Genomic DNA, 53091 nt, shown 5'->3' with positions numbered 1-53091 from the left:
TCAAGCTCGTCGCTGACGGTGAACGAAATTAACTCAGGCGCTTCACCACGCATGGCGGCACGAATTAGCGCTTCTCCCTCCTCGTCAGAAAGAAGGCCTAGATGGCGGAAATCCTTTTCAGTTATGACCCGGCGGTTCGTCGAGGTGGCCCCCTCTTCTCGCGTGGGTTCGGGGCGCGTGAACTCCTCCGGGACCTCGAACTTTGTTGGAGGCTCTTCGGTCTGCTCTGTTTGCGGTGACCCGACCTTCAGCAGAGACAGCGCGACCTCAGAGTCAGTTATGAGTCCGCCATTAGCCTTGAACTCTTCGTAAGCCGCCTTGGCGGCCTCCGAGATAGTGATTTTCAAGATATCTGCGGCGGACGTGGCTGTGTCCGCGCTTTCGTCCGCAGGCGTGGGAGAGGCTGTAGATGTTAATCTCTCTGAGGATGCCTGACGCAGTGATGTCGCGATTGAAAAATCGGTTGAAAATCGAACCTGCATTTCAGAAACCTCCCTTTAAGAACGAGGGTATCCTGATGCCGACATGCTTAATGGCAAGTTAAGGTTGCAAAATGTGCGGGTGCTGAAATTTGACGCGACCGTTCGGATAATTTCCCCGAATCTGCGTTCGGCGTTTCGGTGCAGGTCATTCGGTCGAAAGTGACAGCACTGTAAAATTTTGCAGAGCGTTCATATTTCTTTCCCTGACAATGTTATTGGCCACAATTCTGAATATTGGTAAAATCCAATCAAATTACGAATAGCCTACAAATCCACCTCCTACTTAACTTATTCTTATGAGGTGAAGCAGGTGCCACAGTATATTCGAATAATAAATCTACGAAACTCAAAGCCTAGCCGACGAGGGAGAGGAATCGCCTCACCGCCGGGCTACTATCATTCTTACGCGTTACCATCAGCAGGTCCATAGGCGCATCAAGGTCTTCCAGCGGCCTGAAGGTAACGTTCGGCATGGCCAGACTGCTGATAAGGGCGGGCACCAGACAGACCCCCAGTCCCGCCGAAACCAGCCCCACCATAGATGCAATATCTCCAACCTTAAGGTCGATCCGCGGCACAAAGCCTGCCTTTTCGCAGACCTCGATAACCGTCTCGATGAAAAAGCCCTGTGTTTGGTTATCCTGCAAGACCACAAAGCTATCCTGCGACAGGTCGGCCAGCTTTGGCGCAGCCGCCGTAGCGACGGGGTGGCCGGAAGGCACGGCCGCCACCAGACGCGTCGAGTAAAACACCTCGGCGCGCAGTGACGACGGCACCGCCTGCGACAGGTATCTGACGAAGGCAATATCCAGCCGTTGATCGAGCAGATGCTCGAACTGGCTGCCTACCGGCAGATTGCGCATCTGAATCTCGACATCCGGAAAGCGCTGCCTGAAGGCCCCTATCAGGTGCGGCAGGGCCGGCTCCATCATGGCCGACCCGACATAACCGATTTCCAGCTTGCCCCGCTCGCCACGTGCTGCGCCCTTTGCGACCTCGATGGCCCGATCGGCGGCTGCGACGGCTTCGATGGCATAGGGCAGGAAGGTCGCACCCACGGCCGATAGTCTTATGCCACGACTGACGCGATCGAACAGGCGTACCCCCAAAGACTCTTCCAGTACGCGGATTTGCTGGCTCAGCGCAGGCTGCGCGATGCCCAAACGCTCGGCCGCGCGCGCCACATGCAGTTCGTCGGCAGTGACGATGAAATAGCGAAGCCGGCGCAGTTCCATGGCGATCCCAAATCATGCAATTTACTTATCAATATTGCATGATTGGCTTTATTGATCAAATGAATGGAGACGACGACATTCCGCGCCTGTTTATTGCCCCGCAAAGGCCCCCGGCGTGTCTCAGAACCCCTATGTTTTTCAACCGGATGAACTGCCCACCCTGCCCGGCAGTCCGCATACGCCGCGTCACGACACGCTGCGCCGGTGGGGCTACATTCCCATTGCCCTGATTGCCGGCATCGCGGGCACGCTCGGTAACGGGCTGGTCAGCGTCCATAGCGCGCTGCTCGCCGGAGCCTACGGCATGGATACGGCGGAGGCCGGCTGGCTGATTGCTGCCAACATGTCGACCGCCGTCTGCGCCAATCTGCTGCTGGTGCGCGCCCGGCAACAGTTCGGATTGATGCGCGTTATCGAATGGCTGGTGCTCGCCTATATATTGGCGGCGGCTCTGCACATATTCGTGCCCGGCTTTCAAACCGCGCTTTTGCTGCGCGCCGTATGCGGTCTGAGCGGTTCGGCCCTCATCGGTCTGGCGGTCTACAGTATGCTTCAGGTCGTTTCGCCACCGGACCGCCCAAAGGGACTGGTGATCGCTTTCGGCATCACCCAGCTCGGCATCCCTCTGGCCAGGCTGGTGCCCACCGACATACTCGCGTGGGATGGCGGCAGCGGACTGTCTTACATCGAACTGGGGCTGGGTCTTCTGGTGCTGTGCGCCATCCACCTGCATCCCGTTCCCCCGACGCTTCATGCCAAGGCCTTTCGAAAAGCCGATTTCCTGACCATGGCCTTCTTTATGCCCGCTATCGTCCTGATCTGCGGGGTGCTGGCGAATGGCCGGGCGCACTGGTGGACCGATACGCCATGGCTGGGCTGGATGCTGGTGGTAGCGCTGCCGCTGCTGATGGTGGCCATCTGGCTCGAAATGCATCGCCACGAGCCGCTGATCACCATCAAGTGGATCAAGGGTTCGGATGTCGTGCGCTTTGCGCTGATCGCCCTGATGGTTCGCGTGTCTCTGGCCGAACAGACCTATGGCGCCGTAGGGCTTCTGACCGTCGGCGGCCTTGGCAATGATCAGCTTCATACGATGTTCGTCTTCGTCATGATCGCCATGGTCTGTGGCACGGCCACAGGCGCGTTCATGCTCAAACCCGGACGCATGCCGCTGGCCATAGGGATATCGGCCCTGCTGATCATGACCGGCGCCCTGATGGACAGCCATGCCTCCAATCTGACCCGCCCGGAACAGCTTTATCTGAGCCAGTCTCTAATCGGTTTCGGCGCCGCCCTCTTTCTGGGGCCGTCGATGATCACCGGCTTCCTGCGCATGCTCAAACACGGCCCGGAAGCCTTCATCACCTTCCTTGTCCTGTTCGGCATGACCCAAAATCTGGGTGCACTTTTCGGCTCGGCCCTACTCGGCAGCTTTCAGACCCTGATGGCGCACCGGTACCGCCAGACCCTCAGCGAAAACCTTCTGAGCACCAATCCCCTCGTCATGCAGCACGGCGACTTTCAGGCCATGCTGACGCGCGAGAGCAACATCCTCGCCTTCAACGACGTGTTCCGTCTCGTCGCCCTTATCGCCTTCATTGTCGCGGTCTGCATGATCGGCAGCGCCCTGCGGCACTTCTATCAAACCCGCACCCCCAAGGTATCTCCATGAGTACGACTACCAAAACGGCAACAGAGTCCGACGTTCGCCCCGTGACCTGGCTTCCGCCTGTTCGTCCCCTGCATCTGACGGCCCTGTCTCTTGTGGCGGGCGCAGCGGGCATACTGAGCCTGCTCTACGCCTGGCAGCTTCCGCCCTTTGGCGGCGCGGTGGAAATCACCGACAATGCCTATGTCCGCGGGCGCACGACCGTCATCGCTCCGCAGGTCAGCGGCTATGTCACCGCCGTCGAAGTCAGCGACTATCAGCCCGTTGGCCGCAATGCCGTGCTCGTTCGTATCGACGACCGCATCTATCGGCAGCGCGTCGCGCAGGCCGAAGCCAATCTCGAAGCCCAGCAAGCGACACTGGCCAACAACCGGCAATCTCTTCACTCCCGACAGGCTGCGCTTTCCGGGCAGACCGCCAGTGTCGCCAATGCGCAGGCACAGTTGGCAAAGGCGCGCGCCGACATGGCGCGGGCGGACGATCTGGTTCGCGACGGCTCCATCTCTCAACGCGAACACGATCAGACGCTGGCCGCGCTCAAACAGGCGCAGGCCGCGGTCGATCAGGCGCAGGCAGGCAATCGCATTTCACAGGAAGATATCCGGACGGTGGAGGTATCGCGCGAAGGGCTGGAGGCGAACGTCAAGGCCGCCGAAGCCCAGTTGCGGCTGGCGCAGGTCGATCTCGATAACACCCTGATCCGCGCACCGGAAAACGGTCGCGCCAGCGAGGTCGGCGTGCGCGTCGGGCAATATGTTACCAACGGCAATCCACTTGTGTCAATCGTACCCGCCGAGCGTTGGATCATCGCCAATTACAAAGAAGCGCAGACGACCCGCATCCGGCCGGGCCAATCCGCCACGCTGAAAGTCGATGCGCTGGGCGGCGCGGTTCTCAATGGTCATGTCGAAGCCTTATCGCCCGCGACCGGATCGGAATTTTCCGCCGTCAAACCCGATAACGGTACCGGCAACTTCGTAAAGGTGCCGCAACGCATCGGGGTCCGCATCCGCATCGATCCGGGGCAGGCCGAAGCCGCACGCCTGCGTCCCGGCATGTCCGTCGAAACCCGCATCCGCACACGGGGCTGATCATGAAATCCCTCGCCCCTCTTTTGTTGCTGCTGACGGGTTGCGCCACCACCCCGCACACACCCACACCCTCCATAACCCCCACCCTGCCCGAAGCGTGGCACAGCGCTGCGCCTCAGGCCCTGCCAGACACGGCGTGGTGGCGCGGCTTTAACGATCCTGTGCTGGCGTCTTTGGTGGAAAAGGCGCTCACCGCCAATACCGATATTGCCATTGCCGCCAGCCGGGTCGAGGACGCCCGTGCGCAACTCCACATAGCCAATGCGCAGACCCTGCCCCTGATCAATATGGGCCTGACCGGCGCGCATCAACGCGACCTCAACGCCTTCGGCGTGCCGGTGACGCAGGATGCAGGGCGCGCACTGGCGACGATGTCCTATGATACCGACCTGTTCGGACGCCTTTCAAACACCAAAGGGGCCGCCCGTGCAAATCTGCTGGCCAGTCAGGCCGCGCAGGACAGTGTCAGACTGGCGACCGCCACCACAACCGCAACGGCCTATATCAACCTGCTGGCCGCCGATGCGCGCCTGAAGATACTGACCGAAACGCTCGCGGCCCGCCAATCCGCCCTGCAACTGGCGCGGCGCAGGGCAGACGCCGGTTACGCCGCGCGTCTCGAAGTCAATCAGGCGCAGGCGGAATACGAAGCCGCCGCGCAACTCATTCCCACCGTGCGCCTGTCGATCCGGCGTTATGAAAACGCGCTGAGCCTTCTGCTGGGAGAAGCGCCGGCCACCATCGCCAGAGGCGACGGTCTTCTGTCGCTGCATGTGCCGGCGCCGACGACGATCATGCCTTCTGAACTGCTGCGCCATCGACCGGATATCTTCGAAGCCGAGCAAGGCGTGGCGGCGGCAGATCGCAATCTGGGCGCTGCGCGGGCGGCGCTAATGCCGAACCTGCAACTCACCCTTTCAGGCGGCCGCGCCAATTCCAGCCTGCTGAGCAGCGGCGTCGACGTTTTCAGTCTGGGCGGCAGCCTTGTCGCACCGCTCTTTTCCGGCGGACGACTGGAAGGGCAGGTCGATGCGGCGACGGCCAGACGCGAACAGGCGGTTTTGGGCTATCGCAAAACCGTGCTGACGGCCCTGCGCGATGTCGAAGATGCACTGGCTGCCGGTGAAGAACTGAAGGCCTCGGAAGCGGCCATCGAGCAGCAAGGGCAGGCTTTGGCCATCAGTCTTAAACTGGCGCGCGGTCGTTATGAGGCTGGTTATGCACCCTATCTGGAGCAGCTTGACGCGCAACGCAGTGCTCTTGCCGCCGAACTGGCGCTGATTCAATCGCGCACCGATCGCCTGAATGCCGCCGTCACGCTGTTTCAGGCCTTAGGCGGCGGCTGGTCGGAACCTACTGACAGCGTGGAACGGAAATGACCACTCACACTGGCCATATGTCCTCGGTTCGACGGCGCGAACATCGTCAGCAGAAGATAATCAAAGTGGCTACTGAAGTTTTTCTGGAACATGGCTACAGAACCAGCTCAATGAGCGAAGTGGCCTCGCGCCTTGGAGGCTCCAAAGCGACACTATGGCAGTACTTTCCCTCAAAGGACGAGCTGTTTGTCGCTACCATAAATGACGCTATCGACCAGTTGCAAGGGGAGCTCTCGCCCAGCCTCTTTGGAACTAGCGATACGCATTCAACTCTATTGCGGTTTTGCCTAAATGTCTCACGAGTGATGCTTCAACCACGTCGACTAGCCCTATTCCGCTTGGTACAGGCTGAAGCCGAACGATTTCCGACTTTAGCCGCCAGATACGACGCTGCCTGCCTGCAAAACAATCTCCTGCCACTTAGCGGTTACCTGCGAGCGGAAATGGACCGTTGTAAGCTACGTTACATTGATCCAATGATTGCAGCTAGGACACTACTTGCCCTCGCCATCGACATTCCTCAACGCCATTATCTACTTCATCCCGACAAATTCGAAGGTGAGAAGGATGAGCGTTGCGCTTCAGAAGACGCGGTTGACACCTTTCTTCGCATCTTTGGGCCTTAGATTCGCGCAGATTATGGGAGGTTCGTGCGATAGGGCGGTGTCATATCGGCTACACACTGACGCCATAGATGACTGATTTCGTTTTGGGTATAGTTATGCGTAACGGGACAATCGACTATCTTAAACTGTGTCTCGCTATTATGGTCGTTGGCATACATACCAATCTAGGTGCCGATATAAATCCGGTCGCGTCGCACTTTCTCGTCGACTATCTGTTCCGCATCGCCGTGCCGATCTTCTTCATGATCAATGGCTACTACGCCTTGGCGGTCATCGGAAATCCTCGACGCTTTGTCCGCTGGAGTCTGCACATCTGGCTCCTGTTTACGGTCTGGACCCTGATCTACGGCTTCGACGCCTTACGCAATATCAGAACCGTGACTGACATCATGAACCTCACCTTTGTCGGTTATTTTCACCTGTGGTATCTGCCCGCGGTTCTAGCGGCGGGCGGCGTTTTTCACCTTATGCGTCGGGTATCGACGCCGTGGCTGATGGCACTGATGATCATAGGCTATGCGGCGGGTCTTTTTACGCAATACACCGGGAATTATCACCTATTTCGCGGCACAGTCTACGACCACATCTTCCAGCACTATCCCATCTACCGGAACTTCCTGTGCATGGGCGTGCCCTTTTTCGGCATAGGGTTGCTGCTCGCGCGTCATGGCCTGTCGGGCATTTCCCGCGCCCTTGTCAATATCGGTCTGGTCTCAGGCGTACTTCTTCTTTTGGCCGAATATGCGATCAACCGGTATTTTGGGGTGACAGAAGGCCTCGACGTTTTATTTTCCCTGCCGGTCCTGGCCACAGCGGTATTTCTGAAGGCACTTCAACGGTATGAACCAGCCGAGACGACTGAAATCAGCGACATGGCGACGCTGATCTTTTTCCTGCACCCGCTGATCCTCAGAATTCTGGAGACCCACGTGACGATCGGCCGCAGTTACCACCTCTTCATCGTCGTTTTTATCATCGCGCTGATTTCGCCGACCCTGGCGCGGATAAACGCCGTCTCGAAACGCGTACTGAAGTTCTCTATCATTTAAAAAAGGGTTATGGCGCCGCTCGAAGCACCATCGCCCTACCCGCTCAAGCCGCCTTGAGTCCGATGCGCTTTCAGGACAAGGTCCATAATGCTGCGCCTCAGTTCTTCTTCACCGAGTGACCATATCCCGTTCATTTTTGGGAAACGATTAGTCGATTCTCTTTGCGCTCATCGCCGAGCGGACGTCCTGTACTCGTCGGGTGTCGAACCCGTCATCCGCTTGAACATAGCGATGAAAGATGAGGCGCTACTGTAGCCCAAGGCAGTTCCCACTGTCTCAATCGTCTCGTTCGCTTCAAGTAAAGGGAGCGCTCGTGTCACCCGCAGCCTCTGCTTCCACTCGGCGAATGGCATACCCAGATCGCGCAAGCATCGGCGAATCAATGTTCGCTCAGCTATGCCAACAATCCTGGCAAGTTCGGCCAGAGATCTGTTGTCTGCTGGGTTTTCGTTGAGGGTGGAAAGCACGAGGTCAAGATGATGGTCATTTGACCAAGGTAGATAAGTTCCTACGTGTCGAGCCACCTTAACTAAGTCAACAACCACATGCAGAAAACGTAAATGGTCCTCGTGTCCATTATCCACATGTTCATTTGATCGAAGATGCTCCAGCATCGATCTGAGAAGCGGCGTGACCTCAAGTGCGGTCGTCTCTTCGGGCAAGTCGGCACAAAGAGCGGCATCCACATACAGTGAGCAATGTACCGCAGCGTATCGATTCAATCCGCGGTGCTCCACCCCCGGGGGTAGCCATACGGCATACTGAGGAGGCGCCAGATAATGGCTGCTACTTAAACTGATTTCCATCATGCCGCTGTATGAATAGACGAACTCGCCCCAAGGATGCCTATGGAGGGGATAGCTGGCATTCCCGGGCATGTTGGCAAACCTGAAGTACAGCGGATAGGGTAACTGGTCCCTGAAGGGAGCCTGATATTGCACCGCCGCTTCGGTCGAACGCACCCGTGTCAGATTTTGCATACCGACTGTCATTAAATCACTATATAGACAGTTTCTGCCAAATGCTATTCTGGAGGCTCGAAAAGGATGCCTCGAATGCAAAGTCAAAAGTCAGTTGATTGGACGGCTCTAGGCCTGATGGTGCCGATATGCCTAGTCTGGGCGTTTCAACAAATCGGTCTCAAAGCGACTGAAAGCCTCGCAGCACCAGTTTTCCAGATAGGTATACGGTCTGGAATCGCTGCCGTAGCCGTGTTTTTTTTCATATTGTTTAAGGGAGAAGGCATCCCTTTATTTGGGCGACAAGGCTTCTTTGGCGGTCTTGCTGGCGCTCTATTCGCGCTGGAGTTCTTGCTTATCGGCGAAGCCCTCCGACACACGTCCGCAGCGCATGTGGTTGTTTTTCTATACACGGCGCCTGTCTTTTCCGCTTTAGGCCTGCACTGGAAGCTTCGGGAGGAACGTCTTTCAGTCGCGCAATGGTGTGGCATCGGACTGGCGGCTGCTGGAATCGCGTTTGCTTTTCTCGTGCCGTCGTCAGGCAAAGAGAGAAGCGCCGACTGGGAATCGACCTTGTGGGGCGATAGTCTCGCACTCATGGCGGGTGCGGCTTGGGGGCTGACCACAGTTGTCATCCGAACAACCCAACTCAGCATCCTCCCCGCCAAGCATGTCCTTTTTTATCAACTCTTCAGTGCCTTCATCATTCTCACCGGGTTCGCGGCCTACACGCAACAGACGGCGTTTACGATTTCGACGCTTCTGTTCGCAAACCTGTTATTCCAGACGGTGATTGTTTCAATCGCCAGCTTTCTTGCGTGGTTCTGGCTACTCAAAAAGTACCGCGCTTCGCAACTCGGTGTGTTCTCGTTCATGACGCCACTCTTCGGTGTCCTTCTCGGAGTGATCCTTCTTGATGAGAAGTTGAGCCAGGGGTTTGTGGTCGGCTCAGTCGCCGTCATAGCTGGGATTGTCCTTGTGAGCGCGTCTCGATCATCCACAGAAGCGCTGGTATCGTCGACGCACACCGAAGTTCGTCGCCAATCCTCTAACAAAAGCAGTTGAGAGCCCCGTTCGGACCTTCTCACACCAAGGCCCCACTTTAAACTTGACGCCTCACAGCACCGCCAACACCAGCCCTAAGTGTCAAGAAAGGTATTAGCCAGGCAACTTACGCGTGCTGTTGGCCCAGAGGTTACATCGACCTGTTACCCTGGCCATTCGGCTGAAGCGACACCGATACCGCACATCGAAACCCGATGTGGCTTGACGATGAGTCGATGGTCTGCGCCGAGCGCGCCGCCGGCCGGTAACGCTGACAGTAGTTCGGCGCGCACAGGTGCGAACCGCCTTTCAAGACCTTTCGCCCGAAACGAGCGTAGGGATCGTTAAGGTCGAAGCTGGCCCGCTCACTGCCTCCTCTAGGGTTGGACGGCGTGCAACAGCTTCCCGAAGCCTTGGTCTCCTTGACTGGCAGACCATACCAGTCGTCCGTCCACTCCCAGACATTGCCGATCATATCAAAAAGCCCAAAGCCATTGGCAGGGAAAGTTTGGACCGGTGAGGTAAACTCCCATCCATCGTCGAGTCGGTTCTCATGCGGGAATTCGCCCTGCCAGGTATTGGCCATTACGGAAGCATCCGGATAGAGTGTGTCACCCCAGGCAAACTCCCGCCCCTCAAGCCCCCCACGCGCGGCGATCTCCCATTCCGCCTCGCTGGGCAGTCGCTTCCCAGCCCACTGCGCATAGGCCAGGGCATCGGCATGGGCAATGTGCACGACCGGATGCGATCCGAGATCATCCAGATTACTGCCAGGGCCTCTCGGTTGCCGCCAATCAGCTCCCGCGCGAAAAATCCAATAGGCGTTGATGTCCCGTACATGCGTCGGCCGGGCCGGGCGCTGGAAAACGAGGGAGCCCGGTGAGAGTAAGGCTGGGTCAACTCCTGGAAAATCCGCAAGATTGGGCGAAATCTCCGCAACCGTGATATAGCCGGTTGCAGCGACAAAGACCGCGAACTGGTCGTTGGTGACGGGGGTGGCATCAATCCAGAACGGATCAACCCTGACCCGCCGCACTGGTGCTTCTTCTGGATAGTAGCGTTCGGACCCCATAGAGAAGACGCCACCCGGGATGTAGATCATCCCGGCGCGGGCGTCGCCTACGTCTCCAGCGGTCCGAACGTCCGTCATGGCTCAGCGTACCTCTCGCCAGCCGCGCGGGTTGCCAGCGGCCTCATCGCGTTTCTGTTTTAGCGCTGCCTCCAGCCGGGCGCGCACATCCGGGTGTTTGGCAGTGACATCGATCGATTCATTATCCACATCGAGGCGGGTCAGCGAGGGCTTTATACCGTAGGTCGACGCCCCACCGGGCTGTAGGGGTGAGGTGTTGTCGACCGGATCACGGAACTTATATCCGCGATCGCGAATGGCTTCATACTTACCGGTCCAAGTGGTGACGTAATAGAGATACTGATGTGGCGTCTGCTCGCCCTTCAGCAAGCCCCGAATGTCCTTTCCATCGACCTCGCGGTCTTTGGGCAAGGGGATATTCAGGGCCGTCAGGATCGAGGGGAAGAGGTCGATATTCATCGCCATCTCCTCACTCACCGTCTGGGGTTTCGTGACGCCCGGCCAATAGATCAGGGCCGGCACACGCTGCCCGCCCTCATAGGTCTCGCCCTTACGGCCGCGCAGGTCCCCGACGCTGCCGCCGGTGTCGCCGCCATTGTCGCTTAGGATGACGATGATGGTATTGTCCTCGATCCCTTGCGCCTTAACGGTCTGCAGAATGCGACCGACATTGGTGTCGAGGTCTTCGATCACATCCCCGTAGGTTCCCCCTTCAGAAACGCCTTTATGCTTCGGGTTAGGGTGATGGGGGACGTGTGGGGCCGTATAAGGCACGTAGGCGAAGAACGGCTTCTTGGCATTGTCGGTGATAAAGCTCACCGCTTCATCGGTAATACGTTCGGTCAAGGTCGCCTGATCGGTCTTGTCGCCCGGCGTATCGACCGTCTTGTTGCGCCAAAGCGTTTCGGGCGCCATGTCGTTCGAATAGAGAATGCCGAAATACTGCTGGAAGCCGAAGTCATTGGGAAGATGGCCCTCTGTATCGCCAAGGTGCCACTTGCCGAAGGCACCGGTCGTATAACCCGCGCGCGTCAGAACTTCGGGCAGCAGGATTTCATCCTGCGGCAGAGCGTTCGCCCAACCCTGACTACGGCGGATCAGGGATACCGGGTGCCCAGTTGGGAAATAGACATGATTGGCCGCGTGCGCCCGAGTTGGGTAGCGACCGCTCAGAAGCGCGGCACGCGAAGGGGTGCACACGGGTGACGCCGAATAAAACTGATCGAGCTTGGTCCCACGGTCGGCCAGAGAATCGATATTCGGGGTCTTGATCAGCTTGTTCCCGTAGGACGAAAGGTCACCCGCGCCCAGATCATCGAACAGGATGACGATGATATTAGGCTTCGCGCCCGACACCGGCCTGATGCTTTGCAGATAAGTCTGCTTTTGCGCCAGATGCTCAGGTTTTGGCTCCGCATTCAGCGCGGCGGCCCTTGCAATCTCGGTATTGGGCGAGAGCGTCAGCGACACGGTTCCGGTCCCGTCTTTCGGTACGGCCACGCGTTGATATACGGCCTTGGTGCCAAATCCGGAGATCTGCAGCGCCACCTCACCATCCGGGATGTTCTGGAAGCGGAAGGCTCCATCCGGTCCGGTCGTCGCCGAGCGCAGGAGGTCGGGTGCAACGACGCGCACACCGGCGGCCGGTTTGCCGTTAGCGCCGGTAACGGTGCCACTGAGTTCCGCGGCGGAGGCCAGGTCCATGGCGACCAGACCGGTGAGCGCGGTCACGCAGGCGAGACGCGTACGCAGACGGTTACCTCGGCGAGCATTACGGGATAGCTTTGTCATGACATCACCTCTTAAAGGGCGTAGCGAAGACCGACGAACAGGCGGCGCCCGGCGTCGATGTAGGTGGCTGGCAGACCGCCCTCGTAGAAGGTGCGCTCATCCGTATCGAGGATGTTCACGGCTTCGACGACGACGGAGAAGTTGTCACGGACCTTGTAGGTAACGCTGCCGTCGAGTGTGCCGAAGGGCCGGGCGTAGGTGCTAAGCGCGGTTCCCGTACCGACGGCGGAGAGGAAGCCGCTGCGCCACGAATAGGACAGGCGCGCTGCAAACGGCCCCTTCTCGTAATAGCCCGTGAAATTGTAGTTGTGGCGGGACGCGCCGGTAAGCTGCGTCGGGTCGGAATTATCGATGAAGGTATAGTTGATCACCGTGCCCAGACCATCGTAGGGCGCGGGCAGGAAACTAAACGCCTGTTGGTAATACACTTCTGCGCCTTTCACCGTGACTCCCGTCCCATTGACGAGACGGCTCACCGTGAACGGTACGGAGGCCTGCTGGGTCGTACCGTTGGCGTACTCGTAGGTGACGGTATAGTTTTGCGACGTGGTTTCGCGTCGAATCAGAGACTCGATATCCTTGTAAAACAAGGATGTGCCAAGTAGCGCGTCTCTGGCAAAGTACCATTCCGCTGTGGCATCCAGATTGTTCGACCGGAACGGGTCAAGCACCGGGTTATTCTGCGTGATGGCACGCGACGAGGCATTGGCCGTGGTCGTCGGCGATGTCTCACCGAGATTGGGCCGCGTCAGGGTCTTCGACGCCGACAGGCGGAACAGCAACCTGTCCGTCGCATCGAACTTCAGGTTCAGACTGGGCAGGACGTCCGTATATTCCCGGTCAACCGCGATGGGTTCTGCGGCCGGGACACGGGTGATGCCGCCGGCGTCCGGCAGTACGGTGATCCCATTGAGGTTGGGACTCACACCGACCGTCGTCTGTTCGGTGCGCACCACGCGCACGCCGACATTTCCGGTCAGGCGCCCGAAGTCGAGATCGGCGCGCACATATCCCGCCAATGTCTTCTCCCGCACATCCGTAATACCAGAGGCATCATTGGTCAGGCTACCGGCGCTGATGAGCTGCGCGTCAGAATAGTTGGCGACAAAGGCGCGTGTATCGGAGGCCAGCCACTCTTTCGGGAAGGTGGCCGCACCGTCATAGCTGCCGAGGAAGCTCCCCGAGCCCGCCCGGCGCAGTTTCATGAACGAAGCGGCGCTGAATGACCCAGGCAAGGTGCCTGCGGGCAGCCCACCAACGAGATTGCTTAGTTGGGCAGCGGTTACGGTCAGGCGCTCATTGTCCTGGTAGATGGCACGGTCGACATAGTGCGCACCGAAGCGGATGCCGGAAACGCCATGCCAGTCGAAGGCCTTTGCGACATCAAACTTGGCGTCCTTCACCTCGTCAGAACTATCGCGATTGAATTCGCCGTTGAGGCTGGCAACGCGGAAGCTTGATGGGTTCAGGCGCGCCTGATCATAACCGTTAAGATAGATGATGCTGCCGACATCGTCGCCAGGCGCAACCGAATACTCGGCCTGCCCGTTGGCGATGGTGGCGATATTGAGGTTGTCGCGGTGTTGGCGCGACAGGGCGTAGGCGACCTCGAAATTCGCTACCCAGCCATTGGCTTCATACTTGGCACCCCCGACCAGAGAGCGAATGAAGCCGCTGCGATCCTCATAGCGCCCCCCACCCCGATTATCGAGGTCCGCCACGCGGAAGCGTGTCGCCGTCTGGATGCCGCCGATCGTTTGCGTAGACGCACTTAACACCGTGTTTGCGTTTCCGAATATCTGCAGGTTCTCGTTGGTGATCGCGACCACATCGAGCTTCGAGTAGAAGCCTTCAAGCGAGAGCGTCAGCGCGTCATTGACGCGATACTGGAAAGCCGAACTGAGGCTGATCCGCTTATTGTCTTCCTCGTAGTTATAGACATAGATTTGCTGCGGAATACGCACCTGAAGCGTCGGCTCGATCACCCCATTGGCGTTCAGGTCATCACCGCCCGTACCTCCGGCCGGTATGCCCGCACCCTCGGTCGTCACCGTATAGAAGGCGCCAGCCGTGTGCGTTTCAGGACGGCGACGCGTGTACGAAACACCTAAAGAGGCGCCGAAACGGCCGTCATCGGACTGCTGCGAGAAGAAACCCGACACGCGCGGCGCCCACAGACCCGAATTGCTCTCACGCTCGCCCTGAACCGAGAAGGTAGCGATCCGCTTAGCCGTGTCGAAGGGCTTGGCCGTGACGACATCCACAGACCCCGCCAGACCACCATCCTCCAGGTCTGCGGTTGGCGATTTATAGACTGATAGCGTGCGCACAAATTCGGAAGGCAGGATGGTGAAGTCGAAGGTCCGGCTTGAGGCGGTATCGGCATTGGAGAGCGCGTTCGGCAAAACCCGACCATTGAAGGTCGCTTGCGTGAAATTGGACGGCAGGCCGCGGATATTGACGGTACGCCCCTCCCCCCGCGTCCGGTTGATCTGCACACCGCTGATGCGCTGAACGGACTCAGCGATGTTCACATCCGGAAACTGCCCGATGTCCTCGACGCTGATCGCATCGACGACACTGTCCGCACGGCGTTTGGTGGACAAGGCGCGATCGAGGCCGCCGCGGATACCGCGTACCACAACCTCTTGAATGGCGCTGTCACCCTCGGGTGTGGCAGTAAGCTCATCAGCCGCAAAGGCCGGAGCGGATAAAAGGGCGAGAGAAAGGGCGCCCAAAGACGCAGATACGCGCCAGGCGTCGGATGAGAAGGACACAGTAGGCTCCTGATCGAGGGTGCTAGTCGTTGATCAGGTGGTCCTGTCTCGCTGGATATTCCTATTAAATCGACCTGGATTTACAACAAGGCAGAATTTCTATCATGCCAGTTAAGCGCGTATCAGCATTTATTTTATATTATTGATTTTGTGCATTATTTTCTCACGATATTGAATTTTCGAAGCTGAGGAACTTGTAGAACGGACTCAAGCGCCTGACGAAATGCATTTGCGGGGTTAGTTTTATCGCCGCGCCTCGCGCAAGTATCGCGTCCATTCCCACGTCACGTTTAAGGGTCACGCGATATGCGGTCAGGGTCTCGACGCCTAAAGTCAGCCCCCCGATGTGTCAAACGTCACCTTCCGAAGCTTTCATCGACTTGTTCGTCGATAAAGAAGGTGCAGGAAGGTAATGGAGGTAGCTCCGCAGAATTTTCGGACCTTTTTGCGGAACACCTGCGGATGGATTCATACCGCGGCCAGTATCGGCTGGCAGTTTGGGGGTGTCAGGCATTCCAATCCCCTCCAGAAGCCGAAATGCTTTGGAACAACCGCAATCTATTTATCTCGCCTGGCAATAGCCCCGGTAAAAGACTTTTTGTCGGCCACAGGGGATTATATATCGAGCAGGCGTAACAAATCGGACGCATGATGCATACCGGCGAGAGCATGGCGGTTTCCATTTCGAAATCAGGAATGTCCGCGAGCCATAACTCATGCACAGCGTCATTCCTGGAAGGGTTCCAGACGAAGACGCCGCGGCTCTGAGGAGATTAGAACTCGTCCTGTGGACGAGCGCAGGAGCTACCATCCTGCTACTCTATTTTCGGCGAGCGACGAATAGATCGATCTTGACGCACACTCAATGCGTCAATTTGCCGCGTAATAGCGTGACTATGCTCTCGCCTTCCTTTTTTTGCTCAGTCACCTAAGCTGTAGATTCCGCTTCAGCGGTGATACAGCCGTCACTAACCTTCTCGCGGGGAACGGCGCCATTTTTGGCGATGAGAGATAAGGACTTGCGAACGGGCGGCTATCATCATTTTAATGACCGAGCAGGATTGGAGGCTTGGTTCAGACGAAGCCGATGACACATTTCTGCGGACATTCGCGAAGTGACGAGCAATCGCCTGATTCCATTATATCCCTCGACGATATAGGTTGTAAGCATCTTGAGCGCATGCATATCGCGCCTTCCGGCGATATCTGAAATTGCGTCACTAAAATCGACATCATCCCGATAGGATAAGAGGCACGACGTGGGACTTCGCGAGGCAAAGAAAGAAAAAACGCGAACCCGGCTGCTTGAGGCTGCTCTTCACCTCGTTAGCGAAAATGGTTTTGAAGCCACCACCATCTCTGACATCGCGAGTGCCGTCGAAATCTCACCACGAACCGTTCTGCGCTATTTCCCCACGAAGGAAGACATTCTTGTCTCCTGGGTTGGCGACCGCATGGCGAGCATCACCACGGAACTTGAGCGAAATCTAAGAAGTACGGCGCCAGCGGCAGCCCTGCTTATGGCTGGCCGCTCAATGCTTGCGGCTTACGACCAAAATCCGGCGCTTTTTCTGAAAGCTGAACGTCTACTACTCACAAGCCCTAGCCTCGCCGCCAGCAAAGAACAGATGATAGTTAATCTGGGACGCGACGTAGCGATGCAACTCACCTCTATAGGCGAACCTAAGTTGTCACCCCTCATCGCTGAAGCACTTGCTGGGGTCGTGTTCGCGATAATGCGCGCGACGATCGTCAACTGGGTTGAAAACCTAGGACAAGGCGTGATCGTCGAACAGTATGATAGCGCTACGAGCGTCATCTCACTGCTCAAAAATGACACTGACTGACATTTGGCATTGACCGCCATTATTAGTTGCGGCACATACTCGCAAAGAACACCGCGTGAGTAGCGGGAATTAACAGGTCTTTGCATTTGGAGTTATAGCCAATGAAACAACGGAAATGGACACGGATTGGCGCTTACCTGATTGGTGCCTTTTTCATCATCGGCGCATTGGGTAACATTTTTCCACCTGACGAAGTTCGTGCCAATTATCTTCGCTGGGGCTATCCCTCTTGGTTTCACTATGTGACTGGCGCATTAGAACTCGCCGCCGCTGTCCTCCTATTCTCTAAATACCGCCTCTGGGGCTCTGCGCTCGGTGCGTCCATCATGCTAGCCGCCGCCGGCACGGTACTGATCAATGGAGAGCTTACTCATTCCATTCCTCCGCTCGTTGTGCTGACTCTTTGTGCAATACTGGCCTTCGCCATTTTCAAACACGAACCAATCCCGTCTCAGGCCGACTGAACCTAAAACTCAACCCGAACGCCATTGCTCGAATTCAATTTGCCTTCAGGCTATTGAGCCCTAGCTGGAAGTAACGTTCTAACGGCTTCACGCGGGGGTCTTGATCGCGGATGCCGCATCTGAATCCAGTGCATTTGATTTGCACCTGGCACAGGGTCGGGATCAATGAAGAGCCTCCGGATCACCAGATTCGCATGAGGACCAACGCGGCAGCGCGAGAGCGGCAGATCGCAAAGCTGCAATAAAAGTTGTCTGCACCGCAAAAATGTTATGGACTCATCGGTTCAATATCGATATAAGAAATTCCGGACCGATCGGTTCAGTAATTTAGGCATGAGACAATGGCCAGGCCACAGGAATTTAATCGCGAAGATGTTCTTGAAAAGGCAATGAGCCTTTTCTGGAACAAAGGCTACGAAGCTACCAGCCTAACTGATCTGATTGAAACTACCGGCCTGAGTAAGAGTAGTCTGTATAGTAGCTTCGGCGATAAGCATGCTGTGTTCCTCGCAGCATACGACCGGTATAGAGCCGCTCGTGCCAGCGAAATGAACGCTATTTTGGAGAGGGGTAGTGCGAGAGAAGCAATAGAAACCTTTTTCCGCAAAATCGTAAGTGATGCAAAGGCTACCGAATTTTCAGACGGTTGCATGAGTACAAATCAGGCCGTCGAAATGGCCCCCCACGATCCCCTTGTCCGTCACCGGGTTGATCAGGATTTTAAGCTGATTGAGGCTGCCCTCGCTCGGGCCATTGAGCGAGGACGCACCGACGGTTCTGTTGGGGATGCAGTCAATCCGGTGAGGCTGGCCAGATTGTTCGTCGTTGCCTTTCCAGGGTTACAAGTAATGGTCAGGGCCGGGAGCGACATTGACCGATTGGATGATGCGTTGACCCTCCTCTTCTCACATCTCAACTAGAAACTAATCACAACGCACCTTAGTGCGCTAATTTTGGACCATTTGGTCCTGAAAGAATTGATGACCATGCCACAGATTCTGGTTTTTGCCGCGTCCGTTCGTAGCGGCTCATACAATGTCAAGCTCGCTTCAGAAGCCGCCAGGCGGTTAGTCGCTCTTGGCGCAGAGGTAACCGTTCTCGATCTGAACGACTACGAGATGCCGATTTATAACGGCGATCTCGAAGCCCGGGACGGGCTGCCAGTCGCAGCGCGAGAACTGCATGACGCCTTCAAAACACACCAGGGCATCTTTATCGCCAGTCCGGAATACAATGCCAATGTGTCACCCATTCTAGCCAATCTTTTGGTTTGGGTTTCAAGGGTACACGACAATGGCGGCATGGCGGCCGCTTTCGCCACGCCCATTTTTGCGATTGGCAGCGCTTCGCCCGGTTCATTTGGAGGATACCGCGGCTTGATGGCTTTGCGCAATTCTCTGGAGCTTCAACTTGCCGCCCGCGTCCTGCCGACGATGGTTGCCGTCGGCGCTGCGCACGACGCCTTCGATGAAGATGGGCGCTTAAAATCCCCAATTCCGGATCAAATGCTCGACCACGTCGTGTCGAACCTTTTCGCAGCGGTCTCCAAATCCTGAGCACCGCTTTCCACTTCCCCACCGGCCTTTGGGCCAAAACAACCAAGGAGACTAAAATGACCTACGATCGTCTGACACCTGACAATGCCGCGGTTCTGTTTATCGATCACCAGACCGGCCTTTCCAATGGCGTCCAGGACCAAAGCGTTCCGGAATACATGACCGCCGTAACGGCACTGGCCAAGCTCACCAAGGCTTTCAACCTGCCGTCCGTCATTACGACAAGCGCAGCTGACGGCCCGAACGGCCCGGTCCTTCCGGTCATCTTACAGACACTTCCCGATTCCCCTCTGGTGCATCGTCCAGGTCAGATCAACGCCTGGGACAGCGCTGAATTCGTCGATGCCGTCAAGAAGACAGGCCGCAAGAAGCTGATCATCGCAGGTGTGTCGACGGAAGTCTGCGTGGCGTTCGTGGCACTCTCGGCTATCAAAGCTGGCTATGACGTGTATGCGGTCATCGATGCCTCCGGCACGTGGAACAAGCTGGTCCAAGAAGTTGCCGTTGCTCGGATGGTACAAGCTGGCGTCACGCCAATAACTTGGGTGGCCGTCGGCGCCGAACTCCAAGGCGACTGGCGCAATGAAACCGGTCAGCAACTCGGTCAAATCATGGGCGAGCATCTGCCATTCTACGGTAATCTGATTGGCAGCTTCCTGGCCGCTAAAGCCTAATCCGGCGATCCGGGGCGGCGATCCGGCCGCCCCAACCCGATTTCCGGCCCTTATTCCAATCGAGCTGAAAGAGACCTGTCTATGAGTCTGCTGTTTTCCCCGGTCGCCGACGCGATACCCGCTGCACATGGCGACCAGTTTTCTGCAAAACGCCTTGACCTAAAGCGACTAGGAAAACTGGCCTATCCTGTCATGGGCTTCGACCACTACCGTATGCGGGGCCCTACCTTCGCCCCGCATCCTCACGCTGGCTTTTCAGCGGTATCATACCTGTTCGAGGACTCTATCGGCGGCCTCCGCAATCGCGATTCATTGTCGAATGACCTCGTTATCGCCCCGGGGGCAATGGTCTGGACGCAAGCGGGACGTGGGGTCGTTCACGACGAACTTCCCGCGCAAAACGGCCTTGAGGTGCACGGCGTCCAAGTGTTCGTGAACCTCGCGCGCTCCAATAAAAGCATCGCACCAGCCATGTTCCATATCGAGGCCGGTTCGGTTCCGGTCGTGACCGATGAGACTGGCAATGTCACACGTGTTCTCGCGGGACATTTCGATTCCGCATCAAGTCCGCTTGTCCCCGCTGAACCTTTCGATTTCCTGGATGTGAAGTTGAAAAGCAGCTGGACCTACAACATTCCCTCAGGCCGCAATGTCCTTCTATACATCCTAAAGGGCAAGCTGGCGGTAAAGTCTGACACTGGTGTGATTACGATTCGGGAAGGACAAGCTCTTGCCGTTCAGGCCTTAGACCCCGCGGCATTAGCGCTAGAACCTGAAGGACCAACGCATCTGCTTCTGCTCTCAGGAACCGATCCTGACGAGCCGATCGCTGTTTATGGTCCCTTCATAATGAATGATGAACAGCAGTTACGCGCAGCGTTTGAACGCTACCGGCAGGGTGATATGGGACATCTTTCAGAAATGTAGGTGATCAGCATGTCCCGACAACAATGGGACATGCCTGGTCGCTTAAGTGCAGTCTCTTCCCCACTTCAGGGGAATGGACAGGCATCAGAAGGGGCCTTTTGTGTGCAACCCAACCTAGGACAATGGTGGCCAAAGCGAACCGTGCTAAGCCTGACTGGTAATCGTTTGTATGCGAACGAACCCGTTTGGATTTAGAGATTTCAGCACTCTATCCACGCTAGGACGCCATGGATAATGAAAGCTTTGTTCATCTCCTAGAGAAGATGATCGAACGGTGGGATGAAAACCTGTTCAGCGAACTATCGAACTCAGGGTTTCAGGATGTGCGCCCCGCCCATTTGGCCGTTTTGCGCGCACTTAACAGTGAAGGCGCACGCGCCACTGACATAGCCCAATCCGCAGGAATAAAAAAACAGAGCATAGCCTACTTGGTTGCTGACCTAAGCAATCTTGGCTACGTCCGCATCGAAGTCGAACCGCAAGATGCCCGCGCTAAGCGCATTTACCTGACTGAACGCGGTCTCGCACTGCAAGTCAGTATTCTCTCAGTCGGCCGCACTTTCGAGCATTGGTCGGAATCGATCGTAGGCGCCGATCGTTTCCGTGCGATGCGCCATGCTTTGGCTTTGATCGCCATTGAATATAGGGCAGGCCGGTGAGCACGCGAAAGATTTCAGCGAGTGGAATTAAATGCCTTGCTAAAATTTCGCAGGCAAATCCGTCACAAGTCACTAATTTGAAAGCACTTTCCCACTACTCACTAAAGTGAAAACGGAATATCGTGCGCTGAAATCTGCTTCTCTCCTATGTCTTTCTCCTTGGTCGCGGACGTTTTTTGGTCTTCGAGATGATGTGATCCAGTCTGAGGATCGGCTGGCTTCCGGTCCAGTTTCGGCTTGTTCTCCTCGGCCCCCTTTCCGGGCTTCGAGATCTCTGGTGTCTGATCACTACGTGGCGTCTTTGGCGTCTTGCTTCCTTCGTCCAGTGCCCTATCGATGTGATTCAGAGCGATCGGGTTGATCCCGTCGTTTTCGGCCAAGCGGCGAAATAGGCCCTTTAGATCATCGGTCACCCATTGAAATTCCTGCTTGGGACGTGACGCCATTACGTATCCGCGAGCCAGATTGGCGAACTCACCCATGTAGGAGCCGAGGACCGCGACAACCTTTTCGAACGAGCCGCCTTGTGCGCGATTGGCAGTCAGGCTGTAGGCGTGAGACATAAAGCGGGCGGCGTGGTCGCGCTCCAAATCGAAGACGTGAGTTTTCACAATCCGCTGTCCATCCTGATCGACTTCGCGCGCCGCCGTCAGCTTGCCATTGCCTATGGCCGCGACGATGAACTGATCGTTATTTGTGATGCCCGCCTTCTTGTCCGTGATGTTCCAGGCCAGTTGGTCGCCCACGGACAGTTTGATCGTCTGCTCGCGAAAGACGCCGAAGCTCGGCTCAACCTTGCCCGACGTCAGTCCAGCAAGGCTATACGACTTCTTGCCGTATTCTTTGCTTTCCAAGGTTAGTCGGTTGGTACGGAGGTCGATACCGACAACGCTGTGAACCGTATGGCGACCAATGCGATGTGTCTCATCCGTCTTATGGAAAATCACGCGGTCCCCGAGGCCATAGGTGGTGACCATCCCAAGATCTTCCGGACTGCGGTTTTCCGACACATACGTCATATGCTCAACGTCCTCGCGGCCGACTACGCCCATACCCTGGAGCTCGGTGCGGATAAGGGCATTAACCACTCCGCGCATCTTATTGGTCCCGACCACAACCTTTGTATCGGGCCCCATAGCTTGCCATTTCCCGACGGCTGCACGGGCGAGGATATGGTCTTCGTTAGAATGGGTTTCCACGACATAGGGCCGGATCGCCGGCAGCGCTTCCCAGGGCTTGCCGTCAGCCATCTTCATTATTGCTTCACGCAGAACCGGCATTTCGGCCTGCCGGATATTGTGTTTCAGGTAAACGGTAGACGCTCCCGCGTGCATGGCGAGACGTGCCGGTGCGCCGGCCTCCATGGCAGCGAGCTGACGTTCATCGAAAGAGAAAATAACCTTGTCAATGCCCGCTCGCTCCGCAACGTCGATGATCTTGTCCATTTGTGTGTTTGACAGCATCGAAGCCTCGTCAACGAGAAGCCATTTGCCTTTCAGGTTGGAGGCCTGTCCGGTCACAGGCGCGATACGGGACTCAGTGTGGTGCGAAAGGAGGAACATCTGAACGGTCTCGGTGGCGATACCGGCTCGATCCGTCAGTTCACCCTTCGCCTTATGAGTTGGTGCCAGGGCTACAATCTCAACCTCCCCCTTCGACACGCGATCAAGCGTTTGGCGGACCAGATCGAAGGTCGTGGTCTTACCGGTGCCGGCAGAACCATGTATCACGGAGTAGCGAGCGCCGTCGGTAAGGACATACCGGACAACTGCGACCTGCTGACTGTTGGGTTCGACGGCCTTCCCTTCGGCCACCGCGGCATAGATGGCGCGCTCCGCTTCGGCCGGGGTGTAGGCTTTCGACCGCCCTTCATTACGAATGACCCGCTCGACTATGGCATCTTCAAGCGCAAGGGCCCGCTTTGTGGTGATGTGAGCTAGCTTCTCTTTCTCTGCCTTAACGATTTCTGGTCGCTGAAAAAAACCGGTAGCGAGATAATCCTGAATACGGTGTCGATTCCCGTTGGCACGCATGGCATCGAATATGACCGCATGGGCGGTGAATATGGTCGACAGGCGTTCCTGACTGCGCAGGCCGATTTCCAATGAGGCTTCCGGTGACAGGTCGCGCGATCGGCCCAGTATTCTTTCATCGACATAGGCCATGACCCGGCCTGCAAGGCCGATCTTTCCCTTGGTTTGGGGCGTGAGGTCGACCCCTTTCTCTCGCGCCTTTGCGCCGCTCACGATGCGGTCGAGGTCAACGCCAGCCTCGTTGGCCACCTCCCGCCAGAGCGCCTGTTGAACTTCCCGGTCGGTGAGCAGCTTCTTAGGTCGATCCTGAAGGATAAGGGTCTGCCGTTCGCCCTTGGTCAGTTCCCGGCCCTTTTCCGCCTCGGCGGCAGCTATCTTGCTGATTATCTGCTGATGACGTTTCGAGAATGTCTCCATCAAATGGTCGGCCGGTCCGACCCCAGCCTTCTCATTCTCGCCACGATGGCTGGAGGAGAATTCGGCTATCTCCCATGTTCCCTGCGTATTTCCCTGTACGAGGTTGTAGCCGAGCTTAATCAGCTCGTGAGCGAACTCAGCCTTTTGAATGTTTCCCAGGAACTGCTGGTGTTTATAAAGAGCGTCCGTTTCCAACGCCCGCCAGCCTCCATCATCCAGCCTCGTCGCATTGGCTAAGACGACATGATTGTGCATCTCCGGATCGCCGGCACGCGACATGGAGTGACTCGTCGTCGCGTAGGTTAAATTGCCGGTGAGGAGATGGGCAATCTTGCCGCCTTCGGTCCTCTGGCGGGTGATCGAAAAATGCTTTTCCGCGTAAACCATTGCCGTCTGAACAGAGCGGTTGAAGGCGGACTGGATACGATCGTCGCCAGCGACCAACGCCATGATCGATGCCGATTTGGTCGCCGAAAAAGTCATATCCCATCCGGGTGCGTGCTTGGGAAGCGGCTTGTCCGGATCGCGACCCTCTGGCTCCGCTTGTGCGCGCAGGGCCTCATCTACCCGCGACAGGGCCGGGCCATCTGGATCGGGATTGATGCCGTTCAGCACCTTTTTGAAGTCCAGGCTATTTGCGTCGCCGGTCAAGCCGAGGAGGGATGCCCCCTCCCCGCCCCATATCAGATTGGGACTATTGGCCTCGCCGGTGACATAATAGTCGTCCTTGCCATAATAGTCGCCGGAACGGGACGCGCTCTTAAGTCTTGTGATTTTCAGCATCAGGGCAGACCGATATAGCTGTCGTCTTCGAAGAGCTGCCTTTGTCGATCATCTTCGTCCGCCTTTGCCTTTTGTGGCGCTGCCGGTGACTGTCCAGATGCGGTGTCGATGCGATTGCCGGGCTCCGCCTTAGATTCTGACTCCAGATCCGGGTCTGGCACTTCTCGCTTGGCTTCCGTGGCATCTGGCATGAGCAAGCCCTCGTCAATGCCGCCTCGCTTTTCGGGGTTCTCAGCGTCGAAGGTGTTTCCGTCGCGACCGGAAGCCGTTGATTTGGATGAAACACCGCCGTCCTTTGCCGCGGTGGAAACGACAGTTGGGTCCTGCGCGCACATTTCGCGATTGTCCGCGCTCTGGCCCTCCGTTTTGATTTTGTCGAGGAGCGCATAGAGTTTCGAAGAGGATCTGTCCTTCTTCATAAACTCATCAATCGGATCGGGCCCGACGCGCATCGTGAAACCTTCGGTGTCGGTGGATCGGTCGCGATACCGGAACTTCACCGGCGCTACCGGAAACGGACGACCCTCGCGAACATTCGAGACGCGCAGAACGCCCTGGAACATGGGAAAGTTCATAATTTCTTCCGGCATGAATACGAACTCGGTCTGCTCTTTGGTATTGAGCGATACGCCGTCGCGCAGCTGGTGGGCGCCATACGAGGTGTTTTCCTGAGTTCGGCTGACCTCGCGCTGCCCGATCTGCTCGGCCATAGATCGGGCTGTGTCAGGGTCCTGGCAACGAAGGATCAACTTGGTTGCTAGCTGACCGATGATGGTCTGAGCTTTCTTGTCTCCGTAGATGTCATCGAGCTGCGAAACCTGCTGCATCCCCATGATCATCGATCCGCCGTATTTGCGCAGACGTGCCGGGGCGTCGGCGAGGATCTCGACCTTCCCAAGTGAATGGAACTCATCGAGGATAATATGCGTGATCTTCTTTGACTGCTCCGGCGTGCGGGTGAACAAAGTGGTGATAGCAATCGACGACCAGTGAGCGATGAGCGGGGTCAGCGAGGCTTCAAGGTGCTGCGGCCGCGAGAGGAACAGAAGCCCGTGACTCTGCGGACCGTTGATCCAGTCCGATATCGAAAAGTCTTCGCGGCCATCCAGAAGGTGCATCATGCGCGTAATGCCATTGACGATGACAGAGCGCAGTGATTCTGACCGTAAGCCTTCCTTCTCGCCCAAAGTGCGTTCGGCGGGGGTGTTTTTCAGGAAGTAATGAAGGGTCTCGAAGTCGCCAATGATGAGCCATATCAGCTCTTCAATCGTCGGCTTCTCCCCGAAATGCTGACGCTTTATGACACCCAGTTTATATCCAGCGTTACAGTAGATTTGTCGTGATGCCAGTGTCCAGTATGGGTCCTGACTGCCTTTGGGTAGCGGAAAAAGGTCGGCTGCGGCCTGCTCCCATGAGGCATAATCCGCGAGATCGTTGAATGGTGACCAACTTGCGGTACGCCGGTCGAAGGGGTTCAGGATGACATCCCGGCCTTCTTTGTAATGAGCACGGATATATTCCAGCTCGGGGTCGTAAATTATGGCGCATTCACGCCGCCGAATTATGGACTCTATAAGGCCGTGAATCGCCTGCGACTTGCCGGAACCCGGCGATCCGACGACCAGAGTATGTTGGAAGAGGGAGTTGATCGGCAGTTCTACGCCGACGATTCTATGGTGCTCATACTCGCTGAAGCGCTCGTAAAAATCACCTGCACCCGCCGCCCGGGCGCGAATTGTGATGTCATGGACAATATCGGCGTCGCTTTTCGAGAGCCGGTTTGACACCCAGTACGGGAGGTCTATTACCTGATAATAACGTTCGGCCTTCCGGTTTAACCTTAGGTCACCGTCTGCGGTGTACGGCACCAATGCTGTGCCAGTCGACGGTGCCGGCAACGCCAGAAGCGGGCGCCCGGGTCTGAGTTTCCGCCGCAGTATGGCAACTGAGTCGGTCGGGCTTTCGAGGATGCTTTTGAGAACATATAGCCAGTCTCTATAGGCGGCTTTGAACCCAGTTTCAGGGTGTATTCCGATAGCGGGCGCGGTCCTTCCGGTAAGCCGTTCGACGATTCTGCGATTGATCTTGCGCACCTCATCCGCGTTGAACTTCTGGATCTGCGCACGCAAGGATGTGACTGATGCGATAGTCTGGCCGCGCAGTTCCTTGTCTTCCAACTTTAGCTGTCCCTGTCGGATGAAAAGGACCGTTGCCAGCGCCAGAAGGGCGGCGGCGCCAGCGAGGAACAGGATCGTCGCATAGAACAGAAGCTCGCCATATCGGTCGAGAACGGCGGCGACATAGGGCAGGCTTTCGTACTCGGTAATCGGCACGATTAGTTCAGTGCCGTCAGGCTGTCTGACAGTCACCTGCTGAGGCATCGGACTGCCGAAATACTGAAAGACCTTCACCAGCAAAGCGACGCTTCCATAGAGCTGCTCGTCGTCGGTCGCGTGCTTATTGACGCTGTAGATACAGAACACGCCCCATAGGGCGAGCATGATCAGAAACTTCTTGGCGATCTCCCAGATCATTTCCAGGGTGTGCGAGATGGTCTGGCCGCCGCGCAGCCACGCAGCACCGGCCGTCCGCTCGGGACGGGGCTTTTGATCGGACATGATGGACTTCCCTTCCCTGCCTACGCGGCTTCGTCAGCATTGACATAGGCTTCGAGGAGTCGGGCGAACTCCAGCACGAAACCATTCGGAGCGGTCTCAATGCGCGCGCGGACCTCGTCGGGTATCGGCGGGGTGGAGCCAAAGGTTGCCGTAAAGCTTCCCGAGACCCGTTCGAGCCGGTTTCTCAGATCCTCAGGCGAAAGGAGCTTGGTAGCGATCTGCAACGCCATGGACGCGCCGATATAGGCGTAGCGCGCGGACTGATGGAGGAGATAGTCACGCCCCTCGATCGTGTGCTTTTCGAGGGCATTCTGTATAAGGTAGCGAATAGGGACTCCGGATTGCTCGGATTGGGCAACGAGCTTGGCGTAGGTTTCCGCGCGAATATAGACGCGAAGTTCCTTGATATTTTCCCGGGGCATGCGGGGACCGTCCTTGAGACAGCTGGCAAAATGTCAGCTAACGGTCACGGTCTAAGGTGCTGTTTACGCTATAGAATACCCGCAGCCGTCGCAAGCAAATTCAGACACGACAATTTGTCGTATGCCTACCCCCTAATAAGCCGCTGTTTTCAATAAGAATACTTACCCACACCCGTGCGTCAGGTGTACCTCTTTTTTTAGACTATTTCGCACTGGATTTCGACCTGTGATCGCTGTTCAAATACCGCTCTAAGTGGAGTGAGGATTTCATGGAATTTTTAGATGAAGCGGGTGCAGCCAAGGCTTTGCAGACATTGTTCGCTAACGCAAGCCGTGCGAAAATAGCCGTCGCATTTTGGGGAAACGAGGCCGTCGAAAAGCTGGGATTGAACCGTTCCGGTCTCAAGCTGTCCGTCATCTGTAATCTCGATTCCGGCGCTTGCAATCCGATAGAGATTCGCAAGCTGATGACCCTCTGCGATAAAGGCGAGGTTCGGTCGCTTCCATCACTCCATGCGAAGGTTTACTGGACACCAGAAGGGGTCCTACTGGGATCGTCCAACGCCTCATCAAACGGCCTCGCAGTCGAAGGCGCACCGAACAAGTCATGGGTCGAGGCCAACATGCTTATTCGCGATCCAGCGATTATCGCGACTATAGGACAATGGTTCGAGCGGCAGTTGCCCGACAGTTACGAAATCGAAGATAGTCACCTGATGTTAGCCGCAGAGGTCTGGAAAAAACGGAAACGCGCGGCCCCGACTGCAACCAGACTCACCTCCGACCTCCTGGAGGCTTTTAGGCGCGCCCCTAACAGTAGCGAATGGGCGAAAGTGCGGGTCATATTCTGGTCGGAACCATTGAGCGCGAAGGGTAAGAAGGAAGAAGAACGAGAGCGCGAACAACGGCCGGTACTGGAGGGTTATGACTGTTACGAAGACTGGAAGGATATCGAAGCCGGCGAGCAGATAGTCGAGTTTAAAGTCCAATCCCGGAACGGCAAATTCACCGGCTATTTCAAATCGCCTGCTGAGAAGCTTGAAAGCAAATCCCTCGTATTCGTCCGTCGAGTGCCCGGAATCAAATTGCCTTTTCGGCCCAATTTGCGCCTATCGGACACCGATATGACCTTCGTAAGGGACAATATCCGAGCCATCCTGAAGCACTTCGAGACCTGGAAGGAAGAGTATGCGCGGGTGGATCTCCAGTCCTTCGTCGGCGCGATTGACGCCGTCAAAGCCTCGATTGAACCCGTCTACTCTGAGGATGACGCAAACTTCAAAGCGCTTCTGGAGCAAACGGCAAGCATCGGTCAGAAATTCAAACTTCCCATGACTGGTTTCAAGGGAATGTTACGAAAATTGGGTGGCCTCGGTACAGCCAGACGGTTGCTGGAAGGCCGAACTGAGCAGAAAGGTCTCGCCGGTCTGTATTTTAAAGAGCTGATGGATATTTCAGTTGAAGCCATCCTACTTCGACCGGAATGGCACCACGAATTTACGCCCAAAGAATTGGACGTTGCGCGCCAACGACTCAAAGCCGGTCACTTAGCGGTTGAACGGGATGGGACATTGATGAAGATACTTCCCGGCGGCACCCTCGAACGCTACAAGAGCGCCAGGGACCGGCTCCGATAGCGACCGTTCAGTCCCATCCGCCAGTCGCGTTATCGCTTCGAGAACGATGCGCATTGGGCGAATACAAATGGTGGCCGGGTGGGGACGACCGCGGCTTTGGATACGAACGAACTGTCGGTCACACCCCTGAAGAACTGAGTCATGACGAAGCCACCGCTACCTTGGCAAGCGCATACCGCGAAAGACTATGACGCCAACATGTCTGCCCAATGTGGGCAGCTATTGATCGAGATAGTTGCAGACCGCCGTAGGCGACAAGCTATTTTGGCTGACCCACGCGAACTACATAAGGAATTGTTCGCGCCTTTCACGCCCGCCGGACATCTTGAATATGCCGGCACTTACCGTGGCACCGCAGACACGACCGTCTTCGACAGGCGTATGATTGCCGCAAGCCAGCTTAAGCCGGGCACCGAGTATGAATTCTGCCCACCCCAGGAGGTGGCCCCGCAAATGACGAAGTTGCTGGGGACCTGCCAAAACCTTCTTAAAGACACCAATGCAGACGACTACGGTAGGCTGATCGTGTTGACCTATGGTTTCTGCTGGTTTGGAAAGATTCACCCCTTCCTTGATGGCAACGGCCACGTTCAGCGGGCTCTATTCGCGGCCATGGCGACAGAGTATGGTTACTCGCTATCGCCACGTTTCGCGCTACACCCGCGCCCCTACGATCGATTGCTTGCAACGGCGCTGGAAATCTTCACCCGCGCTCCAACCGGGACGGAAGACGAAGAACTGGGTCTCGTCGCCGAATACCTTGCTTTCTTCCTCGGAGAACCGTTCAACGTGCCTCGGAAGAATGTCGCAACCCCCTCCCCTTATACCCCATAGCGTCGCCTTGGGCTCACGCTAGAAACTGTAGAGTTTCTCACGGAGGTCGTTTGAGACGTCTGGATTGAGGCATAGGTCGATCGGTCGCGCACCATAGGCCGGATTGAACGTCGTTAAGAACTGCATTGCGCGGGGTCTGTCTTTAGCCACGCCCGACAACATGTAGAGCTGCCGACTAGCCGCCGCCAGCCTCCGTTTACGCTCTCCTGTCAATGCGCCGATCTGGCTAAGCTCAGTCAGGTAGTCCTCGACCCTTTCGCCGTCTCGGTCGCTCTGCTGAACCAAGGATACGGCAGGTTGTCCGGCAATAACAAGCGCCCGCTCCAGGTCGCCAAAAGTCTCGCACGGAAACTCAGCGGCAAGCCTGGTCCGGAACGCCGCCAGTCGACGCAGTCCATTTTGTCGTTCCTGCTCCTGGCGGGCAATCGCGGCGAGACGCTCGTTCTCCAGACGTTTCCGCTCGGCCTCAATCCGGGCCTGTTCTTCGGCCTGAACCCTACGCTGTCTCTCGGCCTCCGCCGCAAGCGCTTGAAGATGTCGATCGCGTTTGATCCTCTGCACTGACGCATGTAGGGGAAAGAAAAGCATGTTCTTGGGGATTGGGCCGGACTTCGCAAACATATCTCTCAGCGCCGACAGGTCTGCGGTAAGGGTCCGATATTCCGGCGTCAGATCGTCTATGTCGTCTGGATCTGGATCGCATCGGATTACATCGTTTATAGTCGAGCCGGGAATGAAGGGCATTTGAAGCCACCGGTCGTAGTCGAAGCCCATTCGCTCTCCCTTGGGAATCGAACGAATAATATCGCGCGCCAGGTCTCGAACCTCGTCTCGTCGCCTCGCCCGCTCTGTCTTCAGCCATTCCCTTTCGCCAACCGCCAGACGGAAGTTCGCGGAGAGTGACCACCCCTTGCGGAACTGTAGGATGCCGGCACCCTGAAGCACTTCGAGATAAGCTTTTGCCACATCAAAGCTGGACCGATACTGAGGCAGACGCTCCAGCACGTCTGCACGAATATCTTCGTCGATCCAGTTCGGAAATCCCTGGCGACGGAAGGCTTTGATCTTCTCATGCACGTCTTTGGTCGAGAAAGCCGATGCCGAGGGGCCAGCCATAAAACTTCTGTGCACGAAGGCTTCCAATACACACAACTGCCATCCCAGTCGATTGGAGAGGCACTGATCCCCGAAGATGGAAATGTTCAGCAAACTGTTGAGGCCCAGCTTGTCAACGAATTCGGGGACGTCCACAGCGTTCGGGAAATTGGTTTCAGGACCGATGCGCTCGAAGCTGCCGATCACCTTTACAATCAGGGCTTCACGCGTTGCCGCTCGATCTTGAGCTTCGGCGATAAGCTCCGCTTCGCGCTTCTGCGCCCTTAAAACACCAACCGGGTTGTTGAGCCACTCCCTCGGTGCCGATCTGATAACGATTTCACGAAGGTTGTGGAGGCTTGGAACCTCACGGTATCGGCTGAGATCGACTTCTACGCAGGCGAGACCCTGCAATGCGAGAATGTCGATCTTTGTCTGATCGCACCAGTGTGTGACAACGAGTTCGACGATCAGTTCGTGGCCATCCTTTATCAGAATGACGTCGGGCACGATCCGTCCGGTTCGCTGTTCAAGTCGCACCTCGTCGAACTGGAGGCACCGACCCTTGAGCAGGACTTCTTCTTGATCTCCGAACCATTCGGTGTAGGCGGGAACCTCAAATTGTCGAGCCTCTTCAAGGATGGCTTTCGCCGCTTTATGAAGCGCCGTTTCAAGAGCAACCCCGCAATCTCGCCGCTTGTAATGCGCAAAATGGTCCATCCGGCCCGGCTTGCATTTTTTGGCCACCAAAGGCGCCGCGCACAACGGATTGGGGCAGATACAGCCGCACGCCAAGCCACTTGAAACGTCGTCGATCCCGATCAGAATTCCGTCGCGCTCTCCAAGCACAAGCCCTCCGCGCTCATGCGGCACAGCACCCTCGAATTTATTGAATTCCTCACTCGCCACGGCCTCTCCCCTCTAAGTCAATGTAGGCGATCTTCGACAGCTCGCAATGGCTGGTGGCGAACCGCTGGCCGTAAAACCACCTGAGCTCGAAAACAAAAAAAAGCGCCCACCAGGACGTCCTGATGGGCGGATACTATCTATCGCTTTTTACGTTGCCGCATGGCAGCCATTTGCATTTTCTGCTTCCGCTCCGCCTTCCACCTTGCCTCCATGGCACAGAGCAAAGCCTCCGTTTCCGCATCGTTATAGTCGTAAGGCTGGGGGGCTTTATACCGCTGAGGTTCGCCGAGTTGAGCTTGATTAGACATGGTCGTGACCTTTCCTATCGAAATCGATGATAGGACCGAGGAACAGATCGGAGCCCTCGAATGTCACCGGAGGATATGGCCTGCCATATCCGGAGGGAAACGGCGCAGCCGTTGACATTGGAGGTGATCTGGTACGATGGGACGATCATTGATGAGATGACCGTACCGGCGACCAGCCGGTACACAGCGCGCCCGAAGGTCGAAGACCGAGCGGCGGCCAGGCCCAGGCCAAAGGCCGGCCTGCACCACTGTCGGCGGACCGCCCAAAACATCCCTTCATGCCCGCCAACCACGGCGATACCAAACCGCTCACTCAGAACAAGTGCAGACCGTCAAACAGTGCGATAGGGATTGAGGCCCAGAGGGCGAAGACCGCATAGCGGGCTGACTTGCGAAAAGCCCGGTCCGCGCAGCGGGATCGCCCCTGTAGCGCATTGCCCGGCGCTTCACCAGACTACTGCAGCACCTCAAGGATTGCAGGCGCTTTCGGATCGACAGCATTACCCTGAAGATCGTAGGTCTGCCCGGCGATATCGTAATGCAGGCCACACCGGTCCGCGACGAATATGGGCCGTCTGTGCCCCCGGATATCGAGACGGACTTTCGCGCCATCATGCAATTGGACGCACGGGTTCGTTGTCTGAATTCTGTCAAACATGGGTAGCCCTAAATAAATGAATGTACAGTCAACATAGCGCCCTCCCGACGCCGAGTCGAGTCATTTGTTCTTTATTTGTTCCCTCCGCGGGACTGACCCTGTGTGTCGGCTTGAGGTGTTTGCCATGCGCAATAATCGGACTATATTCCAGATTGTATGAATCATTGGGGGAATGTCGGTGGCTACATCCAAATGTCCGGTCTGCGGCTCACCTGCAAAACAAGCGCCGACCACAGGTGACTTTGAAAACTTCGAATGTTCGAGATGCGGCAAGTTCGAAATCACCGGGACGGCCCTGGCTATGCTCCCCCATAGGCTTGAAGGTGGTGATGTTAAGACTGTCGCCCGCCTAAGCCACAGCATCCGCCACCTTCGCGTCGGTACTGAGGACGTTGCGAAGGTGAATTCGGTCAATCTCGACGAACTGGCCAGCGCGCCCCTGCCCAATGTCCAGCGGCAGATGACGCACTTATTGAAGTGGATGGCGCAGCAGCTGCAGGATGATGAACTCGGAGAGGTGAACCTAGAAGACCAGAAAGCACTCACGGCCATTATCGGCACGATCGACGAAGACCGTGTGGACGAGCTGATCAACCGGACAGCACGCGATGGATTAATCGAGAATGAAGTACTCGACTCCTACCGGATTTCTAATCTCGGCTGGGACTGGCTCAGACCCCCAGCTTCGCGAGAGGAGCCCGTCATACAACCGGCTACGCAAACACCGACATCCCCTACACCGGAGACCGACACGCCGGCGAAGAAGGTGAAGGCCCATTGCAATGCCTGCGGTGGAATGCGCAACGCTGAAGTTCGAGCCAGCTTCACCGATTTTGGCAATGATGGCTTAATCGAATGGTCCACTAAATTCGACACCCTGCAATGCAGCGGATGTGACGGACTGTCGGTAAGAAAGGAGCACTGGTTTTCGGAATGGGATACCGTTGATGAGGACGAGCGCGGGCGGCCCATAATCATTCCCGGGGTGGAAACGACGCACTATCCTGCCAAAACAGTCCGAAAACAGCCGGCCTGGTTAGGAAGTCTGAGCGACCAGACGCTGCTGACGGTTATCAATGAGCTTTACATCGCCCTCACAAACGAGTTGTCCGTCGTATCGTCCATCGCGGCGCGGACATTGCTCGATCGCGCCGGCTTCCTGCTTGTGGGAGATCAGCCAAACTTCGCGAAACTACTGGCCGAGATGGAGACGCAGCGCTTCATTAGCGGGCAGGAGAAAGACATCCTTGCCGTCGTCGCCGATGCCGGCAGCGCGTCTGCTCACCGAGGTTATGCACCAACGGCCGAGCAATTGGGTCACATCGTTGACGCGATTGAGATGCTTCTGCAGCGTAGCTTCACGATGAAAAGGGCGTCTGACGAACTCCGCAACTCTACCCCGCAACGACCAAAGAAATCGAAGCCCTAAGAAATGCAAAGGGCTGACCACCTCGGTCAGCCCTATCTTCAGAATTCAAGTCCACGCTGTTCTGCCGCCGCGATTCCGTAAAACTCGGCCAACTCTAACCGATAATCTTCCGACTGCTCATCAAGTCGGTCCTGGGGGTGCGCCGCTTCGAACACTAGCTCCCAGAAGGTCGCGTCCGCGGTGTCGTCGATATCGTTGGGATGAAAAGAGGGAAATGTTTTCATGGCCTGTCTCCAAATGAAAAGAGCCCTCCGGAGGACCGGAGGGCGCTGAGTGATCAGAAGGGGATGTCTTCGCCGTTGCCTGCGCCGCTGCCTTCGCCCGCCGCACCGCTGGCCGCCTGACCCTCGTTGAAGGACAGAGGCATGATGTTGGTGCCGTTGATGACGGGCACCTTGTTCTTCACGCCCTCGCGGTCGGTGTATTCCTCGTAGCGGAAGGTGCCTTCGATCTCGACCAGTTGGCCCTTGGCGATGTTGCGTTCGATGAAGCCGATCGTGCCTTCAGACCAGAATTTCACGCGATGCCAGGTGGTCCGGCGCTGAGCCTGACCCTGCTTGTCCTTCCAGTATTCCTCGGTAGCAATGGAGAGGTTGGCGACTTGCGCGGCGTTCGGCAGGGTGGTGATTTCCGGTTCTGCACCGAGGCGGCCGATCAGTTGAACTTTGCACTTCATGGGTAGCTCCACTTAGACTGACCCTTGGGGCTCATCCCCTCGGGCTCGCGGCTTGACCGCGATCATGCGTCCGTGTTTCCGGCCAAAGGGCTGGGGTTCACCCGAAGGGGCGAAACGAAGTGGAGAAGGGCCTGCCCTTGAACCGCAGCGCGGCCGGGGTAGGACAGGCATGATTGATCGCGGTTTGCCTGCGGGCGGAGGGATGAGCCCAGGACGACTGAGGAGCAACCGTGCAAGTTTACCGCGCCGCCGGATCAGTCCGAAAAGCCTGCCTCCAGAATAAATCGCTCAATGAGTTCGCTCGTACCTTGCACCTTGATACCTTTGGCATGGACAATGCCGGCTATGCCCCCAAACCCGTCCGGACGCATCTTGGTGCAGGTGTAGGCACCCTCGATTGTGAAATAGTTCACCGTCGCGGACCGCTGAACGATGTCCTGAAGCAGTATCTGGTAGGCGGGATAAGGGAGATTGACGTCGAAAATGAAGTCGAATGCGGTCTCAGCATCGTCATCGAGATCCCTGATCTTGTCGATCCATAGCTTCGCTGCCGGAAGGATCTGGCTTTCGAAGTCGAGGCTCGCCTGATAAGCCGCACGGAGTTCACCGGCATTTACGGTCACGTACGTCTCGGGCGACAATTCAGCGAAGAAATAGAGACAGTCTCCTTTAGCACCGCCCGCTTCAGACTGCAGCATCTGGCCCAGCAGCAGGTGCTCCAGCGGACTCATTTCACAGAGCGGGATGAAGGGTTGGATAACGGTCGGGGAATGGTAATCGGCCATGTTGGACACCTTTTGTTAAATGACGCCCGGCCCGGCCCTGACTTTTTCTTTTGCGCGCAGCGCCCGATCACACATAACCTAAGGCGCACCCACCCTTGTGCCATTGCACTGCGGGTATCGCTGACAACCCAAGAAGGTTTGTCCAACACGCCTTCCCCGCCGAGCTGTTCGTTCTACCATTTCGCCACCGCAGTCAGGGCATCTTCCCTCGTCAACTGAAGCACATGTTCGCGAGACCCCGCTGTCCCGGGAGACCTCAGCGAGACGTCCCGTAGCGATCAGTTGGTGCAACTGTTCACCCGTGACCAGGGTCAGGTTCTTTCCTGAGGCAAAGCTCAACGCGTCGCGCGTATAAGTTCCGGCGCTGACGAGATATCCGTGCGCCGCACCCCGCTCGGCCATCAGGCCGAACAATTCCCTGACCGTTTCCACACTGACCTTGCTGGCCTTCCAGTGCTTGCATTGAACTAGGGCTGTTTCAGAGCCCCGGCGTAGGACCAGGTCTATCCCGCCATCTGCCCCTGCCCTGCCGGTGTGATGAACATCAAAACCCAGTTTCTGAAAGGCCCGTCCGACAAGGCGCTCAAAATCCTGCCACGTCATTTCATGGAGAGACGTATGAACCGAAGACGCCGCCACCTGCGCGAAGCGCTGTTCATCCCGGCGCTTATGCCACTGGCCTTTGAACCAGAGGACAATGCTGAACACAAAGACGGCAGGCGCGACCATCCTCAGAGCGTACGACCAGCCTTTCGCTACGGTCCAGAATAGCGTGCTCTGGAGGTGGGCCGTAGTGTCCTGAATAGAGGTCACCGGGGGCGGCGCGACCTCTATTCGTATGAACTGATCGAAGACTACAAACGAAATAAGCGCCAAAGGCGCAGTGACAAACGGTGGAACAAGCGCAAAGCGCTCGACCAACAGCTGGATGTCCGACTTTTTCCGATACCGCGGCATGTGGCTTCCCTGAAGCAATCATACCGACCCCGCGATCAGGTCTATAAAAGCTGCTCGTTCAGTTCAAGAACCCAAGATCGGAAAAGTGCAACCGGACGTCTGAACCGAAAGTGCCTTGTGATGTTTTGTTAAGGGATTTGAGGGAGAAAACGGTAAGGGAGTACGCGTATGGCGAGTGTGGATACAGGGCGATTGGTCTTCATGGCTAATTCGGAGATCGGTGTCATTGTGATCCGACCGATTGGATATTTGTCCGGGCCTGAGTTCATCGAACGGTTGTTCAAGGCCTATGAAACGGTCAGTGAACCTTGGAAATACAATCGGTTAACGGACTTTCGCCGATTTGAGGGACATCTGTCGGACGACGACCTTCTGTCCATTCGGGATCGTTGGGTGACGCTGGCTGACGGACACCCCTACTCAGCGCATGTCGCGGTGATCAGCCTCGATATCAGGGCTACGATCAGACTCCCCGCAATATCCCCATTTTTCCCAAACGAGACAATCTGTCTGTTCACCAGCTTTCACGAGGGGATGGGTTGGCTTCAGGCGGACGACCGGGCGGCTTACCTCAAAAACCTCCAGCCACCTGAAGGCCCGTCCCGAAGAGATGACGGAATAGTCATCTCGTAGAAAGGGTCGGGAGAGGCCAGGTTCCGGCTGGCCCCTCCCTGCTTCCCCGCTCATATCCTCTCATATGACCGAGGCAATCCGCTGACTGACAGGGACGTGATCTCAAAGCCTATTCTACTTCGGCAAACCTCGGCTATAACAAACTGTCGCCGGACTCATCCCCCCCCCCCTCGATTCCGGTGGCGAATAGGGCGTCCTATTCTGTAGGACGCCCTTTCCATGTCCGGTGCGGGTGAACGCGGCTTTCCACAGAATTGCTAAAAATGAGGCGCTCCCAGATTTCACATGGGCGCATTTCACTCTAGTGTAGGTCGCAAGTTCGGGCCACTAATCTCCAGATCCGCCCGATATTAAATGGGGGGACCGATGCAGCTTATTTTTCCAAACAGTAATGGCGTCTGGCCTGAGGAATGGAACGGGGCACATCCCGTCGCTGTATGCCGACAAAATCGTTGGAACGATTATGGCTACGAAACCCTGTTCCGAGTTACGATCTACACAGCAAATGGGGTAGGCCGTGAAATTGGCGATGTAAAAATTGGTCGATACGGATATCTGACGACCGATCCGAAAATGCGGACGGAGCTTCGAGGGGTTTCTCCGGGCTTAGGCGACAAGTACTTCTCCGTGGGGCAGGAGGACAGCTATTATGACCGTCTGCGTGAGCTAGGACCAGATATATGGCAGTCATATGCTGCGGCCATTCGCGATATTCCCCTGCTTGACCTCAACCGCGATCTTCTCCAGCGGGAGGAGGTGTTTCGGGTGAGCCTTACACGTTTTCCGAGCGCGTTACATGCGGCTGACTTTGCTCAGGATGCCATAGGCGAACCCCGTCAAAGGTTTAGCGCCTTTCAGTTCAAGACCCAGCTTTTAGGGGCGTCCGCCCCTCATATCATACCGTTCAACTTTTCTGACGACGACGGCTTCCCTCATCGTATGAATGTGTTGATCGGGGAAAACGGCGTAGGCAAGACCCACCTGATGGCGCGTCTGGCCGTCCTCCTTTCCGGCTTCGAAGAGAAAGAGGATGAACAGAGCCGCCCTGAGGGTGAAACCCTGGAAGCGCTCGGCGAGATCAGTCCCCGCCCTTCAATTTACGGAGTCATCGCGGTTTCGTTCAGTGCGTTTGACAACTTCGCCATCCCCACAGCGGCAGAAACGAGAAAAGTTCGATACGTCTACTGTGGCATCCGCAAGGAGCATGATGAAACCGCAGGCTCGGAGGAGATCGGGCGGCGTATAAGCCGATCGTTCAAAAAAATGGATGCAGCGCAGCGAGCGGCGGTGAAAGCTTCGGCCCAGCTCCTTCTCGGTACTGACGACGAAACGATTACGCTCACCCCAACCTTCTATAACGCCCTTAGCGCCGGTCAACGTATCGCCCTGAATATTGTTTGCGAGCTGGTTCTCCATTTAAAGTCTCGCCATCTGATCCTGATCGACGAGCCTGAAACGCATCTCCACCCACAACTCCTCATTCGGCTGATGCAAGTTATCGCCTTGCTATTGTCGAAATTCGAGTCTTGGGCGGTTATCGCAACGCATAGCCCCGTGGTCGTCCAGCAAATCTCGGCCCGCCGGGTGCACATTGTACGCCGCGTCGACCGTACCACTCCCGCTGTCGCGCCGCCGCCGATTGAAACCTTCGGCGAAAGTCTGAGCGAGATTTTTCGAGTGGTGTTCGAGACAGCCGAGAACGACAGAGATTACCGACAGGTGGTCGATGAAATCGTGGAACGCTATCACGGCGATCCAAAACGCGTTCCCGCGGATATTGTTGAGCGCTTGGGATCAAATGCGCATGCCTACTTCACGTTCCTCACCGTGAACGCTCAGCCTGGGGCCGAACCTAATGAGGAATGATCCGTCACCTGCGCGAAATTACGCCCAAGACTATCGAGACGTTATTGCATCGAAGCAGAGCAAGACTCGCAAGGTCCTGAACCGGATCGAACCATATATTATCATAAGATACAATAACTTCGTAGCCAATTTGGGAAGCCTCCATCTTGTGCAGAGACGCAAACTGCCCAAAGTCCATGCCGACGCTCTCAGGCATTGCTACAGTGGAAAAACGATCGCGCGCACGACGCTATTTGAAGAGATGGAAAAGGCCAGCCGCCCAACCCCATATCTCTGTCCCTACTGCTTGCTACGCACCCCTCGGTCTTGGGACCACTATTTCCCGAAAGATGACTACCCGGAATTCTCCACCTTCGCTTTGAACCTCGTCCGAGTGTGCAATTCCTGTAACCTGCGAAAGGGGAACAGATTCGTCGGGCCGGTTCGCTCGGTCGTTCATCCGTTCATCGACCCTTTACCGCCAGCCCCGATGGTGACGGCTACAGTGCACATAAATGGAACGAGAATAGCCCTTACCTACGAGATCGCACCCGCACCCGGCGCAGGCGTGAATCCCCAGATATTGGCGTTGATGCAGCGGCATTTCGATGCCCTTTCCGTCGCAGCCGATATGGCGGCTGAAGGCAACGCCATGGTCAATACGTTAGTGAACGAGCTGGTCGCGGGGCGAAACGTTCCGTTTACGGCTGAGGAGTTGGGTATAATTCTGCATGGTCGCCTCGACGCGCGTCAAGGATTCCCGTTCAACGGATGCGACATTGCGACCTTAATGGCGCTCATCGAGGCCCCGGGATTTCTCGCACACGTTAACTCGAAGGTGAACCCCGCAGCCCCCCCACCAGGCCATATGTACGCGGCGATGATCGCGAGCAAAAACCGGTTGGCATTAACCATCGACGCGCTCGCGACGTGACAGCCTTCCGGCGCACATAGCCCAAAAGATAAAGCGCTTTATAAAGCACTGTGTAAAGCACATCATCTAGTTGACCGCCCAACGTTTAAAGGGGTTTTGATGGACCGCCTTACCAAGGAAGAGGCTCAGGCGTACCGCAAACGGCTGTCGTCATGGCTTACACTGGATGAAGCTGACGAACTTATGGCTGAGATTGGAGACCGCGCTCAATTGTTCGCTGCCTCTCAGGGCGCGCTTCAGTTCTGGAGAGAGGCGTGGTGCGGTATGTCGTGTGCACAGCTTATGCACGCTCATCGCATCCGGCTGGGTGAAGACCCACCTGATTTCTGGCTCGACTTTGGGAACAAGAAGCAGGCTTTCGAGATCGTGCAGGTTCAACCTGCGGATCTGCGACTGGGAGACGTGTTCGACAGATACGCAACCTCCGTCAACGCCGGTCGGCCCGTCGAAATCGTCAAACGCTCTGCCGAGCAGATTGCTTTAGATACGAGCGACCTTCCAGCAGACATAGACCGACAGGTAAGAGCAAAGTGCGCGAAGCGATATGACAGGGATACTATTCTGGTGGTCGAAATCATGCATGAGGTAACGCTGGAAGCCGATACTCCCCTCGTCCGAACGCTGATTCCTATATGCGCTCCCGCGCTTCGTTCTTTTGAAGAGATATGGCTTAGACGCGGCAATGCGATCCTGCGCGTCTCCCGACACTCTGCATCTCTGACGACAATGGCCGCACGCAGATAGGCAAGGATCGTTGCTCATTTCGGCTCTCAGACCTCTCGAAAATGAAAGCTTTTGACTTCCTTTTCTTTGAGGTCGCGGAAGGGGTTAAACTTCAGCAAGCGCGCCTCGATTTCAGCTTCCGGTTCCCAAGGCTCGTCTATGAGCGCCCAATCTATCAGATAGTCAGACCCATCGCGGGAAATCTGGATACCTATCCCGCGCCGCGCCTTATGAATGTACTTCGCCAGTTGCGTGAAGCCTTGAAGGCCGTTCCCACGGCGGACCTTAGCCTCGCCGTCGGCTCCCCACAACTCCGGCGCCAACGGCATAATCATGAACACGCAATCCGTTTTGCCATAATAGGCCCTGACCGGTAGAGCAAAGTCTTCGGCTCGAACTGTTTCAACTGCATACTGCAATAGGCCCTTGAGTGCATGCCAGACCGAACGAGGCAACTTGCCAAACTCAATCATGATCCGATAATAGTCGGTAGGATTTGTGGACGTCTCGATGTTGTTGCGAATATTCCCGATTAATCCCGTAAGCTCGAAGCTATCGAGATCTTGAATAAGGTTGTGCAGGTGTTTGTGTGACGTCGGCGTAGGTATGACCTCGTCATGGGTATAGGCACCGATGATATCCGCCTCCTGTACACGCACCCCCGTCGCCTTCAGTTGCGGTACGACCGTTTTACGGTAGGAGAAATATTCACGGATATCGCCAGGGACACGCAGTATCCGCAGGATGTCGAGGTAAGCACCTGAATCCAGTATGTGAATAAAGCCAGCTTGGGCGCTCTCCGTATATTGGATCGCCCAACAATCGTCCGGAAGGGCATCGTAAGCGGAATATACAATGATGCTTTGGATGTCCTGAAGCTGCTTTCCGCGGATGACAAATCTCTCACCACGTTCGTTAACGATGGCGATCTCGCTATGCGTTGACAGATAATGGTGGGTGTCGCGCACCTGCTTTTTAGCTTTCTTGAGCACCTTGTTCGAAAACCAGGCGCGCTCGGCCTCCGGGTCGCCCGTAGGCGCTGTTCGCTCTTTCAACTGAATGATCAAGGCGAACGCTTCAAGCCAGACTATGCTATCGGCAAGTTCCAGTTCTTCGCTGGGCCCCGGCTTGAACTTGTTCTGGGCAAAGGTGAACTCTTTCCAGAAAGCGCTACCGTTCAGGTCGGCTATGAATTTCTCCAGTGACACCCGATCACCTCCCCCGGGCTATTCGCCTGAATTCTCTCCGACCGCCTGCTGAACATGGCGCCAGATAGGGTCAAGCTGGATCAGAATATTGGCTTCGCCCATGCGTTCGATGTCCGACAAGCGGTTGGGCAGGTGGATCAGATCATCTCTCTGAAACAGGATATTGTCGTAATAGGGCGGCCACGCCAACAGCACCGCACCCCGCTCCGCAGTCTGATATTTAAAGTGGTCCCTTAGATCGTTCCTCGAAACTACCGAGTTTGCCTGATCGAACGAAAGGCCGAGATCAATCAGGATTTTCGCTAGACGCATAAGGCAGAGGTCCGCCACGCCAAATCTCGACCAGGTCGCTCTTACAGCGCTCAGATCGGGAGCTGGGGCATCACGCGACACAAAGGGAGCCATTAATCCTATAGAACCGAGAAGACCTCTTTTCAGATAGGAGCGTAGCCCCTCATAGCCAACTCCGACGATTTCAGCGGCCTTCGCGGTTGTCACAGTTTCGATCATGAAGCACCTTTTGGTTCTGTCAGAACCAAATTAATACACTCAAGAAATTTCGGTGTCAACAGAACCATTTTTAAGACGCTAGATTAGTACAGAATGAAAAACGGCCCCGGCGCGATCGCCGAGGCCGTCAAATAGCAACAGTCACCGAGGTAAGGGCGGGAAGCAGAAGCTTCTTGGCAAACATAGGGATGGCGCGCGTCATATTCGGGAATTTAGATAGTGCTTTCATAGCGAGACCTCCGATCTTTTCAAAAGAATGTTCAACGATAGCGCTGAGGCCGGTATGGGTAAGCAGGGTGACAAGTCCAGAGATAGTGGCGGTGACTGGCTCTCCGTAGAGGAATGGGCGCTCCGGCCATCCCGGAGCTGAAGAAATCCATAACATATACTCAATTTGAGCACAAGCTCTATTTCACAGGTGAGCGCGCCCGTGCCACCTACCCGGTGCCGCTAATATCCCCTTATCATGTCTCGAAGTCGTCGACAGACAGACCGGTAGCGAGGCTCAGAATAGCACCCTCTGTGTCAGGCGCCGCAATCGAACGCTGAAGACTTTGGTTAAGGTATCAGCTGGAACACGGTCTCTGAAGAGAATGACGGCATATTCTGCGTATTGCAGCGAGGTGTAATAAAGCCCTTGGGCCTCAGGTTGATTGGCGCACAGCTTCTCAGTCTATGCCCGCGTTAAGACAACGCCTGCGATCGGCGCGCCTCGCTCAGGCAAAGTGCTAGTGCGGACCGATTGCGGTCCCTCTGGCCCTGATCGTAGCCAAAATAATAGGCGACCGGGCGGCTTTCGTCCTTGGGCTCGCCGCCTTTTGCCGCACGATAGCCTTGGGTCCAATGGTTTTCCATTTTGCACCTCAATCAATCGCACGGCAGATGAGGGCGGATTCGGGATGGGCGTAGGCAAACTCCAAGAGCCGCCCGTACATCTCCGATAGCCGGTCGGATTGATAGCGGAATGAAAGGTGCGACAAGGCAAACAGTGTAGCGACAATTCCGGCGGCGTCCGCGCTCATCTCATCGTCGAAGCCATTACCTTCGGCTACCAACCGCATTCGGTCGTATCCGGTTGGCACCATGTAAAGCGCCCCGTTGCTTCCCCGAAAATAGTCCCAGAAGCCGCCACCGTACTCACGGCAGAGGTTGGACATAATGTCGAAGACATAGTTCTCAGCGAAGATGAGCGGTACGCCAGGGAGCATCTTCGGGATGAACTCACCTCGCTCCTCGTCGGGAATCTTGGTGACAGTCGGGCTGTTGGTCGTGAGGGTGTCGGTCATGGAAAAGGCCTCCTTTAGGCAGTTGAACCGCCTTCCAGAGACCTCTCTTTTTCTTTCCGGCACCGGACGGAACCGATTTAGACATAATCAGCGCTTCAGTCTCTGATCGTAGAGCCACTTGCGGACTATCTGCACGTCGATGCGCGCCATGTCGGGATGACCCGGATTTATGAGGATACAGTACTCTTCCGGCACGATGATTGACGGGACCTCCAGCACCGCTTGTGCGCCTGACTTTACCCATTGGCTGCCGTAAGCCATGCTGGGTATTCCGGCCGGGCTGGCGTCCCAACCCTTCGGTGCCGTATGCTCGGTGAGCGTTGCGCGAGCGCTCCAGATATCGTCCGGAATGTCATAGGCGACAAGGTAACGGTTAAATGGAAGTTCGGCCTCAATGTGTACGGCCGTTTCCAGGCAGCACAGGGCACGGGTCTCGGCCGTGTAGATCAGACGCGTATCTTTCTGATTCCAGCGACCACCTGTAATTGACGCGCCGATACCGGTTCGGTCATCGGCACTGTAGTCAGGTGTGACCGTTCCGATACGCCAAACACGCTGGCTCATGAATAGGCGCCGCTCTGTTGGCGGGCGAGGAGATCCGCGACCAGGCTGACGCCTTCATTCGTATCGAGATAGCTAAGAGGCGCTTTGCCGCCAAGGGCCCGGTGCGGCTGTGACAGCCAGCGACCTACCCATTCGGCCGCATCGAACCCTTCGCCCGCGCTGGATTCCGCCAGCATACTCTCCACCTGCCCAATGAGCGTTGCCACTCCGAGCACCTTTTCGCTGTCGGACGCCGAGAGGGGTTTGCGATCCGAGATTTTCCGGCTGACAGTGGCCTGGGAGATGCGCAGCGCGTTCAGCAGCTCTTTTTGCTGAAGCCCCATATTCGACGCCAATTCACGGAAAGCTGCCGCGTTAATCCCGTGGCGAATAATCTCGATCCGGCCCGTCCGATCAGAGGTGTAGAGGGCGCGATATGCCACCGCACCGTTCGTCTTCTCGATCATAAAACCTGAGTCCAATCCGCCCGTCTTGGAGGCGCCGGACTTTTGGACAACGACAACCGGCTTCACCTTACGTGCGCTTGCCTCACCAGTAGATTTTTGAGCGACAGACATGTCAATCTCCATATGAATTATTTGATTATATCAAATGAATGCCAAATGCCAATCCCGCTTGCGCACTATTCTTGCGTCGCAGGCCGGCCATGCTGATTCAGGCACTGGCAGGCAGCACAACCTCGAACTCGCGCGATTGGATATTCGAGATCCGGTATAGCTGACCATTACCGGCCCGATAGGCCGTACGAGTCCGGCCCCGCCAAGGGTAGGCGACGACCGTGAACTCCTGATGCGTGGTGTTGTCGGTGAACGCGATTGGCTCTTTCAGCCGAATGACACATCCAGCGGACGGCTTTGCCTTGGCACGCACCTTGCTCCCCGCCCGGCATCGCTCCCGCCAGGCGAGCGCGTAATCGCTCTTCGTCTCGGTGAGAAGGTCAAGAATACCTGCCGGGCATCGCGACTCCACAGGGCCCATGTCCTCGGTCATATCCTTGTAGCCGAAGGTATAGCCGTCCTTAGCTCGCGAACATGACTTCGTCAGGAAAACAGCCGCCCATATGGAACGGTTTCCGTCCTCTTTGCTCACGCTCTCGACGGCCGCATAATAGACGCTGCCTACCATGGCAGATTTCAGCGGCCGAGCGGTGACCTTGTCATTGTCCCAGGTTAGGGTGGCGTCGAGATACGCCTTCTTCGTCTTTCCGCCGGTATCGCGCATCAAAGTCCAGCCCATGTCTTGCTCCTTTGTTAGGGTTCGCAAGGGCCGTCCTTTTCATTCTTCTTTCGTTGAGCCTCCTATCCGGAGCGAAAGGAGCGTGCGGAAATCCTCTTGATGCGAGATCAGAACAGCTCGGCCTGCGGAGGCAGGGCGTCTGCAATCTGATCCTCGTTGACGTCGTCCTTCTTCGTGCCGGTCTTGACGATCTTCAGGCTCCCGTTCGGCAGGGGCCGTTGCAACTTGCTGGCTTCGGCCCACGGCGCATTGAGCCACAGATCCAGTTCCTCGTCGGTCGTGAGAATGACCGGCATGGCCTTCGGGTGGACGGCGTGAACCTCGGCATTGGCATCCGTGGTGAGAAACGCGAACAGATTATTGGTGGTCTCGCCTTCCTTGACCTTGCGGACTGAAGTCCACTGCGGCACCCAGATCCCTGCGAAGAAGGCTTGCGGCCGGCCCTCGTCGAATGCGAACCAGGTGTTTACCTTGGAGCCATCCGCCTGATTGGGCTCGCAGAAGCTGGTGAAGGGCACGAGGCAACGGTTGGCTTCGCCCAGCCAGCGCCGCCAGTGTGGTGAGGTCGTCTTACGGACATTGGTGACGCCGCCGTCCGCATTCTTGCCTTCGAGTGCGAAGGCCGGGGACGGCAGCCCCCAGCGTGCCATAACCAACTCGCGGCCTTCTGTGCCATTACGCACGACAGGCGCCATGTAGTCGGGAAATATGCCCGGCAGGTAGGGCAGATTACCGGTTTTGTCGATCATGACCTTCGCTGCGGCACGAATGCCGTCCGCAGCCTTGGTCTGACTATACAAATTACACACGGACGCCTCCCTTTTTGACGATAGTCTCCGAAGTTTACCGCCCGCGCAAGCGCGCATAGGGGACGCTAGGCCACGATTGTCAGAGCATCAGAAAAGAAGCGTCCAGGTTTGATCGCAATGACATGACGGTTGCATACCGCGCGAGGGATCGAGGCCCGAAGGGCGAAGACCCGCACCGCGGGGCTGACTTGCGACGAGCCCGGTCCGCCGCAGGCGGGACGCGCCCTATCCCGCATTGCCGTCCCTACCCTTCTCGGCAATTGCGATCAGAACATCATCTGGGTGACAGCATGAGGCACAGGATTGACGTGGCCCCAGTAGGCAAACGACGCCTGTAGATAGCGATTAAGGTCTTCGCGCCTTATCCGTATGGTCTCGCTGTCAGGGGAAGGCACAGACAGGAGGTCCAAATAGTCCGGCCCGCGCTCTGCCCATAGTTCAGGCGCGATCTTTCGTAACCGCTTCGATGCGCCGCCGTCCCCATGGCGAACGACATTGGCGACCAGTCTGGCTTCATCAAGATTCTTGCGCACATTGTTGGCGGCAAAATCATAGCCGAGGTGATCAGCGCAACGCCCGGCCAGATCTACATAGGATCGGGTCTCGGGCAGTGTCCCCAACAGATGGCGGGCCCAAACACTCAATTGCCTCTCGAACAGCCCGCTTACAATCAAGGTGTAAGCCTTGGCCGCCTCGTTGGCCATGTAATTGTCCACCTGAGCCGCAGCGCGTTCAAGGAATTGATCCATCGACGCGGCCTCTCCTGTTTCCAGCGCTTCATGCACCGGCAAGCCGTCCATGGCAGGCCGGATCACGCGGTCATAGAGCCTCTGGAGATTGGCCTGAAAGATATTCGGTAACGGGTGCATGCAGACTTGCCCTGGCAGAATTTTGGGAAAATCACCGGATTATATTCGGATGATCATCGGATTATAATCTTCATATAACCCGGATACGCGCGCATATTGAATATGCCGCATATCGGCTCCTTTTGACGGTCTTCCCTGATCTAACGTAGAAAATAGGGTCAGGGAGGGCTGTCACCTATCCGGTGACAACGACCAGCCCTATCGCGACGAGCAAAGACAGTAGGCCAGGCTCGACGGCGCTGGCGCGAAGCACGTCCGCCTCGGTCAGCACCCGGCTATAGTCCATCGCTGCCATTCCCTTCGCGTAGCCAGGCCAAAGGCGTTCGATCTGCGTCGTGGCGTCCACGGCGAGCGCGGGGCGGCGCGTGGTATGTCCCTCAAAATGCCGCACCAGCAACCCCTCATGGGTCGGCACCTGCCACACAACCGTGACGCCGATGCGCTGGGCCAATTGACGCGCCTGCACCGCGCGCTCCGGCGTAAGCCGATCCTGATCTGTGTCGAGAAGGGCGAACTTGTGGGCGAAGGGCGTGCGCCGGCCCTCCTCCCGCTCGATATAGCCTTCCATCCATTCCAGACGGGCCAAGGCATCCCCACCTTTAAGGACGGGCGGGTCGATATGGACAAACAGCCCTTTCTCATCGGCCAGCCGCTTGAGATACACAGCGTAGCCATTCTCGGACTCGCCTTCGCAGCCGACGAGAATACGTGTCCGCTCCTTTTGACGCCCGCGCATCAGCCGATCACCGGGACAGCGCCAAAGGCACCGGACAGGTACTTCTTGTAAAGGTTGGCGGTCCGGCGAACCGGTGCCTTGTCGTCCATCGAGGAGACATCTGTCAGCGAATAGACGGAAGTCCGACCGCTCGTATCCTTCTCTGCAAAGACGACCTCTTCCTTCACCAGATATTCGAGCAAGGTCGCCGAATGGCAGCTCATCCATATCTGCGCCCCGTCGGCATTGCGCACCTGGTCGTCATAAAACCAACGCAGGATTTCCGGGAGAACGAGCGGATGGATCAGCGTGTCGAATTCGTCGACCAGCGCCAGTGCGCCATAGGCCATGGATAGATGCAGAATGGGGAACAAGCGGACGAAGGCCTGCGTCCCCTGACTTTCCATCTCCCAAGGAAGCTCACGCGAGTGACCTGTATGCCGAACACGCGCCTGCGGTCCCAGATTAGGCACGTCCTCAATACGCAATTCCTCTACACCCACATCAATGCGACGCAGGTCTCGATTAAGCATTTTAAGAATGGCTGGCTGCTGCTTCAGATAGGCCATTAGATTATGATCACCGCTCAAAAACGCCGGGATCACGCCAATATTGGTCAGCACCTGACGCCCCAATGATGCGTAGTATTCCGCTGTCGGATGGTTGAAAAACGCATAGGAGGATATGACCGACGCATCATCGCGAAGAGTCTCCAGCAGGTGCCTGAAGCGACCGGTATTAAACTCATCCGAGCCTTTGACCCCATAACCTTCAGTGCGGTTCACCACTCTCGACCATTTGCCCGTGCCTTGCGCGCGGTGGGTCAGGTTCTCGCGAACAATGCGCTTCACGACCCCGTCCTTCAGAAACAACTCGACCTCGTATCGAAGCTGGCCGAACTCCGCCTTGGCCTCATCTTTTTCGAGATCTGACGGGTTAAGAATGCCGCCCAGCTCCACCGCGATCTTCGTGGGACGCTCGGCACATTCATCGTCATTGAAGGGGTAGCCGACGGGCCGCTGCCCCGTAGGTGTGCCGGAGTGCCCGACGAGGTTGGCGATGAACTGAAGGGCCCTCAAGATTGTGGTCTTGCCAGAGGCGTTGGCACCGTAAACCGAGACGACCTTCGGCGCGCGTTCGTCCGAGCCCGGAAAAATAGGCGCAAATCGACCATCGGGATCAGGAACGTTCGCGCCGACGCGCAGATCCAGGACCTGAGCCTCGCGGATTGAGAAGAAGTTCTCGACTTCCAGTCGATAGATCATTGTAAGCACCTCACTTGTCTATAAGTAGAACTTTAACCCGAAAATGTCAACTTTTCGATTATAGAGCGATCATAAGGCCAAAAAACAGAGGAAATGCCCCCGCCTGAGCGGGGGCTGCGGTCCTTCAGGCCGCCACCTTCGTTGCGGCCACTTTGAAGACAGGAATGCCACGTTCACCGGCCTTCTGAGCGATGTTCAGCACAATTCCCGACGCTTCGGCATCACGTTCGTTCTGCGGGTTCACCGGAGTGGGCATGTAGAAGACCATCACAGGCTTCAGAGCCAGCAGTGTGTCGTTGGCAACGAAGGGGGCGCGGCGACCGGCAGCCTTGGCAAAATCGGTCTTATGGACGATGATGGAATTGTTCTTCGCCCACATCATGGCGATCTTCTCAGCGCCAAGATTACCGGTGCAGGCCAGTTGCATGTCCGGGCATTGAGCCTTGGCGTAGTTCAGAGCGGCCATGATACGCTCGGCATCGGCTTGGGTGTTGGCGGACTGTACGCCGCGGAAGACGACGTATTTAGCGGTTGGTTCGGCACCCTTCTGCGCATGTTGACGCTTCCGGCGAAGGGTTTCACCCGCTTCCATGACGGCAAAGGTGGTCAGGCGATTTGAGGTCGATCCGCGATAGGGTGTCCAGACATCGCCGGTCTGAACCTCGTAGGTGCGCTCGGCCGATCGACGGAAGGTTTCCAGCACGACAGAGACGGCCTCGAAGTAACGGGAACGATCCGTTGCGTCCTGGATCTGGGTGTCCTTGACCTCGGAACCGTCGAACTCACGGTGCAGGGATGTCAGCTCGTTGCTGGCGCGGTCATATTCACGCTCGATGCGTTGCTGGGCCGCGTGGATGCCACCGATGATGCAGTGGGCGATCATGCTGGCGTGTTCTTCCAGCGCGTCCTTGCCGAAAACGTCCAGAACCTCGGTCATCAGGGCATGCCCAAGATGTTCGACCTCGCCTTCGGATGGGAAGGGTCGAGGGTCGTTGGCCAGGCCAGTGATGTGATCGTAGGAGGTCGTGGGGGCGCCGAAGAGGGACATGTGCGTGATCCTTGAAGGTCGAATGAGAAACCGAAATGTTGGTGAGGCCGTTTGCTCCGGCCTCTGAAACTTCGGGGTCCGCCGGCCAGGCCGCGCGCAAAGGGGTCGCCTTCAGGCGACAAGCGATAGCGCCTGCCCCTTGCGCGACTGAGGCATGGCATGGTGGCACCGTTTCAGAGTTTAGGTCCGGAGCAATGTCGTCACCGGGGATCACTCGGTTTCCCGACCGGGACACGCGTCCCTCTTGGGGCCACCACCTGCGCTCACCTGGCTTGGAAACCTTATGCCGACATAGGCGTGTCCATTGCGGACTCTGAAATGAAGGTGACACCCGCGGCAGTACGCCGACCTTGGAGCACAGGCGGTAACGACTTTAGCTGGGCATCTGAAGCGCCCTGAAAAAAATGCGTTCAGATACCGCGCCGCTCGCGACAATCCCGCACAGGGAAGGCATCATCGTCAGAGAAAGGATCGATTATGACGACACCCGACTATGTGAGGGCCTGTGAGGATGCGCTACGCGACCACAGAAACGGCAACATCGAGAACCACAGGTTCCCGCAGATCAACCTCATCATCGAGGATATGCTGAACCGCCGCACTGAGCTTCTCGAAGCCTATGCCGAGATATTCGACAAAACGAAGGGCGATGCTACCGCCATCTACATTGTCTTCGACGCGTTACTCCACAGCTCTGATCAATGGAGCCCCGCCATGAACGAAAAGGCGCGGGCCGACCGCACCCGGTTGAAAATCTTAAATCAGAAGATTGCCAAGGTTGCGGAGGATCTGGCCGATCTTTTGGATGAGCGCGAAGACCTCAGCAACCGGTCCGGTTTTTACAGCGATACCGAGGTCGACATCTGTCAGGTGATAATGGATTCCTCCACCTTTAATGGGCATTTCAAGAGCTGGGTGAAAGAGCCGTTAGCGGCATTACAGGGGCGATTTGACATGAAATATTGGCCATCGCTTGGTGATTGCGTGCGGGTGATTGGCGACGACGCCGAGCACGGCAAAATACGGGCCTCTGATGAGATAACTGAGGTTGCGACAGCGGGTGCTCGCAAAGCCGATGCCGACTATTTCAAGGCCCTTGATCGCAGGCTGAAAGGTGAAACCAAGCCGCGAGGGGAACTTTTGCCAGAAGGCTTTTCGCTTACGAACAAGACTCTCGCCTCTCTGGCCAATGTCGCGCTCGATCGCGCACCCGGTGAACTCTTCACGGAAGACTTCGTGAAGAACCTGCGCCACCGCGAGCGAAAGACCGCGTCACCCAAAGTGAAAAAGACCACGGCGTAGTCCCGATAAGGGCATGTCGTGGCCCGGCCACATCTTATCGCCCGGTGCGTCCAGGGCCGATCCGAATAGCGCCGGGAATTGGCTGAGTGCTCCAGCTTCCCAACCGGCTGTCCGACGCGACGCGCGTCAGCGCCAATCCCTGTATTCAGGCGGGGCCTGCATGAGACCGATGCGCACAGCGATTAGTAGTGACACAAGCGTCAGGGTCGGTATGGGGAAGTAATGGAAGAGGCTTGTCAGGACGACGATGGCAAGACGCTCGGCCCAGACGGCAAGCGAAGAACGAGGGATAATCTGCATGGTGACCTCCTTTTGGTACACCACGCAAATCCCTCACCTTCCCCTTCCCTGAGCCCGTGAACTGCGCCTCAGGCCTTTGCCGGATTGTGTTCGCCCGTCCATTCTGTCTTGCCTGCGTCAAGCCAGTCTTGACGCTTCAGACGGAAAATCTCCTGCGGATTCCCCTTCAAATCCTGGCTGACCTGATGCACGAAGCCCGAATTGATACCAGCCAGTTCCCTCGCATCAGCGATACGTGAGATAAATTTTGTCGGAATGACACCGCGCCTGGGTTCGATATACTCCACGGTGTGCACGACCTCACCGTGGTCATTGTAAACGATCAGATTGAATATCTTATTGTATTCATGAGTCTTCGTGACATCGCGCAAATACCAATTCACCCCTTCAGAGTCTCGGGTGTATTTAATCCACTCTCTAAGCTTGGCGACGTCCATTAGATCGAGTTCGCTCTGTGTAAGTTATGTTTTGCAGAGATACACGCCGGAGAATCAAATTTCCGGCAAAACACGGTCACTATTAGTTTAATCCAACAAGACCATGTTGGGAATCGGGTTTTAGCCGCCGCTGGATGAAAGTTGCGTAGGCAAAAAGGACTGACATCTAACGATATCAGTCCGCTCAAAGCCTTATAAATCATGCCGCCACCGCTTCCGATCCGGACTTGGCGCGCGACAGGCGAATAAGGAGATCGACCGCTTTTGACGCCTGCCCGCTTGCCTTGATCAGTTCCGCTGGATGATCTTTCAGCAGGCGGCCCCATGATTGTAGATAACCCGCGTGGTTGTCGAACAGCTTTTCCTCGACCGGTAGCCCGATGAGGAGGCCGAGTTGCAAAGCGCCGAGTTCCGCGATCAGTTCTTCACGGACGCGGCAGTCGCGATAGCGATAGTTTTCGAGCTTCCGATCCAGTCGATGCTTCGCACCCGTCCAATGCACCTTATGCCGATATCGGCATAACACT

The 53091-nt window shown here is 56.6% G+C and carries 50 protein-coding genes; 21 read left to right on the top strand and 29 right to left on the bottom strand.

Annotated elements, in window-relative coordinates:
• Nucleotides 1-482: hypothetical protein (locus tag ACK8OE_RS18670; protein ID WP_410273842.1), on the bottom strand; the 482-nt coding region annotated here is incomplete at its 3' end.
• A 353-nt stretch (nt 483-835) separates the two neighbouring features.
• Nucleotides 836-1717, bottom strand: coding sequence for a LysR substrate-binding domain-containing protein (locus tag ACK8OE_RS18665; protein WP_410273841.1), 882 nt, complete (start codon nt 1715-1717; stop codon nt 836-838).
• 115 nt (nt 1718-1832) lie between these two features.
• Here ACK8OE_RS18665 and ACK8OE_RS18660 point away from each other — a divergent pair, with 115 nt between their 5' ends.
• The 5 genes from ACK8OE_RS18660 (at nt 1833) to ACK8OE_RS18640 (ending at nt 7531) form a co-directional block, all read left to right on the top strand.
• A complete protein-coding gene (locus ACK8OE_RS18660) occupies nt 1833-3389 on the top strand; it encodes an MFS transporter (protein WP_410273840.1) in 1557 nt (518 codons plus the stop codon).
• Nucleotides 3386-4477 carry an HlyD family secretion protein gene (locus ACK8OE_RS18655; protein WP_410273839.1) on the top strand — a complete coding sequence of 364 codons (1092 nt, stop codon included), beginning with the start codon at nt 3386-3388 and terminating at the stop codon, nt 4475-4477. The genes ACK8OE_RS18660 and ACK8OE_RS18655 overlap by 4 nt, the downstream gene beginning before the upstream one ends.
• A 2-nt stretch (nt 4478-4479) precedes the next feature.
• Nucleotides 4480-5856, top strand: coding sequence for an efflux transporter outer membrane subunit (locus tag ACK8OE_RS18650; protein ID WP_410273838.1), 1377 nt, complete (start codon nt 4480-4482; stop codon nt 5854-5856).
• Nucleotides 5853-6482: a TetR/AcrR family transcriptional regulator gene (locus tag ACK8OE_RS18645; RefSeq protein ID WP_410273837.1), complete on the top strand. Its 630-nt coding sequence runs from the start codon at nt 5853-5855 to the stop codon at nt 6480-6482. The genes ACK8OE_RS18650 and ACK8OE_RS18645 overlap by 4 nt, the downstream gene beginning before the upstream one ends.
• Nucleotides 6483-6577: 95 nt before the next feature.
• Nucleotides 6578-7531, top strand: coding sequence for an acyltransferase family protein (locus ACK8OE_RS18640; RefSeq protein ID WP_410273836.1), 954 nt, complete (start codon nt 6578-6580; stop codon nt 7529-7531).
• Nucleotides 7532-7698: 167 nt separating this feature from the next.
• Here ACK8OE_RS18640 and ACK8OE_RS18635 read toward each other — a convergent pair whose 3' ends face one another.
• The gene (locus ACK8OE_RS18635) at nt 7699-8511 is read right to left on the bottom strand and encodes a helix-turn-helix domain-containing protein (protein ID WP_410273835.1); all 813 of its coding nucleotides are present in this window, start codon (nt 8509-8511) and stop codon (nt 7699-7701) included.
• A 75-nt stretch (nt 8512-8586) separates the two neighbouring features.
• Here ACK8OE_RS18635 and ACK8OE_RS18630 point away from each other — a divergent pair, with 75 nt between their 5' ends.
• Nucleotides 8587-9555, top strand: a complete 969-nt coding sequence (locus tag ACK8OE_RS18630; RefSeq protein ID WP_410273834.1) for a DMT family transporter — start codon at nt 8587-8589, stop codon at nt 9553-9555.
• A 130-nt stretch (nt 9556-9685) separates the two neighbouring features.
• Here ACK8OE_RS18630 and ACK8OE_RS18625 read toward each other — a convergent pair whose 3' ends face one another.
• From ACK8OE_RS18625 to ACK8OE_RS18615, 3 genes are read right to left on the bottom strand one after another with little or no spacing between them, the layout of a single operon-like run.
• Nucleotides 9686-10684, bottom strand: coding sequence for a formylglycine-generating enzyme family protein (locus ACK8OE_RS18625; RefSeq protein WP_410273833.1), 999 nt, complete (start codon nt 10682-10684; stop codon nt 9686-9688).
• Between the two features lie 3 nt (nt 10685-10687).
• Complete coding sequence (locus tag ACK8OE_RS18620) at nt 10688-12415, bottom strand: sulfatase-like hydrolase/transferase (protein WP_410273832.1); 1728 nt, start codon at nt 12413-12415, stop codon at nt 10688-10690.
• 11 nt (nt 12416-12426) lie between these two features.
• Nucleotides 12427-15192 (bottom strand): TonB-dependent receptor, encoded by a 2766-nt coding sequence (locus ACK8OE_RS18615; protein ID WP_410273831.1) that lies wholly within the window; start codon nt 15190-15192, stop codon nt 12427-12429.
• 1259 nt (nt 15193-16451) lie between these two features.
• Here ACK8OE_RS18615 and ACK8OE_RS18610 point away from each other — a divergent pair.
• From ACK8OE_RS18610 to ACK8OE_RS18580, 7 genes are all read left to right on the top strand, one after another.
• A complete protein-coding gene (locus tag ACK8OE_RS18610) occupies nt 16452-17039 on the top strand; it encodes a TetR/AcrR family transcriptional regulator (RefSeq protein ID WP_410273830.1) in 588 nt (195 codons plus the stop codon).
• A 101-nt stretch (nt 17040-17140) separates the two neighbouring features.
• Complete coding sequence (locus ACK8OE_RS18605; protein ID WP_410273829.1) at nt 17141-17503, top strand: DoxX family protein; 363 nt, start codon at nt 17141-17143, stop codon at nt 17501-17503.
• A 341-nt stretch (nt 17504-17844) separates the two neighbouring features.
• Nucleotides 17845-18423, top strand: coding sequence for a TetR/AcrR family transcriptional regulator (locus ACK8OE_RS18600; RefSeq protein WP_410273828.1), 579 nt, complete (start codon nt 17845-17847; stop codon nt 18421-18423).
• Between the two features lie 66 nt (nt 18424-18489).
• Nucleotides 18490-19059, top strand: coding sequence for an NADPH-dependent FMN reductase (locus ACK8OE_RS18595; protein WP_410273827.1), 570 nt, complete (start codon nt 18490-18492; stop codon nt 19057-19059).
• A 56-nt stretch (nt 19060-19115) separates the two neighbouring features.
• Nucleotides 19116-19733, top strand: a complete 618-nt coding sequence (locus tag ACK8OE_RS18590; protein WP_410273826.1) for an isochorismatase family protein — start codon at nt 19116-19118, stop codon at nt 19731-19733.
• Between the two features lie 81 nt (nt 19734-19814).
• The gene (locus tag ACK8OE_RS18585) at nt 19815-20660 is read left to right on the top strand and encodes a pirin family protein (protein ID WP_410273825.1); all 846 of its coding nucleotides are present in this window, start codon (nt 19815-19817) and stop codon (nt 20658-20660) included.
• Nucleotides 20661-20887: 227 nt separating this feature from the next.
• Nucleotides 20888-21319 carry a MarR family winged helix-turn-helix transcriptional regulator gene (locus tag ACK8OE_RS18580; RefSeq protein WP_410273824.1) on the top strand — a complete coding sequence of 144 codons (432 nt, stop codon included), beginning with the start codon at nt 20888-20890 and terminating at the stop codon, nt 21317-21319.
• Between the two features lie 101 nt (nt 21320-21420).
• On the opposite strand, the gene mobF is transcribed toward ACK8OE_RS18580, so the two are convergent.
• The 3 genes from mobF to ACK8OE_RS18565 are packed head-to-tail and all read right to left on the bottom strand — an operon-like array spanning nt 21421 to nt 27592.
• Nucleotides 21421-24552, bottom strand: a complete 3132-nt coding sequence (gene mobF / locus ACK8OE_RS18575) for a MobF family relaxase (RefSeq protein WP_410273823.1) — start codon at nt 24550-24552, stop codon at nt 21421-21423.
• Nucleotides 24552-27170: a type IV secretion system DNA-binding domain-containing protein gene (locus ACK8OE_RS18570; protein WP_410273822.1), complete on the bottom strand. Its 2619-nt coding sequence runs from the start codon at nt 27168-27170 to the stop codon at nt 24552-24554. The genes mobF and ACK8OE_RS18570 overlap by 1 nt, the downstream gene beginning before the upstream one ends.
• 20 nt (nt 27171-27190) lie before the next feature.
• Entirely contained in the window at nt 27191-27592 is a 402-nt protein-coding gene (locus ACK8OE_RS18565) for a hypothetical protein (protein ID WP_410273821.1), read from the bottom strand.
• 269 nt (nt 27593-27861) lie between these two features.
• Here ACK8OE_RS18565 and ACK8OE_RS18560 point away from each other — a divergent pair, with 269 nt between their 5' ends.
• The gene (locus ACK8OE_RS18560; RefSeq protein ID WP_410273820.1) at nt 27862-29229 is read left to right on the top strand and encodes a hypothetical protein; all 1368 of its coding nucleotides are present in this window, start codon (nt 27862-27864) and stop codon (nt 29227-29229) included.
• Between the two features lie 141 nt (nt 29230-29370).
• A complete protein-coding gene (locus ACK8OE_RS18555; RefSeq protein ID WP_410273819.1) occupies nt 29371-30063 on the top strand; it encodes a Fic family protein in 693 nt (230 codons plus the stop codon).
• Nucleotides 30064-30081: 18 nt separating this feature from the next.
• On the opposite strand, the gene ACK8OE_RS18550 is transcribed toward ACK8OE_RS18555, so the two are convergent.
• Nucleotides 30082-32067 (bottom strand): hypothetical protein, encoded by a 1986-nt coding sequence (locus ACK8OE_RS18550; protein ID WP_410273818.1) that lies wholly within the window; start codon nt 32065-32067, stop codon nt 30082-30084.
• Nucleotides 32068-33211: 1144 nt separating this feature from the next.
• On the opposite strand from ACK8OE_RS18550, the gene ACK8OE_RS18545 reads away from it, so the two are divergent.
• Nucleotides 33212-34462 carry a hypothetical protein gene (locus ACK8OE_RS18545; RefSeq protein WP_410273817.1) on the top strand — a complete coding sequence of 417 codons (1251 nt, stop codon included), beginning with the start codon at nt 33212-33214 and terminating at the stop codon, nt 34460-34462.
• Between the two features lie 38 nt (nt 34463-34500).
• On the opposite strand, the gene ACK8OE_RS18540 is transcribed toward ACK8OE_RS18545, so the two are convergent.
• From ACK8OE_RS18540 to ACK8OE_RS18525, 4 genes are all read right to left on the bottom strand, one after another.
• On the bottom strand, nt 34501-34686 hold the full coding sequence (locus ACK8OE_RS18540; RefSeq protein WP_410273816.1) for a hypothetical protein: 186 nt from the start codon (nt 34684-34686) through the stop codon (nt 34501-34503).
• Between the two features lie 53 nt (nt 34687-34739).
• The gene (locus ACK8OE_RS18535; protein WP_410273815.1) at nt 34740-35138 is read right to left on the bottom strand and encodes a single-stranded DNA-binding protein; all 399 of its coding nucleotides are present in this window, start codon (nt 35136-35138) and stop codon (nt 34740-34742) included.
• A 254-nt stretch (nt 35139-35392) separates the two neighbouring features.
• Nucleotides 35393-35923 carry a hypothetical protein gene (locus ACK8OE_RS18530; protein WP_410273814.1) on the bottom strand — a complete coding sequence of 177 codons (531 nt, stop codon included), beginning with the start codon at nt 35921-35923 and terminating at the stop codon, nt 35393-35395.
• Nucleotides 35924-36001: 78 nt separating this feature from the next.
• Nucleotides 36002-36880, bottom strand: coding sequence for a restriction endonuclease (locus ACK8OE_RS18525; RefSeq protein ID WP_410273813.1), 879 nt, complete (start codon nt 36878-36880; stop codon nt 36002-36004).
• Nucleotides 36881-37048: 168 nt separating this feature from the next.
• On the opposite strand from ACK8OE_RS18525, the gene ACK8OE_RS18520 reads away from it, so the two are divergent.
• The 4 genes from ACK8OE_RS18520 to ACK8OE_RS18505 all read left to right on the top strand — a co-directional run bounded on the left by ACK8OE_RS18520 (nt 37049) and on the right by ACK8OE_RS18505 (nt 41036).
• The gene (locus ACK8OE_RS18520; RefSeq protein WP_410273812.1) at nt 37049-37513 is read left to right on the top strand and encodes a hypothetical protein; all 465 of its coding nucleotides are present in this window, start codon (nt 37049-37051) and stop codon (nt 37511-37513) included.
• 366 nt (nt 37514-37879) lie between these two features.
• A complete protein-coding gene (locus tag ACK8OE_RS18515) occupies nt 37880-39379 on the top strand; it encodes an ATP-dependent nuclease (protein WP_410273811.1) in 1500 nt (499 codons plus the stop codon).
• 148 nt (nt 39380-39527) lie between these two features.
• Nucleotides 39528-40292: a hypothetical protein gene (locus ACK8OE_RS18510; RefSeq protein ID WP_410273810.1), complete on the top strand. Its 765-nt coding sequence runs from the start codon at nt 39528-39530 to the stop codon at nt 40290-40292.
• Between the two features lie 99 nt (nt 40293-40391).
• Nucleotides 40392-41036 (top strand): hypothetical protein, encoded by a 645-nt coding sequence (locus ACK8OE_RS18505; RefSeq protein WP_410273809.1) that lies wholly within the window; start codon nt 40392-40394, stop codon nt 41034-41036.
• Nucleotides 41037-41062: 26 nt separating this feature from the next.
• Here the strand turns inward: ACK8OE_RS18505 and ACK8OE_RS18500 are convergent, their stop codons facing one another.
• The 12 genes from ACK8OE_RS18500 to ACK8OE_RS18445 all read right to left on the bottom strand — a co-directional run bounded on the left by ACK8OE_RS18500 (nt 41063) and on the right by ACK8OE_RS18445 (nt 50525).
• The gene (locus ACK8OE_RS18500; RefSeq protein ID WP_410273808.1) at nt 41063-42223 is read right to left on the bottom strand and encodes a hypothetical protein; all 1161 of its coding nucleotides are present in this window, start codon (nt 42221-42223) and stop codon (nt 41063-41065) included.
• Nucleotides 42224-42241: 18 nt separating this feature from the next.
• Complete coding sequence (locus tag ACK8OE_RS18495) at nt 42242-42733, bottom strand: hypothetical protein (RefSeq protein ID WP_410273807.1); 492 nt, start codon at nt 42731-42733, stop codon at nt 42242-42244.
• Between the two features lie 127 nt (nt 42734-42860).
• Entirely contained in the window at nt 42861-43118 is a 258-nt protein-coding gene (locus tag ACK8OE_RS18490; protein ID WP_410273806.1) for a hypothetical protein, read from the bottom strand.
• A 478-nt stretch (nt 43119-43596) separates the two neighbouring features.
• On the bottom strand, nt 43597-44019 hold the full coding sequence (locus ACK8OE_RS18485) for an antirestriction protein (protein ID WP_410273805.1): 423 nt from the start codon (nt 44017-44019) through the stop codon (nt 43597-43599).
• Nucleotides 44020-44106: 87 nt separating this feature from the next.
• Nucleotides 44107-44583, bottom strand: coding sequence for an RES family NAD+ phosphorylase (locus tag ACK8OE_RS18480; RefSeq protein ID WP_410273804.1), 477 nt, complete (start codon nt 44581-44583; stop codon nt 44107-44109).
• Complete coding sequence (locus ACK8OE_RS18475) at nt 44580-45140, bottom strand: antitoxin Xre-like helix-turn-helix domain-containing protein (protein ID WP_410273803.1); 561 nt, start codon at nt 45138-45140, stop codon at nt 44580-44582. Before ACK8OE_RS18475 ends, ACK8OE_RS18480 begins: the two co-directional genes overlap by 4 nt.
• Nucleotides 45141-45237: 97 nt before the next feature.
• Nucleotides 45238-45819, bottom strand: a complete 582-nt coding sequence (locus ACK8OE_RS18470; RefSeq protein ID WP_410273802.1) for a DUF6927 domain-containing protein — start codon at nt 45817-45819, stop codon at nt 45238-45240.
• A 107-nt stretch (nt 45820-45926) separates the two neighbouring features.
• Entirely contained in the window at nt 45927-46628 is a 702-nt protein-coding gene (locus ACK8OE_RS18465; protein ID WP_410273801.1) for an SOS response-associated peptidase, read from the bottom strand.
• Nucleotides 46629-46894: 266 nt separating this feature from the next.
• On the bottom strand, nt 46895-47497 hold the full coding sequence (locus ACK8OE_RS18460) for a hypothetical protein (RefSeq protein WP_410273800.1): 603 nt from the start codon (nt 47495-47497) through the stop codon (nt 46895-46897).
• A 175-nt stretch (nt 47498-47672) separates the two neighbouring features.
• The gene (locus ACK8OE_RS18455; protein WP_410273799.1) at nt 47673-48233 is read right to left on the bottom strand and encodes a hypothetical protein; all 561 of its coding nucleotides are present in this window, start codon (nt 48231-48233) and stop codon (nt 47673-47675) included.
• A complete protein-coding gene (locus ACK8OE_RS18450; RefSeq protein ID WP_410273798.1) occupies nt 48233-49477 on the bottom strand; it encodes an AAA family ATPase in 1245 nt (414 codons plus the stop codon). The genes ACK8OE_RS18455 and ACK8OE_RS18450 overlap by 1 nt, the downstream gene beginning before the upstream one ends.
• A gap of 124 nt (nt 49478-49601) precedes the next feature.
• Nucleotides 49602-50525, bottom strand: coding sequence for a DUF2493 domain-containing protein (locus ACK8OE_RS18445; RefSeq protein WP_410273797.1), 924 nt, complete (start codon nt 50523-50525; stop codon nt 49602-49604).
• Nucleotides 50526-51002: 477 nt separating this feature from the next.
• On the opposite strand from ACK8OE_RS18445, the gene ACK8OE_RS18440 reads away from it, so the two are divergent.
• Complete coding sequence (locus ACK8OE_RS18440; RefSeq protein ID WP_410273796.1) at nt 51003-51827, top strand: hypothetical protein; 825 nt, start codon at nt 51003-51005, stop codon at nt 51825-51827.
• Nucleotides 51828-51953: 126 nt separating this feature from the next.
• Here the strand turns inward: ACK8OE_RS18440 and ACK8OE_RS18435 are convergent, their stop codons facing one another.
• The 3 genes from ACK8OE_RS18435 to ACK8OE_RS18425 all read right to left on the bottom strand — a co-directional run.
• Nucleotides 51954-52127, bottom strand: a complete 174-nt coding sequence (locus tag ACK8OE_RS18435; RefSeq protein WP_410273795.1) for a hypothetical protein — start codon at nt 52125-52127, stop codon at nt 51954-51956.
• Between the two features lie 68 nt (nt 52128-52195).
• On the bottom strand, nt 52196-52564 hold the full coding sequence (locus tag ACK8OE_RS18430; protein ID WP_410273794.1) for a hypothetical protein: 369 nt from the start codon (nt 52562-52564) through the stop codon (nt 52196-52198).
• Between the two features lie 199 nt (nt 52565-52763).
• Nucleotides 52764-53091, bottom strand: a 328-nt coding sequence (locus ACK8OE_RS18425) for a zincin-like metallopeptidase domain-containing protein (protein ID WP_410273793.1), incomplete at its 5' end; no start/stop codon positions are given.

Source organism: Asticcacaulis sp. W401b, from assembly GCF_046503825.1.
Taxonomy (GTDB): Bacteria; Pseudomonadota; Alphaproteobacteria; order Caulobacterales; family Caulobacteraceae; genus Asticcacaulis.
Note: the sequence above shows the minus strand (reverse complement) of the source record. Positions and strands in the feature narration are given on the sequence as shown.

Excerpts from the sequence above, each read along its gene's own strand:
- ACK8OE_RS18460 (WP_410273800.1), bottom strand. The coding sequence starts at position 47,497 with ATGCACCCGTTACCGAATATCTTTCAGGCCAATCTCCAGAGGCTCTAT.
- ACK8OE_RS18535 (WP_410273815.1), bottom strand. The coding sequence starts at position 35,138 with ATGAAGTGCAAAGTTCAACTGATCGGCCGCCTCGGTGCAGAACCGGAA.
- ACK8OE_RS18530 (WP_410273814.1), bottom strand. The coding sequence starts at position 35,923 with ATGGCCGATTACCATTCCCCGACCGTTATCCAACCCTTCATCCCGCTC.
- ACK8OE_RS18540 (WP_410273816.1), bottom strand. The coding sequence starts at position 34,686 with ATGAAAACATTTCCCTCTTTTCATCCCAACGATATCGACGACACCGCG.
- ACK8OE_RS18630 (WP_410273834.1), top strand. The coding sequence starts at position 8,587 with ATGCAAAGTCAAAAGTCAGTTGATTGGACGGCTCTAGGCCTGATGGTG.
- ACK8OE_RS18625 (WP_410273833.1), bottom strand. The coding sequence starts at position 10,684 with ATGACGGACGTTCGGACCGCTGGAGACGTAGGCGACGCCCGCGCCGGG.
- ACK8OE_RS18525 (WP_410273813.1), bottom strand. The coding sequence starts at position 36,880 with ATGCCGCGGTATCGGAAAAAGTCGGACATCCAGCTGTTGGTCGAGCGC.
- ACK8OE_RS18485 (WP_410273805.1), bottom strand. The coding sequence starts at position 44,019 with ATGACCGACACCCTCACGACCAACAGCCCGACTGTCACCAAGATTCCC.
- ACK8OE_RS18570 (WP_410273822.1), bottom strand. The coding sequence starts at position 27,170 with ATGTCCGATCAAAAGCCCCGTCCCGAGCGGACGGCCGGTGCTGCGTGG.
- ACK8OE_RS18450 (WP_410273798.1), bottom strand. The coding sequence starts at position 49,477 with ATGATCTATCGACTGGAAGTCGAGAACTTCTTCTCAATCCGCGAGGCT.
- ACK8OE_RS18635 (WP_410273835.1), bottom strand. The coding sequence starts at position 8,511 with ATGCAAAATCTGACACGGGTGCGTTCGACCGAAGCGGCGGTGCAATAT.
- ACK8OE_RS18590 (WP_410273826.1), top strand. The coding sequence starts at position 19,116 with ATGACCTACGATCGTCTGACACCTGACAATGCCGCGGTTCTGTTTATC.
- ACK8OE_RS18620 (WP_410273832.1), bottom strand. The coding sequence starts at position 12,415 with ATGACAAAGCTATCCCGTAATGCTCGCCGAGGTAACCGTCTGCGTACG.
- ACK8OE_RS18505 (WP_410273809.1), top strand. The coding sequence starts at position 40,392 with ATGGACCGCCTTACCAAGGAAGAGGCTCAGGCGTACCGCAAACGGCTG.
- ACK8OE_RS18655 (WP_410273839.1), top strand. The coding sequence starts at position 3,386 with ATGAGTACGACTACCAAAACGGCAACAGAGTCCGACGTTCGCCCCGTG.
- ACK8OE_RS18490 (WP_410273806.1), bottom strand. The coding sequence starts at position 43,118 with ATGTTATGGATTTCTTCAGCTCCGGGATGGCCGGAGCGCCCATTCCTC.
- ACK8OE_RS18650 (WP_410273838.1), top strand. The coding sequence starts at position 4,480 with ATGAAATCCCTCGCCCCTCTTTTGTTGCTGCTGACGGGTTGCGCCACC.
- ACK8OE_RS18585 (WP_410273825.1), top strand. The coding sequence starts at position 19,815 with ATGAGTCTGCTGTTTTCCCCGGTCGCCGACGCGATACCCGCTGCACAT.
- ACK8OE_RS18515 (WP_410273811.1), top strand. The coding sequence starts at position 37,880 with ATGCAGCTTATTTTTCCAAACAGTAATGGCGTCTGGCCTGAGGAATGG.
- ACK8OE_RS18470 (WP_410273802.1), bottom strand. The coding sequence starts at position 45,819 with ATGGGCTGGACTTTGATGCGCGATACCGGCGGAAAGACGAAGAAGGCG.
- ACK8OE_RS18665 (WP_410273841.1), bottom strand. The coding sequence starts at position 1,717 with ATGGAACTGCGCCGGCTTCGCTATTTCATCGTCACTGCCGACGAACTG.
- ACK8OE_RS18495 (WP_410273807.1), bottom strand. The coding sequence starts at position 42,733 with ATGATCGAAACTGTGACAACCGCGAAGGCCGCTGAAATCGTCGGAGTT.
- ACK8OE_RS18645 (WP_410273837.1), top strand. The coding sequence starts at position 5,853 with ATGACCACTCACACTGGCCATATGTCCTCGGTTCGACGGCGCGAACAT.
- ACK8OE_RS18560 (WP_410273820.1), top strand. The coding sequence starts at position 27,862 with ATGGAATTTTTAGATGAAGCGGGTGCAGCCAAGGCTTTGCAGACATTG.
- ACK8OE_RS18475 (WP_410273803.1), bottom strand. The coding sequence starts at position 45,140 with ATGTCTGTCGCTCAAAAATCTACTGGTGAGGCAAGCGCACGTAAGGTG.
- ACK8OE_RS18580 (WP_410273824.1), top strand. The coding sequence starts at position 20,888 with ATGGATAATGAAAGCTTTGTTCATCTCCTAGAGAAGATGATCGAACGG.
- ACK8OE_RS18445 (WP_410273797.1), bottom strand. The coding sequence starts at position 50,525 with ATGTCCCTCTTCGGCGCCCCCACGACCTCCTACGATCACATCACTGGC.
- ACK8OE_RS18480 (WP_410273804.1), bottom strand. The coding sequence starts at position 44,583 with ATGAGCCAGCGTGTTTGGCGTATCGGAACGGTCACACCTGACTACAGT.
- mobF (WP_410273823.1), bottom strand. The coding sequence starts at position 24,552 with ATGCTGAAAATCACAAGACTTAAGAGCGCGTCCCGTTCCGGCGACTAT.
- ACK8OE_RS18435 (WP_410273795.1), bottom strand. The coding sequence starts at position 52,127 with ATGCAGATTATCCCTCGTTCTTCGCTTGCCGTCTGGGCCGAGCGTCTT.
- ACK8OE_RS18640 (WP_410273836.1), top strand. The coding sequence starts at position 6,578 with ATGCGTAACGGGACAATCGACTATCTTAAACTGTGTCTCGCTATTATG.
- ACK8OE_RS18565 (WP_410273821.1), bottom strand. The coding sequence starts at position 27,592 with ATGCCCCGGGAAAATATCAAGGAACTTCGCGTCTATATTCGCGCGGAA.
- ACK8OE_RS18430 (WP_410273794.1), bottom strand. The coding sequence starts at position 52,564 with ATGGACGTCGCCAAGCTTAGAGAGTGGATTAAATACACCCGAGACTCT.
- ACK8OE_RS18595 (WP_410273827.1), top strand. The coding sequence starts at position 18,490 with ATGCCACAGATTCTGGTTTTTGCCGCGTCCGTTCGTAGCGGCTCATAC.
- ACK8OE_RS18455 (WP_410273799.1), bottom strand. The coding sequence starts at position 48,233 with ATGCGCGGGCGTCAAAAGGAGCGGACACGTATTCTCGTCGGCTGCGAA.
- ACK8OE_RS18605 (WP_410273829.1), top strand. The coding sequence starts at position 17,141 with ATGAAACAACGGAAATGGACACGGATTGGCGCTTACCTGATTGGTGCC.
- ACK8OE_RS18600 (WP_410273828.1), top strand. The coding sequence starts at position 17,845 with ATGGCCAGGCCACAGGAATTTAATCGCGAAGATGTTCTTGAAAAGGCA.
- ACK8OE_RS18520 (WP_410273812.1), top strand. The coding sequence starts at position 37,049 with ATGGCGAGTGTGGATACAGGGCGATTGGTCTTCATGGCTAATTCGGAG.
- ACK8OE_RS18440 (WP_410273796.1), top strand. The coding sequence starts at position 51,003 with ATGACGACACCCGACTATGTGAGGGCCTGTGAGGATGCGCTACGCGAC.
- ACK8OE_RS18555 (WP_410273819.1), top strand. The coding sequence starts at position 29,371 with ATGACGAAGCCACCGCTACCTTGGCAAGCGCATACCGCGAAAGACTAT.